This is a genomic window from Pseudomonas sp. 50_B, from assembly GCF_017491625.1.
Lineage (GTDB): Bacteria > Pseudomonadota > Gammaproteobacteria > Pseudomonadales > Pseudomonadaceae > Aquipseudomonas > Aquipseudomonas danubii.
Genome location: NZ_JAFGYX010000003.1, coordinates 285,974 through 343,644 on the forward strand (window position 1 = coordinate 285,974; position 57,671 = coordinate 343,644).

A 57,671-nucleotide genomic window follows, 5' to 3' on the forward strand; every position below is an offset into this window, starting at 1 on the left:
CTTGCCTGGCCCGGTTGCACAAGTGCCTGGGGGACTTCATCGACCACGGCGCGACCCAGGCCCGTAGCCGGCTCAAACCCGATACCCAGGCACCGAGCCTCGACATGGCCAGTGCGCTCCAGCGCGGTGAACAACAAGGCCTGCTCGACGCCTGGCTCGAGGGCGCGACCCTGGATTGGCGTCTGATGTATCCCCAGGGCACGCCGGCGCCCCTCAGCCTGCCGGGTTATCCCTTTGCTCGCGAGCGCTACTGGCAACCGACGCAAGGGGCGGCCACGGCGATTGCCACAGGGGGGGAACGCCTGCACCCACTGCTGCATCGCAACGTCTCGGACCTGCGCGGCTTGCGCTACCTGAGCCGCTTCAGCGGTGATGAGAGTGTGCTGGCCGAGCATCGGGTCAATGGCCAGGCGGTGCTTGCGGGGGCCGCGATGATTGTCATGATCCAGGCGGCGTTGACCGATGCCCTGGGCGGCGCGGTGCCGGCGGGCAAGGGGCTGGTGATCGGCGATCTGAGCTGGCGGCAGCCGTTCAGCGTTGATGCGGCCAACAATGGCGAGCTGTTCCTGGAACTGTCGATGCCGGCCGCGGGCGACTATCGGATCGGGATCTACGCCTATGACCAGGCCGCGCAGTTGCAACTGCATTGCCAGGCCCGAGCCAGCACCGCAGAGGTCCAGGCGGCCCGGCTCGACTTCAGCAGCCTTGGCGCGCAAGTGGTGGACGTCGAGGCCTGCTATCAGCGCTTTGCCGCCATGGGCATCGAGTATGGCGTGGGGCATCGTCGGCTGCTGTCGCTGGTGCGCCAGGGGGATCAGGCGCTGGCGCGCATCGCCCTGCAAGACCCGGCGCAGAACAGCGGTTTCGCGCTGCATCCGGCCTTGCTGGATGCCGCCATGCAAGGGGTCATGGCCTTGCTCCTGGATCAACTGGAGGAGCGCCCGGCACTGCTGTTGCCCGCCGGCCTGGGGCAATGTGTGCTGTTGGCCGATTGCCCGGCCAGCCTGCAGGTGCAGATACGCCGTGCCCCGAGCACCGCGCACGACTATTGCTTCGATCTGGCCTTGTTCGACGACCAGGGCCAGTGCTGCGCGATCCTCAATCAACTGTCGTTCCAGCCCCTGACGGGCGCCAGCCTCGCCGCCGGCCCCGGCGCCACCATCGGGCTGCTCTGCCACAAGCACTGGCACGATGCGCGGCCGGCGCCAACAGCTGCCGCGCCAGGGCTTGCGCATCAGGTACTGACCCTGGGGCGTCATCAGGCTTTTGCCGATCTGGCGCCGCACCTGGCGGAGCGGGGCATCGGTCATGTCGCCTGGCCGGAGCTTGACTATGCACAGGCCGCGCTGGCCCTTGCCGAGCAGCTCAAGCCCTGGCTGCACAGCGCTCAACCTTGCCTGATTCAACTGCTGGTCGCAGCCGACGACGCCCATGGCTATCGCGGCCTTGGCGGCCTGTTGTACAGCGTCAGCCGTGAGCAGCCGGCCTTGATCTGCCAACTGATAGAAGTGGCACCGCAGCTCGCCGCCCAGCCGCTGTTGACGGCCCTGGTTGCCGAGGCCGCCGACCCCGCTGAACGCCAACTGCGCTATCTGCAAGACGCCGGCACACTGCGCCGCCAGCAACTGAGCTGGGATCACCAGCCCCTGGACACGGCGCCCGCACCCTGGCGGCCCGAGGGCGTGTACCTGATCACCGGTGGCTTGGGCGGTGTCGGCACGGTCCTGGCACGAGAGATCAGGGCGGCAGCGCCCCGGGCGCGTGTGGTGCTCTGTGGCCGCACGCCGGCCACCGCGCCCTCGGTGCTGGCCAAACTGGAGCAACTGGGAGCCGGCGTTGACTACCGCGCCGTGGATCTGGCCAGTGCCGACCAGGTTGAACAACTGATCGCTGAGCTGGTGCGCGATGACCGTGGGCTGCACGGGATCATCCATTGCGCAGGCGTGACCCGCGATGCCTTGCTGGCAGACAAGTCCATTGAGGACTTTGCCGCGGTGTTCGCCGCCAAGGTCGACGGCGTGCGCCACCTGGATCGCTACAGCGCCGGGCTGGCCCTGGATTTCTTCGTGTTGTACTCCTCGATCGCCAGCGTTCTGGGCAACCCCGGGCAGACCGATTACGCCGCGGCCAACGGCTATCTGGACGCATTCGCCAGCCTGCGCGAGCAGCAGGTCGCGGCGGGTACGCGACACGGCCGCAGCCTGGCGATCAACTGGCCGCTATGGCTGGAGGGCGGCCTGCACATGAGCGACACGGCGCAACGCCTGTTGGCACAACGCAGCGGCATTGAAGCGATGGCCAGCGCCACCGGGGTCCAGGCCCTCTATCAGGCCCTGCACAGCGATCAAGCGCAGTTGATGGTGCTGGCCGGTGACCGTGAAAAACTGCTCGCCTTGCTCAACCCAGAGCCGGCCGCAACCCCCGAAGCCGGCGCTCTGGAGGGTGATGACCTGCTGGCCTGGTTGCGCCAGCTACTGGCCAAGACCTTGAAGATCGACCCAGCGCGGCTGGACAGCGAGGTGCCGTTCGAACAGTACGGCATCGATTCGCTGATGATCATGGAGATGACGGCGGTCTTGGAAAAACGCTTCGGCGCCTTGTCCAAAACCCTGTTTTTCCAATACCCCAGCCTGCAAGGCCTGGCCGAGCATCTGGCCACGCGGCCGGTTCGCAAACCGCCCCAGAACGCCTTGATCAGCTCGTTGCGCGACCTGTTTGCCAGTGCCTTGGACCTGCCGCCGCAGCAGATCGACGAGCAGCAGTGCTTCGAAGACTATGGCCTCGACTCGTTGCAGATTGTCGAACTCACGCGCCGTCTGCAGCAGCGCTTTGGCGCGCTGCCGCCGGGGTTGCTGTTCGAGCATTCCAGCCTGCAGGCCCTGGCGCGTTACCTGACTGCCAGGGCGGCCAAGGCACCTGCCGAAGCGGGCAACCCCAGCCAGGAGACTCAACGCCGGCTGTTCGACGGGCCGCCGCAACCGCTGCTGCCGGCCGCCCAGCCACGGGACGATATCGCCATCATCGGCATCGCCGGGCGCTACCCGGAGGCTGCCAATCTTGAGGCCTTCTGGCAGAACCTCAGCCAGGGCAAGAACAGCATTGGCGAAATTCCCCCCGAGCGCTGGGACTGGCGCGACTATTACAGCAATGACCGCAGCCTGAGCGGGGTGCACAACAGCAAGTGGGGCGGCTTTATCGACGGCATCGATCAGTTCGATCCGCTGTTCTTCAATATTTCCCCCCTCGAAGCCGAGCTGATCGACCCCCAGGAACGGCTGTTTCTGCAAACCGCCTGGTCAGCCATGGAAGACGCCGGCTACAGCCGAAAGCTCGGCGCCGAGCAGGCTGACCCGGCGCTGCAGGTCGGCGTGTATGCCGGGGTGATGTACAACGAGTATCAACTGCTGGGTGCCGAAGCCAGCCTGCGCGGCCAGCGCATGGGCTTTGCCGGTTCCAGCGCGAGCATCGCCAACCGGGTGTCGTTCTGCCTCAACCTGCAGGGCCCGAGCCTGGCGGTGGATTCGATGTGCTCCAGTTCGCTGACAGCCTTGCACCTGGCCTGTCAGGACCTGCACAGCGGGCGCACGGCCATGGCCATTGCCGGCGGGGTCAACCTGACCCTGCACCCCAACAAATACCTGATGCTCAGCAGTGGTCAGTTCATCTCCAACCAGGGCCAGTGCGCCAGCTTCGGTGAAGGCGGCGACGGCTATGTGCCGGGGGAGGGGGTTGGCGTGGTGGTGCTCAAGCGCCTCGCCGATGCCGAACGCGACGGCGATCAGGTCTATGGCCTGATCAAGGGCAGCTACCTCAACCACGGCGGCAAGAACACCGGCTACAGCGTGCCCGATCCGCGGGCGCAGCAGGCCGCCATCAGCGGTGCGCTCAAGGACGCCAAGGTCGATCCGGCCGCCATCAGCTACATCGAGGCCCACGGCACCGGCACCCGGCTGGGCGACCCGATCGAAATCGCCGGCCTGGCCAGCGCCCTGGGCCCGCGCACGCCGGCTCAGACCTGCTGGATCGGCTCGGTGAAGTCCAACATCGGCCACTGCGAGGCGGCCGCCGGAATTGCCGGGTTGACCAAGGTGCTGTTGCAGCTCAAGCACGAAAAAATCGTACCTTCGCTGCACTCACGGACCCTCAATCCCTTTATCGACTTTGCCGCCACGCCGTTCGAGGTCAACCAGCAGTTGCGGGACTGGCCGCAGCCTTGGCACCAGGGCCAGCCGCTGCCGCGCATCGCCGGGTTGTCGTCCTTTGGCGCTGGCGGCTCCAACGCCCACCTGATCGTTGCGCAATACCTGTCCAAGCGGCCGGTACCGGCGCCTGACGGCCAGCCGCAAATGATTCTGCTGTCTGCCCGCGAGCCCGAACAGTTGCGCCAGATCGCCAGCCGCCTGCTGGCCAGACTGGAGCAGGCCCCGGTGGCCGCAAGCCTGGCGGCCGTGGCCTGGACGCTGCAGGTCGGACGCGAAGCCATGGAGCATCGCGCGGCGCTGATCACCAGCTCCCTCGCGAGCCTGCTTCAGGCCTTGCGCGCGTTGGCCAATGACGACTGCAGTGGCTGGATCTGCGGTGACACCCACAGCGGCAGCGAAACCTTGCAGGCGTTCAAGCGCCGTTACCGCAACGCCTGGCATGAACAGCTGGCCCAGCTGCTTGCCAAGGGCGAGCGGCAACAATTGCTGGCGTTGTGGAGTGCCGGGCTGCGTATCGACTGGAACGCGCTGCGCGCTGCCAGCGGCGAGCGCCCCTCGCGTATCAGCCTGCCGACCTATCCCTTCGCCACCCGTCGTTACTGGGCGCCCGTTGCCACCACGGGGTTGCCGTCGGCGGCGACGACCTTGCATCCCTTGCTGCACCGCAACAGCTCGACCTTCGACCGTCAGCAATTCACCAGCCTCTTTCGCGGCGACGAGCCGTGGCTGCTTGACCACCAGGTGCAGGGGCGCAAAACCCTGCCCGGGGCTGCCTGCCTGGAAATCATCAGGGCCGCGGCGAGCCATTCGCGGGCGCCCGGCGAGGCCGGGGGCATGGTCATCGAACAGCTGCATTGGCTGGCCCCCTGGACGCTGGAGTCTGCGTCCCGGAGTCTGCGGGTCACGCTGCAAGCGGTCGATGATCAGTTGGCCGTGACCTTGCTCAGCGATGACGGCGAGCAACCGCTGGTGCATTGTCAGGCCCGAGTGACGGCCGAGGCAGCGCCTGTCGCCGAGCCCCTGGATCTTGGGTACTGGCGTAATCGCCCTTGGCAGCGGCGCCTTGATCGCGACGACGTCTATCGGCTGTTCGACGCCATGGGCCTGGCCTACGGCCCCAGCCATCGCGGTATCCAGCAGTTGCTGATCGCGGAGCAGGGCGGTCGTCGCCAAGTGCTGGCAGAGGTGCACCTTGAGGCAGTCGCTGGGGCCAGCGACTGCTGGCTGGAGCCCGGCATCACCGACAGCGTGCTGCAGGCCTCCGTCGGTATGCTGCTGCCACTGGATTCCGAGCCGGCCGAGCCCTTGCCACTGATGCTGCCCTTTGCCCTGCAGCGCCTGGAGATCATCGCCCCCTGTGCGCGGCGGATGTGGGCCTTGTTGCGCAGCGACTCGGGCGACCACCCGAACCAGCGGATCGACATCGAGCTGAGTGACGACCAGGGTCGTCTCTGCGCACGCTGGGTCGGGTTCGCTGCCAGAGCGCTTGCCGTGGCTGCCCCCAAAGCGGCGACACCGGCCATTGAGCAACTGCTGACGCCGATCTGGTCGGTTGTCGATGAGCCGCTCGCCGGGGACGGCACCCGCAGCAACCCGCCTAGGGATCGGCAGGGGGCGATGCTGATCTTCGGCGCGACCCCATGTCGTCATCAGGCCCTGGCCGGGCTCTATCCCCAGGCGAGGCTGGTGGATGACTGCCCGGTCAACTACGACGCCCAACTGCAGGCCGGCCCCGAGCTGGCGGACGTGATGTGGCTGGCCCCCCCGGTTGATGGCAGCGAGGACCTGATTGCCGCCCAGGACCCGGGGGTTCTGGCGCTGTTGCGGCTGATCAAGGCGCTGCTGCGCCAGGGCTACGGCCGACGGCCGCTGCGCTTGACCCTGGTCACCGCTCAGGCCATCAGCCTGCGTCCTGGGGAGCCCAGCCATGTGGCGCATGCGGCGGTGCATGGTCTGGCCGGCTCGCTGGCCAAGGAATACCCGCACTGGCAGGTGCACCTTGCCGACCTGGAAGACGGGCAACTGCCACGGTTGGCCAGCGCGCCGTTCGCGGCAGTGCGGTCTGGTGAAGTGCTGGCGCTGCGCCAGGGGCAATGGTGGTTCCGCCAATTGGCGCGGGTGCAGGCCGATGCTGCGCCGCCTCGTTTGCCGGTCTATCGGGACGGCGGCGTTTACCTGGTCATCGGCGGCGCCGGCGGGATTGGTGCCGTCTGGAGCCAGCAGATGATCAGCCGGCATCGTGCTCGGGTGGTGTGGATCGGTCGCCGTGAGCGGGATGCGCAGATCGAAGCGAAGCTGGACGAGTTGACCGCCGTCAGCTTGATGCATGAGGCCCCGGCCCCGGTTTACCTGCAGGTCGATGCCACGGACGCAACGCAACTGGCGACGGCGAAACAGCAGATTACCGAGCGTTTCGGTCCGATCAATGGCGTGGTGCACGCGGCCATCGTGCTCAAGGATCAAAGCCTGGCCAACATGGACGAGGCGACCTTCAGCCAGGTACTCAACGCCAAGGTCGCCACCAGCGTGGCCCTGGCCCAGGTCTTCGGCGACAGCGCCGCGACGCTGGATTTCGTGCTGTTTTTCGCCTCGATGATGTCCTTCACCAGCGCCGCCGGGCAAAGCAACTACGCCGCGGGCTGCACCTTCGCCGACGCCTTTGCCGACCAGCTCAGGGCCCAATGGGCGTGCCCGGTCAAGGTGATCAATTGGGGCTACTGGGGCGGCGTCGGTTCCGTCAGCGACCCGCGTTACCGCGAGCGCATGAGGGCCCTGGGCCTGGGTTCCATCGAGCCCGAGGAGGGCCTGCGGGCACTCGACCAGCTATTGGCGGGCGGGCTCGATCAACTGGCGCTGCTCAAGCTGTTGCACACCCCCCAGGTCGACGGATTCGACAGCCTTGCCGGACTGCTTGGCAACGAACAGATCGTGCTGTGCGCCGACAACCCCGGGGCCATGGCGGCCATGCAGGACAGGTTGCAACACAGGCTGGCGGCGTTGGCCGCGATCACCTAGGGCTGCGGCCCCTCGTTCATTCACTTACAGCACACGCGTCACAGGGAAGTTGAAGCATGCAAACAGCCGCACATCAGACCAGCGCCGGCGCCTTTGGTGAACTCGATGCACTGGCGCGCCGCCTGCTGGCGAGCCAGCTCCAGGCGCTGGGACTTGGCCATGCCGAGGACCTGCAACACCTGGCCACTCGCCACGGCCCTGTCACGCCGGCTTACCTGCAGCGGTGGCTGGCCGAGAGCCTCAAGTATGTGACCGGTGTCGAAACCGCCGACGCCGTGGCCCTGTGGCAACAGTGGGATGAAGCTTTGTCCGGATGGCGCCAGGACCCGGACCTGGCGCCCAGGGCGTTGTTGCTCGACGCCTGCCTCAAGGGTTTGCCGGGGGTGCTGCGCGGCGAACAGAGCGCCCCCGGCCTGCTGTTTCCCGATGGCTCGATGTCCCTGGTGGAAGGGGTCTACAAGCACAACCGGGTTGCCGACTATTTCAATCAGGTGCTGATCGAGGCGGTGCTGGCCTATATCGAAAGCCGCCCGGCGGACGCCGGACCGCTGCGCATCCTGGAAATCGGCGCCGGCACCGGCGGCACCAGTGCCGGCCTGCTGGCGGCGCTGGCACCCTGGCGTTCGCAGATGGGCGAATACTGCTACACCGATCTGTCACGGGCGTTTCTGCAACACGGCAGCGACCAGTTCGCTGCCCAGCATCCGTTCCTGCACACCCGTCTGTTCGATGTCTCGCGCCCTTGCGCCGAACAGGGAATCGATACCGATCACTACCACCTGGTGGTGGCGACCAATGTGCTGCACGCCACCCCCGACATCCGCCAGACCTTGCGCAATGCCAAGGCCCTGCTTTGCAAGGGCGGTTTGCTGATGCTCAACGAAATCAGCGAGGCGTCGTTGTTCACCCACCTGAGCTTCGGCCTGCTCGAAGGCTGGTGGCTGTATCGCGATGGCCCTCTGCGGCTGCCCGGTTGCCCTGGATTGTCGCCGGCGGGGTGGCAGGCGGTGCTGGAGCAAGAGGGATTCAGCCCGGTGCTGTTCCCGGCCCGGCAGGCCCATGCCCAGGGCCAGCAAATCATCCTCGCCGAGAGCGACGGCATCGTCCGTCAGCCGGTCGTCGGCCAGCAGCGGCCGGTGCCGGCGACGACTGACGCCCGCGCGCCCCGGGAAACCTTCAGCCCAGGCCCGGATCAGAGCAGCGCGGACGCTTGGCGGCGTCGGGTCGCCGATTTCCTGCGCCATCTGGTCAGCGCCACGCTGAAGATCCCGGCCGACAAGATGAGCCTGTCGCGGCCACTGGAAGACTATGGCCTGGACTCGATTCTGGTGGTGCGGCTGACCCATGCCTTCAGTGAGCACTTTGCCGCCGTGGACAGCGCACTGTTTTTTGAAGTCCCGACCCTGGCGGCGCTGACCGAGCACTTTATCCAGCAGCGTGGCGAAGAACTTCAGCGGCTGTTGGGCCAGCCCGAGGCCGAACAGCCCGCGCCGCAGGCACCCGCCAGCACACCGCACAGCAGCGCCAAGGCCCGGGAGCAGGGCGCGGGCGGCTCTATCGCGATTATCGGTCTCGACGGCCGCTATCCAGGGGCGCAATCGATGAGCGACTTGTGGCGCAATCTGGCGGGCGGTCATTGCGCCATTGGCGAAATCCCCGAAGAACGCTGGGACTGGCAGCGCTATTTCTCGGCCGAGAAGGGGCAGCCCGGGCACCTTTACACGCGCTGGGGCGGCTTCATCGAGGGCATCGATCAGTTTGATGCGGCGTTTTTCCGCATTTCGCGCACCGAAGCCGAACGGATGGACCCCCAGGAGCGGTTGTTCCTGCAAGTCGCCTACCACAGCATCGAAGACGCAGGCTACAACCCGGCAACCTTGCATCAACAGGGCGAGGTCGGGGTGTTTGTCGGCGTCATGAACGGCAGCTACAACCCCATCAGCAATTACTGGTCGATTGCCAACCGGGTGTCTTATCAGCTGGATCTGCAGGGCCCGAGCCTGGCGCTCGACAGTGCCTGCTCGTCATCGCTGACCGCCATCCACCTGGCTGTCGAGAGCCTGATCAGCGGCAGCTGCGATCTGGCCATCGCCGGGGGCATCAACCTGATCGTCAACCCGCAGCACTACCTCGGCCTGTGCGAAATGATGATGCTGTCGCGCGGCGAACACTGCCGGGCCTTTGCCGATGATGCCGACGGCTTTGTCGACGCCGAAGGTGTGGGTGCGGTGCTGCTCAAGCCGCTGGAGCGGGCCCTGGCCGATGGCGACCGGATCTACGCGGTGATTCGTGGCGGGGCGATCAACGCCGGTGGCAAGACCAACGGCTACACCGTCCCCAGCGCCGGGGCTCAACAGCGTGTGCTGGAAAAAGCCCTGGCGCGGGCGGAGGTCAATGCCCGGCAGATCAGCTACATCGAGGCCCATGGCACCGGCACCGCGCTGGGCGATCCGATTGAGATCAGCGGCCTGAGCCGGGTCTTTGCCAGCAGCGATGGCGCTTCCTGCGCCATTGGCTCGATCAAAAGCAATATCGGTCACTGCGAAAGTGCCGCCGGCATCGCTGGCCTGAGCAAGGTGCTGCTGCAATTGCAGCACCGCCAGTTGGTGCCGTCGCTGCATGCGGCACAGCCCAACCCGAAGATCGATTTCGCCCACAGCCCGTTTCGCCTGCAACAGCAACTGGCGCCCTGGAGCACCCAGGGCGAGCCCCGTATTGCGGCGATTTCCTCGTTCGGCGCCGGTGGTGCCAATGCGTCGCTGATCGTTGAAGAACACCTCGCCAGCCCCGACTCGCGCCCGGCCATGCCCGGCCCCTGGCTGATCCTGCTGTCGGCCCGCGACCAGCAGCGCCTGACGCAAGCGGTGACGCGCTTGCAGGACTTTCTCGCCACGCAAGACGCACAACAGGTGGCCCTGGCCGATCTGGCGTGGACCCTGCAAGTCGGCCGCGAAGCCATGGCCGAACGTTTGGCGCTGCAGGTCGATTCGCTCGCCGAGCTGCAGCGTCGGCTGGCGCAGTGGCTGGCAGGCGAAACCCAAGAGCAGGTGTTCCAGGGGCACAGCGACCCCTATGACGAGACACTGGAGGAGCCGGGCACGCAGCTGATCGAGCAATGGTTGCAGCACCAGCAACTGCGCGAACTGGCCGCGGCGTGGGTCGCAGGCGCAGTCGTCGATTGGCCCAGGCTCTACCGACACGACGCCTACCGGCGCCCGCTGCGGATCAGCCTGCCGGGTTATCCCTTTGCCCGAAACAGCTACTGGATGCCCGGGCTGGCACATCCGCCCGCCCATGAGGTCCGCAGTGCAGAACCCTCGGACCAAGATCTGAACGGCTGCTGCTACCTGCCTCGCTGGCAGGCGCAAAGTGCCGACGAACAGGCTCAGGCGCCAGGCACCGGCGCGGTGCTGCTGGTCACGCTGGGTGAGTCTGCCGCTGCCAGCGAGGGGCTGTTGGCGGCGCTGACCGAGCACTATCAGGACCGCCGCCAGGTGCTGCGGATCGATTGCACCCTGGGCACTACGGCGCAACTGGCGGCGGACCACTGGCGCTGCAGTGCTGCTGATCCGGCGGGCTGGGCAACGATTCTGGCGGCACTGGGCCCGGTGGCGCAGTTGCTGGTGATCAGCGGGCAAAGCGCCGACGAGCTGTCGCCGGCGGCGCTCGCCGACAGCCTGCAACACCACGAGTTGCCGCTGCTGCGGCTGTTCAAGGCGTTGCCGAGCCAAATGCCAGCGGGTCACGGCATCGACTGTTTCCTGTTGTCGTTTGGCCGCTACGCCTTTGCCGGGGCGCCACAACGGGGCAATCCGCTGGGCGCGGGCATGGCCGGCCTGGGGTATGCGTTGGCCCAGAGCGAGCACCGGGTGCACCTGCGCAACCTGGACCTCAACCGCGACGAGCTGGAAACCCCGGACAGCCGCCAACGCCTGCTGGCACAGATCCTCGCCGAGCCGGCGTCCCAGCGCGGCGAACCGATCAAGCTCAGCCGGGGCGAGCGCTTTGTCCAGCAGTTGATTCCGTTGGCGCTGCCGGCGAACCGCGGCAGTGCCTCGGCGCTGCAACACAACGGGGTCTATCTGATTCTCGGCGGCAGCGGTGTGATCGGTCAGGTGATCAGCCGTCAGTTGATCGAGCACTATCAGGCCCGGGTGATCTGGCTCGGGCGCAAGGCCGCCGACAGTCCGCAACTGCAGCAGAGCCTGGGGCACGAGCAGTGGCGCGGTCGGGTCGATTACCTGCAGGTCGATGGCACCGACCTGGTGCAATTGCAGCAGGCCGTGGCCCTGGTCAATCAGCGCTATGGACGCATCAATGGTGCGGTGTTTTGCGCCATGGTCTTCGACTTCGAGAACAGCATCCAACACAGCAGCGAGGCGCAGTTTCAGCACATTCTCGAGATCAAGAGCCGTGGCAGCCTGAATTTCTATCAGGCGCTGGCCGGGCAGGCGCTGGATTTTCTCTGCTATTTCTCCTCCGGGCAGGGCTTTGCCTTTTCCGGCGCGGCCAAGCTCTCGGCCTATGCCTGTGGCATCACCTTTGCCGACGCCTTTGCCGAGGCCATTGGCCCGCGCGCGCGCTTTCCGGTGGGGGTGATCAACTGGGGGTTCTGGCGCGCCTCGCTGCAGGCGCAGGCGGTCAGCGAGCACCTGGATGCCCTGGATGATGACCAGGGTTTTACCTGTTTCAGCCGTTTTGTCGCGCATTTGGCCGGCAGCTCGCTGCGCCGCTTGCTGTGCATCAAGGCCTCGCCGGCCGTGCGTCAGTTGATGGCCGTGCCCGAAGGCCTGCAAGGGCGCCTGGAGCCCGGAGCGCTGGCCAGTGCCAGGTTGCCGGGGGTCGAACTGCAGCCTGCCGAGCATGAGCGCTTGCAGCAGCTGTTTGACCCGCAAATGCTCGATCAATCGATTGCCGTGCTGCTGTTGGTCCAGTTGCAGACCCTGGGGATCTTCACCAGCCCCGAGGTGCAGAGCGCCGAGCTCTGGCGCCAGCAGGCGGGTATCGGCGAGCGCTACCGCCGCTGGTGGCAGGAATGCCTGGCGATTCTGCTGGAGCACGGCTACCTGCGCCAGCAAGGCCAAGGCCTTGGGGTGGCCACGCCGATTGCCCGCTCACGGCACGCGGCGATCCTCGCGGCCTGGAAAACCCAGTGCGAGCACTACCTGGCGGACCCCGAGCGCCGGGCTCAAGTGACCCTGGTCGACGCGTGCCTGATGCACCTGCCGCAGATCCTGACGGGGCAGATCCAGGCCACGGACCTGCTGTTTCCGGACGGCTCGATGGACCAGGTCGAGGGCATCTACAAGCACAACAGCCTGTCGGACTTTTTCAACGCGCAACTGGCCTCGCGGGTCAGCGCACAGGTGCAACGGCTGGTCGCAGCCGAACCCGGGCGGCCGCTGCGCATCCTGGAAATCGGCGCGGGCACCGGTGGCACCACAGCCCCCTTGCTGGCCACGCTGGAACCTTGGGCCGAGCACCTGGGTGAATACTGTTACAGCGATCTTTCCCACGCCTTCCTGCAGCACGGGCACGCCAGCTTCGCCGCCGGCCGGCCTTACTTCACCACGCAAATCCTCGACATCAGCCAGCCCCCCGGCAACCGCCAGGGGTATGACATTGTCGTGGCCACCAATGTGCTGCACGCCACCGCGAACATGCGCCACACCCTGGCCCATGTCCGTTCGTTGTTGCGCAGCGGCGGCCTGCTGGCGTTGAACGAACTGAACCGCAAGACCTGCGCCGCCACCGTGACCTTCGGCCTGCTCGATGGCTGGTGGCTGTACGAGGACCCCGGGGTGCGCATCCCCGGCTCGCCACTGATCGCCGAGCAGACCTGGCTTGAGTTGCTGTGGAGCAGCGGCTTTGAACAGGTCGATCTGCATCTGCCGGAACCACTCGCCCTGGGCCAGCAGATCATCACCGCCCATGGCGACGCCCTGACCCTGCACAGCGTTGCGCCACCGCTGCCGAGTACCGCCGCAGAAGACAAGGAGTCTGGATTGAACGAGCATCCTGTAAGCGCGACAGCCACTGCAGCACCTGTTGCCGACAGATTGCAGCAGGTGATCATCCAGGCCCTGGCCCGGACCCTCAAGGCCGATGAGCAGAGCATCGGCCTGCGTACGCCGTTTTCCGACTACGGCGTCGACTCGATTCTCGGGGTCGGCTTCATCAAACAGCTGGGCCAGCAGCTGCAGATCAAGCTCAACAGCGCGCTGCTGTTCGAGCACGCCACCGTGAGCAAGCTCCAGCATTACCTGCAACAGGCCCACGGCCCGCAGATCGCGCAGGCGCTGGCGGCAATCCCGAACAGTGAGGCGAGCAGCGAACAGGCAGGGGAGGCGCCAGCCGTCCCGCCAGCCGTACCGAGCAACCCGGTACTGGCCGCAGCACTGGCGGGCAATCAACCCGCGAGCCAGCCCGGGCGCAGCGGACTCGGTGCGATTGCCGTGATCGGCATGGCCGGGCAGTTTCCCGGCGCCGCTGACGTCGACGCCCTGTGGGACAACCTGCTGGCCGGACAGCACAGCGTCCAGGCGCTGGGGCCGGACTACCTGCAACCCGAGGCCTACAGCGCCGACCGGCAGCCGGGCAAGAGCTATTGCAATCGCGCCGGCATCCTCAAGGACCGCGACTGCTTCGATCCGCTGTTCTTCAACCTCACGCCCCACGAAGCCGAATCCATGACGCCCCATCAGCGCCTGGTGCTGCAGGAAAGCTGGAAGGCGCTGGAAGATGCCGGGTACAACCCGATGACACTGGCGGGGCAGGCGGTCAGCCTGTACGTCGGTGCCGAGCCCGGTGGCTATCACCATGACTCCTTTACCGGCAGCTCCGAGGCCATCATCGCCTCGCGACTGTCCTACTTCCTCGACCTCAAGGGCCCGGCCATGGTGGTCAACACCGGCTGCTCGTCCTCGGCGGTGGCGATCCACCAGGCCTGTGAAAGCCTGCGCCACGGTGAAAGCCGCATGGCCCTGGCAGGCGGGGTCTATGCATTGCTGGACCAACGGGGGCTGATCAGCCTGTCGGCCATCGACATGCTCAGCCCCAGCGGCCAGTGCCACGCCTTCGATGCCGCCGCCGACGGCACGGTGATTTCCGAGGGGGTCGCCATGGTCGTGCTCAAGCGCCTGGAAGACGCCGAAGCCGAGGGCGACCCGATCTACGCGGTCATCGAGGCCTCGGGAGTCAACCAGGACGGGGTCAGCAATGGCATCACCGCGCCCAACGGCGATGCACAAGAGCAACTGCTGCGCGACACCTGGCGCAGGTTTGGTGTCGACCCCGGGCACATCAGCTATGTCGAAGCCCATGGCACCGGCACCCGCCTGGGGGACCCGGTCGAGGCCAATGCGTTGATCCGGGCGTTCCGCGGTTTCACCGACGCCCAGGGCTACTGCGTGCTGGGCAGCGCCAAGGCCAACCTCGGCCATGCCGCCGCCGCAGCCGGTGTGATCGGCCTGATCAAGGTGCTGCTGTCGATCCGCCACCGCACCTTGCCGGCCATGCCGGGGTTTGAGCGGATCAACCCGCTGATCGAGCTCGAACACTCACCGTTCTACATCAACCGCCAAGCACAGGCCTGGCAAGCCAGTGGCGGCCAGCGACGGGTCGCGGCGCTCAATTCCTTTGGCCATAGCGGCACCAACGCACACCTGGTGATTGCCGAATACCCGGAGCTGCCGCCCCCTGTGCCCAGTACCGCAGCAGACGTTGTCAGCCGGGTCATAGTGCTGTCGGCCAAAACCGTCGAAAGCCTGGGCGACAACGTCCGCGCCCTGGCGCGCTGGCTTGACAGGAGCGAAGCGCCACTGAGCCATATTGCCTTTACCTTGCAGACCGCCAGGGAACCGATGGCGGTGAGGGCCGCATTGGTCGTCAGCGACCTGGACCAGTTGCGCACGCAACTGACCCGGCTGGCCAACGGCGACACCCCGGCGATGGCCAGCGACGACAGCGGGCGATTGGCTCGGGACTGGCTTGCCGGCGGCTCTATTGACTGGGCGGCCCTGTGGCCGGCCGGTTCGGCCCGGCGTATTCATCTGCCGGGGTACCAGTTTGCCAAGGAGCGCTACTGGGCCGAACAGACGCCGACTCCCCTGGTCCAGCCCGCCGTGGCGCAGCGGCTGGAGTCGCCTGCCACCGGGCTGTTTCTGGCGCGTCCGGTGTGGCAGGAGCCGCTCAGTAGCGGCGCTGATGCAAGTGCTGAGCTGGGCCAGTCTTTGCTGCTGTGGGTCGGCTTCAACGACGCCCAAGTGGCACAGTTGCAAGCCCTGAGCGCCGCCGCAGGCGTCAGCGGCGAGGTGCTGGCGTGCGCCAACAGCGGCCCGGCAGCCTGTTATCAGGCGCTGGCGATTGCGCTGCTGCAGCGTTTGCAGGCCCTCAAGGGCCGGGTTCACCTGGAGCTGATGATCGCCGAACAAACACCGGAGGACCGTCTGTACGCCGGCCTCGAAGGCCTGCTCAAAAGCGCCTGCCTGGAACAACCGGCCCTCAGTGCCAGGTGCCTGCTGGTCAACACCGAGGACGAGCAGCCGTTGGCGGCCGCGCAACTGGCCCTGTTGCCTGGGCTACTGGGTGCCCGCCGTCTGCGCGCCCGCTCGGTGTTGCAGCGCCTCGACCTGCAAGGCCAGCACCAGGAACTGCAGTGGCAAGAGCTGGCGGACGATGTCGCCGCCGGTCGCACAAGCGATCGCCCCCTATGGAAAGACCGCGGGGTGTACCTGATTACCGGCGGCGCGGGTGGCCTGGGGCTGATCTTTGCCCGGACGATTGCCGAGCAATGCCGGGATGTCACCCTGATTCTGGTTGGCCGCTCGCACCTTGATTCACGCCAGCAGGCGCAGTTGCAGGCCATTCGCGACCTGGGCGCCGCGGTGGTTTACCAGCCACTGGACCTGACCGACGGCCAAGGGCTGGAGCGGCTGATCGCACAGATCTGCACGGCCCACGGAGGCCTCGATGGCGTGCTGCACGCCGCCGGGATCAACCGCGATCGGCTGCTGGCCCAGAAAACCCCGCAGGACGTGGTGGAGGTGTTTGCCGCCAAAGTGCTAGGCACCGATCTGCTGGACCGCGCCTGCCGCCGGTTGTACCTGGACTTTTTCGTGCTGTTTTCATCCTGTTCGGCGGTGCTTGGCAGCGTCGGGCAGGCCGATTACGCCGCGGCCAACGCGTTCATCGATCAGTTTGCCGAGCTGCGCAACCTGCACGTCGAGCAGGGCCTGCGCTTCGGCCACACGCTGTCGCTCAACTTTCCCCTCTGGCGCGATGGCGGCATGCAGATCAGCGGCGCCGACCAGGCGCACATCCGCCAACAGACCGGCATGGCGCCGATGCAGTCGGTGCATGGCATCCAGGCGTTGCAACTGGGGCTAAGCGTCGGCCTGGCGCGGCTGTTGGTGATCGAAGGGGATCTGGCGCAGATTCGTGGTCAGTTTGGCGCTGCTGAGCCGGTCGAAGCACCACCGGCGCCTGGCTTGCCCGGGGTGACGGTTGACCCTGCGCAGCTGTCGGCGGCGGTTCTGGAACGCCTCAAGGCGGTGTTCTGCGCCGTCACCAAGCTGCCGCCGGCCCGGGTCGAATGCGACGCCCCGCTGGAGCATTACGGCATCGACTCGATCATGATCATTCGCCTCAACCGAGCGCTGGAGGAGCGGTTCTCGGCGATGACGCAGTTGCGTCCGGCCGAGCGCCTGTTGTCGAAAACGCTGTTTTTCGAGTACCCCAGCCTCGACGCCCTGAGCGCCTACCTGGTGGCCGAACATCAGCGTGCCTGCCTGATATGGAGCGGCCTGGCCGAGGAGGCGCCAATCGCGGCGCCGGCCGTTGGCCAGGCCAGCCCAGTGCCTGCGTCGATGGCCATGGCCGCCGCCGAACCCATCGCCATCATCGGCATCAGCGGGCGTTATCCCCAGGCCGCCAACCTCGACGAATACTGGCGCAACCTCAAGGCGGGGCGCGACAGCATCACCGAGATCGCGCCGCAGCGCTGGCCGCTTGAAGGCTTCTACGTGGACTCGGTCGCTGAGGCTCTGAAGCAGGCTCGCAGCTACAGCAAGTGGGGCGGTCTTATCGACGGTTTTGCCGATTTCGATCCGCTGTTCTTCAATATCTCGCCCCGTGAGGCGGTCAACATGGACCCCCAGGAGCGGCTGTTCCTGCAGTCCTGCTGGCAGTCCCTGGAAGATGCCGGGATCACCAAGGCGGATCTGGCGACGAAGTATCAGGGCAATGTCGGGGTCTTTGCCGGGATCACCAAGACCGGTTACGGCCTGTACGGGCCGGCGCTGCGCGAGCAGGGGCAACTGGTCTTTCCGCGCACCTCGTTCGGCTCCACCGCCAATCGGGTTTCCTACGTTCTGGACCTCAACGGACCGAGCGAGCCGGTGGACACCATGTGTTCGTCGTCGTTGACCGCGCTGCACCGGGCCTGTGAAAGCCTGCGCCGCGGCGAGTGCCGCATGGCCTTTGCCGGCGGCGTCAATCTGTACCTGCACCCCTCCAATTACGTTGAGTTGAGCGCCGGGCAGATGCTTTCCAAGGATGGTCGCTGCCGCAGCTTCGGTGAAGGCGGCAATGGCTTCGTGCCGGGCGAGGGCGTCGGCTCCTTATTGCTCAAGCCCTTGTCCCAGGCCCTGGCGGACCGCGACAACATCCACGGGGTGATCCGCGCCGTGGCGGTCAATCATGGCGGTAAAACCAACGGTTACACCGTGCCCAACCCCCAGGCCCAGGCCAAGGTGATCCGCCTGGCCATCGATCAGGCCGGGCTCGACGCCAGCCAGATCAGCTACATCGAAGCCCATGGCACCGGCACCGAGCTGGGCGACCCGATTGAAGTCAGCGGCCTGACCCAGGCTTTTGCCCTTGACCATGTAGCCCTGGGCCACTGCGCGCTGGGTTCGGTCAAGGCCAACATTGGCCATCTGGAGGCTGCTGCCGGGATCGCCGGGGTCAGCAAGGTGATTCTGCAGCTCAAGCATCGGCAACTGGTGCCAAGCCTGCACGCGGCCACCCTCAACCCCAACCTGCGGCTGGACGCCACTCCGTTTTACCTGCAGCAGACCCTGGACGATTGGCATCCGGCCAACGCCGGACCGCGGATCGCCGGGGTCTCATCCTTCGGTGCTGGCGGCGCCAACGCCCATGTGCTGCTCCAGGAACACGACGAATACCGGCCGATGCCGCACGCCAGTGACGCCGAAGTGATCCTGCTTTCCGCCCGCGACGCGGACCGCCTGCGGGACTACGCCCAGGCCCTGCTGGCCTATATAGAGGCACGTCCGGGGCTGTCGGGTGCCGACCTGGCAAACCTGGCGTACACCCTGCAGCAGGGTCGGGAAATGATGGCGGCGCGGCTTGGACTGATCGTTGATAGTGTCGCCACGCTGGCGACCCGGCTGCGCCGCTTTATCGACCAGGACACCACGGCGGATGCCGATTTTCATCGCGGCGACCTGCAGGGCAAGCGCCCGGCGGCCCAGGCCGATGCCGAAGCGGCCACGCAGGTCAGGCAGTGGGTCGAGAGCGGCCAGTTGCACCAGTTGCTGCAGTCGTGGGTCAAGGGCGCGGTCATCGACTGGTCGCTGCTGCAGGCCCGGCGCAGCGGAGCGCTGCCGTACCGGATCAGTGCGCCGGTCTACCCCTTTGCCCGGGAAAGGTACTGGTTGCCGGCTGTGCAGCCTGGGGCCAGCGCGGTCACGCATACGCCAGCGGCCCCGGCGCCGGCTGCCGCAGCCAGTGATGGCCTGAGCTACCTGGCGCGCTGGCAGGCCGTGGAGCAGGGCGCTGAAGCGTCGAGCGTCGAGCCCGCGCCTGTGCAACAGCGCTGCGTGCTGATTGTCGCCGAGGCTGCGCTGCGGCCGGTGGCGGAGGCGATCACCGCGAACTACCTGCTCAGCGCCGGTTTTGCCACCGGCGCCGGCCGGGTGATACGCCTGGAACCGGGCAGGCACACGGCCTGTCTGGCAGCGGATCACTGGGCGCTGGATGCCACTGATCCGCAAGCGCTGGAGCAATGCCTGGGGGCGGTGCCGGCCATCGATTGCCTGTATTTCTTCGCTGGCCACGCCGCGGCCGCCGACTGGCAAGCGCAGCTCGACAGCCCGCAGAACCACGAAATCCTGCTGCTGCGCTTGATCAAATGGCTCAAGCAGCACAGCCCTTGCCAGGCCATCGACAGTTACATCATCAGCCAGGACAACTTCGACATCAGTGGCGAGGCGGTGAGTGCCATGGGGGGCGGCCTGACGGGCATGGCCTATGCGATTGCCCAGGGCGAACACCGGTTCCGGGTGCGCAACCTGGATGTCGCCAGCCGCGAGCTGGCCGACAGCCGACGCCGCCCGCGCTTGTTGCACCAGTTGCAGAGTGAGGCCGGGTTGGCTCGGGGAGAGGTGTTGGCCCTGCGGGACGGCAAGGCCTATCGCCAGCGCCTTTTCAGGTTGAGCTGGCAAGCGCAACCCTCGGCAGTCGACGGCGGTTTTGTCACCCCGGCGCTCAAGCAGGGGGGCGTCTATGTGATTCTCGGCGGCAGCGGCACGGTGGGCAGCATTATCAGTCGTTATCTGCTGGCCGATTATCAGGCCCGGGTCATCTGGCTCGGCCGCAGCAGCGCCGACGACCCCAAGGTGCAGCAGCGGCTCGCCAGCTGTGTGCAACGGGCTCAGGGCAGCGTGCAGCCGTCGCAGTTGCACTACCTGCAAGCCGACGCCAACGATCCGGCCTCGCTGCAACGGGCCGTGGCCTGGATCAAACAGCACCATGGGGCGATCAACGGGGCGATTTTCTCCGCCGTGGTGTTCAACCATGAAGACCCGATCACCCGCATCCCCGAGGCGCAGTTCGACGCCATCCTGCAGGTGAAAAGCCGGGGCGGCATCGAGTTCTACCGGGCCCTGGCCGATGAACCGCTGGATTTCATGTGCTACTTCTCCTCCGGGCAGAGCTTTGCCTTCTCGGGTGCGGCGCGGCTGGGCGCCTATGCCGCGGGCATCACCTTCGGCGACACCCTGGTGCGCAGCCTGCGACAACAGGCGGCGTTCCCGGTGGGGGCGATCAATTGGGGGTTTTGGCTGTCATCGCTGACCGAACAACAGGCCGCGGACCCGACGGCGCAACCCATGAGCCGCCACGCCGGGGCTCTGCAGGACCGCGAGGGTTTCGAGTGCTTTGCCCGCTTTATCGATGCCCTGAGCCAGGGCCAGCTCGATCAGTTGCTGTGCATGGCCGCTTCGGCGCCGGTCCAGCAGTTGATGCAGTTGCAACCTGAGCCCATCGTCCTGGGCCAGAGCGCCGGGCACGCGGTGGACGACGGCTTCGAGCGTTATCGCCAGGCGGCGGCGCCGTTGCTTGCGGCCCATGACCCGGCGCCGTTTGACCGTGCCATGGCGGCCATGACCCTGGTGCAGCTGTGTCGCATGGGCCTGTTCAGCCAGCCGGGGCAGTTCGCCGACAGTGACGGGCTGCGGCGCCAGGCCGGTATCGGCGAGCAGTACGCTCGCTGGTGGGCCACCAGTCTGGAAATGCTGCAACAGCAGGGACTGCTGGAACGCCGTGGCACGCAGGTCGCACTGACCGCGCCGGTGGATCTGCAGGCACTGGAGCAGCACTGGTGCCAGCTCAGGGATCAGTTGCTCGCCGAGCCACAACGCAAGGCCCAGGTGGAACTGGTCGATGCTTGCCTGCAACAGCTGCCGGCCATACTCGGCGCACGGACCCAGGCCACCGACGTGATGTTCCCCCAGGGTTCGATGCACAAAGTCGAAGGGGTTTATCGTCACAACGCCTTGTCCGACTACTTCAATCAGGTGGTCGCCGGGGTGGTGCAACAGCACCTGGAGGGGCTGTCGATCCGTGAACCGCAACGGCAGATCCGCATTCTGGAAATCGGTGCGGGCACCGGCGGCACCAGTTCCATCGTGCTGCCGGCGCTGCAGCCCTGGCGCGAACGGATGGCTGAATATTGCTACAGCGACATCTCCCAGGCGTTCCTGATGTACGCCAGGAACACTTACGGTGCGGCCAACCCGTTCCTCACTTATCAGCTGTGGAACGTCGAACAGCCGCCGCAGGCCCAAGGCCTGGAACTGGGCGGCTATGACATCGTGATTGCCGCCAATGTGCTGCACGCCACCGGCAGCATTCGTCGCACCCTGGCCCATGCCGCGGCATTGCTGCGGCGCGACGGCATCGTGCTGCTCAATGAAATCAGTGACCGGTCGCTGTTCGCTCACCTGACGTTCGGTTTGCTCAAGGGCTGGTGGCTGTACGAAGACCCCGAACTGCGCATCCCCGGCACCCCGGCCCTGTACCCGCAGAGCTGGGTCCGGGTGCTGGGCGAGAGCGGTTTCCACAGCGTGGCCTTTCCGGCGCAATGCGCCCACGGCCTTGGCCAGCAGATCGTCGTGGCGCAGCGCAACGGCGTGGCCCCGGCGGCGCTGTTCGTGCCCGACGAAAAGCCCCAGCGCCAGCCCCAACCTGTGCCGCTTGCCACACGGCCACTGGCCGCGACTGTGGCCTCCGAGCCCCTGCCATCGGCGCCTGCAGCCAATGGCGGCGGCCGCGGGGCGCTGACCGCGTTGGCGCTGGACGGCCTGGCCAAGACCCTGCAGCTGGAACCGGGGCGGATTCAGGTGGATCAGCCGTTTGCCGACTACGGCATCGATTCGATCCTGGGCGTGAGCTTTGTCAGCCACATCGGCGCGGCCCTGGGCATCGAGCTCAACACCGCCTTGCTGTTCGACTACCCATCGCTGGAGAGCCTGGTGGATTACCTGCTCGCTCAATACCCGGCGCAGTGCGCGGCCTTGGGCGGTGATGCCGCGCCAGCGGCGGCAAGCGAACCGGCGCCATCGGTGGGGCAACTGGAAGCGGCCTTTCTCTGCGGAGAACTGGCCATCGATGAATTGCTGCAACTGGTCAACCACAGCACTAGCGCACACCACGACGCAGCCCAGGCTACGGCCGGTAAAGGACAATCATGAGCAGCCAAGCATTTCACTCCATCATCGCCCGGCTGCAACAGCGCCAGATCAGCGCTGAACAGGCCCGGCAACTGCTGCAACAGCTCAAGGCCCGCGCCGAAACCAGCACCGAGGCCCGCGCCGAAACACCTGCGACGGTGCCGCCGCAGCTGCACGACGACATTGCCGTGATCGGCATGTCGGGGCAGTTTCCCGGCGCCGAGAACGTCGAACGCTTCTGGCACAACCTGAGCACCGGCGCCGATGGCGTGGTCGAGTTGGGCGAGCGTTACCTGGACCTGCAACGCAGCTATTCGGCCGAGCGCCAGCCCGGCAAGACCTACTGCAAATGGGGCGGTGTGCTGGCCGAACGCGACGACTTCGACCCGCTGTTCTTCAACATCTCGCCCCGGGATGCGGAGTCGATGAACCCCCATCAGCGGCTGATCCTGCAGGAGAGCTGGAAGGCCCTGGAAGACGCCGGCTACAACCCGAAAAGCTTTCGCGACCAGGCGGTGGGCATCTTTGTCGGGGCGGAGCCGACCGGCTATTTCCACGAAACCTTCATCGGCGCCTCCGACGCGATCATTGCCTCGCGGCTGTCCTACTTCCTGGATTTCAAGGGGCCGGCGCTGGTGGTCAACACCGGTTGCTCATCCTCGGCCACGGCCATCCACCTGGCCTGTGAAAGCCTGCGCAACCAGCAAGCCGATCTGGCCCTGGCCGGAGGGGTCTTCGCCACCCTGGGCGAACCCGGGCTGATCAGCCTGGCGCAAATGGACATGCTTTCGCCCACCGGGCGCTGCCATACCTTCGATCAGCGCAGCGACGGCATTGTGCTGTCCGAGGCGGTGGGCATGGTGACCCTCAAGCGTCTTTCCCAGGCCCTGGCCGATGGCGACCCGATCTACGGGGTGATTTGCGCCTCGGGAATGAACCAGGACGGTGCCAGCAACGGCATAACCGCCCCCAGTGGCCAGGCCCAGGAGCGCTTGATCTGCGAGCTGTATCGGCGTTTTGCCATCGATCCCCGGCAGATCAGCTACGTCGAGGCCCATGGCACCGGCACGCCCCTGGGTGATCCGGTGGAGGTCAATGCCCTGGTCCGGGCGTTCCGTCAGTTCACCACCGACACCGGCTATTGCGCCCTGGGCAGCGCCAAGGCGCACATCGGCCATGCGTCGGCGGCGGCCGGGGTGGTCAGCCTGATCAAGATCCTGCTGTCGATGAAGCATGGCCAGTTGCCGGGGCTGCTGAATTTCCAGCAGCTCAACCCGCGGATCGAACTGGCGGGCTCGGCGTTCCATATCCACCCCGAGCCCCGGGAATGGCTGGCCGAGGCGCCGAAAATGGCGGCGCTCAACTCCTTTGGCCACAGCGGCACCAACGTGCACATGGTCATCCGACAAGCCCCTAAGCCTGCGGCCGCGCCGCTCGGCCACGAGCCGCGCCTGTGCCTGCTGCCGTTGTCGGCACGCACCGCCGACAGCCTCAAGCGCTATGCCCGGCGTGTGCGCCAGGCCCTGCGAGATCCGGCGCTGCGCCTGGTGGATCTGGCGTACACCCTGCAAACCGGGCGGCAGGCCCAGGCCCACCGCTTGATCATCCTCTGCTCGGACAAGGAGCAACTGCGCCAGCAACTCAATGACTGGCTGGACGGCCACGCCTCCCGCGACGTCTATTGCGGGCAGATCGACACCGCAGAGGGGGGCGACATCGAGCTGCCGGACAGCGCCGAGCCACAGCGCCTGCAAGCCCTGGCTCAAGCCTGGGCCGCGGGAGGCAAGCTCGACTGGGACAGCTTCAATCGCCAACACCGGGGCGACGCCCGCCGAGTGCACGTGCCGGTCTATCCCTTTGCCCGGCAGAATTTCTGGATAGCGCCGGCGCAACGGGGCGCGGCGGCGGGCACGGTCAGCGCCGAGGGCTCTTGCGTCCCGCGCCAGTTGCATCCATTCCTGGCGCGCAACACCTCGGACCTGCAGCGTCAGCGCTTTACCAGCCGCTTTGATGGCGAGGAGTTTTTCCTCAAGCAGCACGTGGTGGGCGGGCAACGGATTTTCCCTGGTGTCGCCCATCTGGAAATGGCCCGGGCGGCGGTGGCGATGGCCACGCCAGGGCAACAGCCAACCCTGACTCAGGTGGTGTGGCTGCGGCCCTTGATCGTCGGCGCCCAGCCGCGCCAGGTGGATATCGAACTGATCCAGGATGAGGACGGGGCGATCCGCTTCGAGATCTCCAGCCGCGAACTCGATCCGCTCACCGGACAAGCCACTGCAGAGGCGTTGCTGCACAGCCAGGGCCTGGCCGCTTTCACTTCGCCGCCAGCCCGGCAGGTGGATCTGGCGGCGCTCAAGGCGCGGATGAACGGCGGCCAGTTGAGCGCCGAGCAGTGTTACGAGGCCTACCGGGCCATGAGCTTTGCCCACGGCCCGGCCTATCAGGGCCTGGAGTCGGTGCACCTCGGGCAGGGTGAAGTGCTGGCGCAACTGCGATTGCCCGCCTGTCAGCGCGATGGTTTTGAGGACTATGTGCTGCATCCGTCGCTCATGGACTCGGCGCTGCAAGCGGCCATCGCCCTGAGTCTGGGGGCCGACGTGGTGCTGAGTGAGGACCAGCGGCAGCACTTGCCGCCGTTGACCCGACCAACCCTGCCGTTTGCCCTGGAAGGCTTGCAGATTTTGCAACCCTGCAGCGAACGGATGTGGGCTCGGGTCAGCTACGCCGAACGCCGCAACGATCAGCAGGCCGATAGCGGTTTGCAGCGTCTGAACATCGAGCTGTTCGATGCCCAAGGCACGCTCTGCGTCTTGATGCAGGGCTTTACTTCAAGGGTGCTGAGCGCCCCGAGCGAAGCACCAGGCGCCGAGCCTGAGTTGCTGGAAACCCTGTTGTTCCAGCCCCAGTGGCTGGAGCAGGCGGCTCCGACGCTGCCCGCGCCGATCCGTGCCCAGCGCCTGATCCTGCTCAGTGGCTTTGATCCGCAGTTGGCCGCCCAGGTGCAGCAGCAACTGAGCACCCAGGACGGCGCTTGCCAGTGCACGGTGCTGGAGGCTCCCGATCAGGACTGCGCGGTGGACTATCAACAGCTGGCCCTGGCGCTGTTGCAGCAGATCCGCGGGCTGCTGGCCGGCGGTGGCGGACGCCGCCTGCTCCAGCTGGCGGTGCATAACCCGTGCGGCGAGCGGATGAGCGGCGGCCTGGCGGCAATGCTGCGCAGCTTGCAGCTAGAGGCGCCGCAGGTGCGCGGCCAACTGATCGAGCTGGATCAACCATCGTCACTGGCACAACGGCTGGCGGAAAATATCGCCGCCGGCGATGTCGCCATCCGCTACCGGGAAGGCCGGCGCCAGGTTCAGTGCTGGCGGCCATGCCCGCCGGTCGACCTGGCGATCGACGCGCCGTGGAAGGACCGCGGGGTGTACCTGATTACCGGTGGCCTCGGCGGCCTCGGCCGGCTGTTTGCCCAGGCCATCGCTGCCCGTGTCAGCGACGCCACGCTGATTCTCACCGGCCGCTCGGCGTTGGCCGCAGACGGCTTGGCCGGGATTGATGCGGGCCGCAACCGGGTTCACTACCAGTCGCTGGATGTCAGCGACGCCCAGGCGGTACAGCGGTTGATCGACGGGATTGTCGCCGAGCACCACGGCCTCGACGGCGTGCTGCACTGCGCCGGGGTGATCCGCGACAGCCTGCTGATCAACAAGCAGGATGACGAACTGCGCCAGGTGCTGGCGGCCAAGGTCGCCGGCAGCCGCAACCTGGACCTTGCCAGCGCTGGGCTGGCGCTGGATTTCTGGATCTGCTTTTCCTCCGGGACCGGTGTCGTCGGCAACGTCGGCCAGGCGGACTACGCGGCCGCCAACGCCTTTGTCGATCACTACGCCGCTTACCGCCAACAGCTCACCGCCCAGGGCCTGCGCCAGGGCCAGAGCCTGGCGATCAACTGGCCGCTGTGGAAAGAGGGCGGCATGCAGGTCGATGCCGCCACCGCGCAGCACATGGCCCAGAGCACCGGCATGGTGGCCATGCCGAGCAACGCCGGGATTCACGCCTTGCGCCAGTGCGTGGCGCTGGCCTTGCCCCAGGTGCTGGTGATGCACGGCCGGCGCGAGCCGATGACCGCGCTGGTCAACGCGGCCACCGCCGCGGCAATGCCGGAGCCACAGCCACAAGCGCTCTCAGCGCAGTCGGCATCGTTGTCGGCTGCAGCGCAGCATGTGGCGCCGCTGACTGAAGCCTTGCAGCGGGCGCTGATCGAACAGGTGTCGGCGCAGATGAAGATTCCCGCTGGCGATATCCGTCTGGATGTCGAGTTCAGCCAATACGGCTTCGACTCGATCAGCCTGACCACCCTGGCCAATACCCTGAAACAGCAATGGCGACTCAACCTGGCGCCGACGATCTTTTTTGAACACGCCACAGTCGGCCGTTTCTGCGCGTACCTGGAGCGCGAGCATCAGGCGGCGCTGGCTCCACGATTCGCGCCGCAGGCCAGCGCAGCGCCAGCCGCCGCGGCCCAGCCCCGGCAGCAAGCGCTGCCAACGATGGCCCCGGGGCCAGGGGACGGCGTCAGCGGAGTCAGGCAAACGCCACCGGCAAACCGCATCGATGACGAGATCGCGGTGATCGGTATCAGTGGCCGCTTTCCCATGGCCGAGGACGTCGAGCAGTTTTTCCATAACCTCAAGGACGGGCGCGACTGCATCAGCGAGATTCCCGCCAACCGTTGGGACTGGCGCGAGTACTACGGCGATCCCCATCGCGAAGTCGACAAGACCAACGTCAAGTGGGGCGGTTTCATCCACGGCGTCGATCACTTCGACCCGCTGTTCTTCGCCATTTCGCCACGGGAAGCGCAGTTGATGGACCCGCAGCAGCGGCTGCTGATGACCTATGTCTGGCTGGCCATTGAAGACGCGGGCTACGCCAGCGCCGATCTGGCGGGCAGTGACACCGGGATCTTCGTCGGCACCGGCGTGACCGGCTACAGCAGCCTGATTGCCAAGGCCGGGATACCGGTGGAGGGCTACAGCGCCACGGCGATGGTGCCTTCGGTCGGCCCCAACCGCATGAGCTTCCTGCTGGATTTTCACGGCCCGAGCGAGCCCGTGGAAACCGCCTGTTCCTCGTCCCTGGTGGCGATCCACCGCGCCGTTCAGGCGATCCACAGTGGCGACTGCGCCATGGCGGTGGTCGGTGGGGTCAACACCCTGATCGCCCCCGAGGCGCAAATCAGCTTCAGCAAGGCCGGGATGTTGGCCCTGGATGGGCGCAGCAAGACCTTTTCGGCCCAGGCCAACGGCTATGCCCGTGGCGAAGGCGTGGGGATGATCGTGCTGAAAAAACGGGCCCAGGCCGAGGCCGATGGCGACAACATCTACGCGCTGATCCGCAGCACCGCGGAAAACCACGGCGGCAAGGCCAACTCACTGACGGCGCCCAACCCGCGGGCCCAGGCCGAGCTGTTGAAGTCGGCCTACCGCAAGGCCGGCGTCGATCCGCGCAGCGTCGGCTACATCGAGGCCCATGGCACCGGCACCGAGTTGGGCGACCCGATTGAAATCAACGGCCTGAAAATGGCCTTCCGCGAACTCAACCAAGAGCTGGACAACGAGGCGTTGGCGCAGGGCTACTGCGGCGTAGGCTCGGTGAAGTCGAACATGGGGCACCTGGAGCTGGCGGCCGGGATCGCCGGGGTGATCAAGGTGCTGTTGCAACTCAAGCACAAGACCCTGTTCAAGAGCCTGCATTGTGAACAGCTCAACCCTTACATCGAACTCGACAACAGCCCGTTTTACGTGGTGCAGCACAATCGTCCATGGGCGGCCATCCAGGACCGCCAGGGCAACCAACTGCCGCGGCGGGCGGGGGTCAGCTCCTTCGGTTTTGGCGGTGCCAATGCCCATGTCCTGCTGGAGGAGTACCGCGCACCGCAGGTGGAGCGCCCGCTGCTGGCAACCGGCGCGCGGGCCTTTGTGCTGTCGGCCAGAACCCCGGAGCGGCTGCGTGAGGCTGCCCGCCGCCTGGCAGCGTTCATCGGCGCACGAGCGCATCAGGAGCCGCTCGAAAGCCAGGCCTACCTCGATGATCTGGCTTATACCCTGCAAGTGGGCCGCGACGCGATGCAGGAGCGGGTGGCGCTGTTGAGCGATTCCCTGAGCGATCTGCAACGCCAGCTCGATGACTTTGCGGCGACTGGCAAAGCCCTGTATCGCGGCGTCTCCGAGAGCGACAACCCGGCGCTGGCTCTGTTTCGCCAGGACGAAGACATGGCCGGTGCACTGGCGGCCTGGATCGACAAACGCAAGTACCCCAAGTTGCTGGAACTGTGGGTGCAGGGCCTGCAGATCGACTGGCGTCAGCTCTATCCAAGCAATCGCCCGCTGCGGCGCCTGAGTCTGCCGGGCTATCCCTTCGCCCAGGAGCGCCACTGGGTCACAGACCTGGCCGGCGCTGCAGTGCCCGGCCGTGGGGCGCCGGCGGCGTGGCTGCACCCGATGCTTGAGCGCAACACCTCGGACTTCTACCAGCAGCGTTTCAGCAGCCGCTGGCAGGGCGACGAGGGCTGGTTCGTCGACCATCGGGTCAACCAGTGCAACACCATGCCCGGCGTCGGCTATCTGGAAATGGCCCGGGCCGCCGTGGAGCGCTCGCTGGATCGGCAGGCAGCGCAGAGCGGCACGCTGCAATTGAACAACGTCGTCTGGTTGACGCCCTATACGCCGACAGCGGAGCACAGCGAGCTGCATGTCGCACTGACACTGGAGCAGCACAAGATCGACTTCAGGATTTACTCGGACGCCGAGGGCGGGGTGCTTGAACACTGCAAGGGCAGTGCCCAGGTGATTGCCGCAGCCCAGGTGCCCGCGCTGGATCTGGCCACGCTGTGCGCGGCGCCCTGGCAGCGCAGCCTGGAAGCGCACGAGCTGTATCCGCTGTTTGCGGCGATGGGCATTGACTACGGCCCTGGCCATCGCGGTGTGTCCCAGCTGTGGTTGGGCGAGGGCAGGGTGCTGGCCCGCCTGGAGCTGGCGGCAGAGGGTTTTGCGGGGGATTGGGTGTTGCATCCGGGCATGCTCGATTCGGCGGTCCAGGCCTCCATCGGTCTGTTGCAAGACCACCAGGGCACAGGCCAGACGCTGCTGCCTTTCGCCCTTGAGCACGTGCAGGTGTTTGCCCGGTGCCAAGCGCAGATGTGGGCACTGATCAGCCTCGACAGCCGTCACCCGGGCAGCGCGGTGCAGCGGATCGACATCCAACTGTGCGACGCCCAGGGCCAGGTGGCCGTGGCGCTGCGCGGTTTCAGTTCCCGGCCCATGCGCGATGGCCGCGGACAGCCGCTGGCGCAGGACAGCGAGGCCGTACTGCCGGCAGGCTTGAGCCTGCTGGCCCCGCAATGGCTGATCGCCGACAGCCCGGCCAAGCTGATGCAAGCCTTGCCGACGCTGGCCATTGGTGCGTCCAGTGATCAGCGCGACTGGCTGGCCGGGCTGCATCCACAGATTCAGTTCATGCCGACCCAGGCGTCCACCCTTGAGGCGCTCAGTGCTCAACTGGCCGCTTGTGCACCGTTCCAGCGCCTGATCTGGCTGGCTCCGGCGCAGCAGAGCACGCTGATGCTGTTCCGCTTGATCAAGGCCCTGCTGCAGTCGGGGTTTGCGCAACAGGCCTTGCAGCTGCAACTGATCTTCAACACCAGTGTTGCCGTGCACCGCGATGAACCCCTGGCGCCGGAACAGGCCGCCTGCCACGGGCTGGCCGGATCCCTGGCCAAGGAGCAAACGCTGTGGCGGGTGGAACTGATGGACCTGCCGGCCCACGGCCAGGCACTGCCACAGACGCTGCCTGAGCCCGAAGTGGCCGGGGAATGCCTGGCCTGGCGTGACGGCCAATGGTTCTGCCAACGCTTGCTGCCACTGGCCGAGCGCGAGCCGGTCGAAGAGGGCGCCGTGCAGTACCGCGAAGGTGGCGTGTATGTGGTGATCGGCGGCGCCGGAGGCATTGGCCAAGTGTGGACCCGGCATCTGATCAGCCATTGGCGGGCCCGGGTGGTCTGGCTCGGTCGCCGCACCGCTGACGACAGGATCAAGCACTCATTGGAGCAACTGGCACGGTTGGCCCGGCAACACAACGCCGCGCCGCCGCTGTACATCCAGGCCGACGCCACGGACATCGGGCAATTGACCCAGGCCCGGCAGCGTGTGCTCGAGGCCTGCGGGCCGATCAATGGCTGGGTGCATTCGGCCCTGGTACTGGACGATGGACGTCTGGCGCAGATGGACGAAGCGCAGTTCAGCGCGGTGTTCGATGCCAAGCGCCTGAGCAGCAGCGCCCTGGCGCAGGTCTGTGCCGCGGCGGACAACCCGGCGCTGGATTTCGTGCTGTTTTTCTCATCCATGATCGCCTTCAGCCGCGCTGCCGGTCAGAGCAACTACGCCGCCGGCTGCGCCTTTACCGATGCCTTGGCAGCCCAGCTCAGGCAGCGCGGCGGCTGCCCGGTCAAGGTCATCAACTGGGGTTATTGGGGGTCCGTGGGGGTGGTGGCCGATCCGGGCTACCGGGCGCTCATGACCGCCCAGGGCCTGGGTTCCATCGAGCCCCAGGAAGGCATGGCGGCGCTGCAGCGGTTGCTGGCCAGCCCCTTGCCGCAATTGGGGCTGGTCAAGTTGCTGGAGCCCCGGGCGATTGCCGGCATCAACGGCCACTGGCAGCTCGATTGCTACCCGGCGCAAGCTGAACTGGCGGGCGCCGACTGGGTGCAGGTTGCCCAGGGCGCGGGCCCGGCGCCGCAACATCATCCGGCGGCCAACGAGATGAACCGGCTGTTGCTGGCTCACATCTTCGCCTGCCTCGGCGCCCTGGCCGCCGGCGGGCCGCTGACCGAGCAACGGATCGCAGCCGATCCGGCGGTGGCGGCCAATCTGCGGGCCCAGCCGTTCTATCGCCGCTGGCTGCGCGAAAGTCTGGATTGGTTGGTGCAAAACGCTGATATCGATGAGCAGGGGCGGTTGTTGTCGGCCCTGCCTGATCAGGTGGCGTTGTCGGCGCAATGGCAGCTGGCCAGTGAACAATGGTGCCAAGACGCCGACCTGCAGGCGCAAGTGCAACTGCTGCAGACCTTTGTCCGGGCATTGCCGGGCATTCTGCGCGGTGAGCAGTTGGCTACCGCAGTGATGTTCCCCAACGGCTCGATGGACCTGGTGGAGGGCATCTACAAAAACAATCGGGTCTGCGATTACTTCAATGCCGTGCTGGGCCAGGTGGTCGTCGACGTCGCCCGCCGTCAGGCCGCTAACGGCCAGCCGCTGCGGATTCTGGAAATCGGCGCCGGCACCGGCGGCACCACTGCGGGGCTGATAAACAGCCTGGGCCCGTGGCAGCAGGGCATTGCCGAATACTGCTACACCGACCTGTCCCAGGCGTTCCTGAACCATGCCCAAACGCATTTCGCGCCGCGGGCGCCTTACCTGCGCACGGCGATTTTCGATGTGGGCAAACCCTGCGCCGAGCAAGGCATCCGCCTGCAGCACTATGACGTGGTGATCGCCACCAATGTGCTGCACGCCACCCCCGACCTGCGGCGCACCCTGCAAAACGCCAAGACCGCGCTGCGCCGGGGCGGGCTGCTGGTGCTCAATGAAATCAGCGACCGTTCGCTGTTCACCCACCTGACGTTCGGCCTGCTCGAAGGCTGGTGGCTGCACAACGACACGGCGCTGCGCATTCCCGGCTGCCCTGGTGTGTACCCCGAGCGTTGGCGGCAACTGCTGCTGGACCAAGGTTTTGAGGACCTTGCCTTTCCGGCCTCGGCCAGCCATTCCCTGGGCCAGCAGATCATCGTTGCCGCCAGCGATGGCGTGGTCTGCCTGCCGGCCCGGGTCGACGTCGCGCCGCTGCCGGTCGCGCCCCAGGCGCCAAACCCCGGCCCCGAGGCCGAGATGGAAGAAGAGGTACTGGCCGGACACTGCCGGCAACTGATCACCGAGGTGCTGGCCAAGCTGGTGAACATGGCGCCCGAGCGTTTGCAGCGCGACACCGCGTTTGATCGCTATGGCATCGATTCCATCCTGCAGATCAGCCTGATCCAGGCGCTGGAAAAAAGCGCCGGCGAGCTGTCGCGCACCCTCTTGTTCGAACACAACACCATCAATCAGCTGACCCGCTACCTGGTGGCCGAACACCGGCCGGCGCTGACCCGTCATTTTGCCCCGCAACTGGCCGAACGCCCGGCACCGCTGGCACGGGCCGAGGTGCCGCTGCCGGCCCGTAGTCACACCCAGCTACGGCCCGCGCCGCATGCCTCAGGCAGGGTCGAGCCTCGGGCTGGGAGCCGCGATATCGCGATTATCGGGGTCAATGGGCGCTATCCGATGGCGGCTGATCTGGACGGGTTCTGGGACAACCTGCGCAACGGTCGCGACTGTATCAGCGAGGCTGGCGCTCAGCGTTGGTCAGCGGCCTTGAATGGCGATCAACGCTACTACGGCGGTTTCCTGGACCAGGTCGAGGCCTTTGATCACCAGCTGTTCGCGATTTCCGACGCCGAGGCGCAGCACTGCTCGCCGCCGCTGCGGCAGATGCTCGAAGTGGCCTGGCTGACCTTCGAGAGCGCCGGTTACAACAGCGATGCCCTGGCCCGGTTCCAGCAGGACGACACGCAGGCCATCGGGGTGTTCATCGGCTCGATGTACAACCCGTCCTCGCTGCGCGAGGACCCAGCTGCACAGGCGGCGATCAAGGCCAATGTCACCGACTGGCAGTTGCCCAACCGGATTTCCCACGCGTTCGATCTCAAGGGCCCGAGCCTGGCGGTCAACAGCGCATGCGCCAGTTCCATGTCGGCGATTCATCTGGCTTGCCAGAGTCTGTTGCAGGGCGAGTGCGCGATGGCCATGGCCGGTGGCGTCAACCTGATCCTCGATCCGTCCCGCTACCAGACCCTCAAGCTGGCCAATCTGCTGGGCAGTGGCCAATCGAGTCGCGGCTTTGGCCAGAGCGACGGCATGCTGCCGGGGGAGGGAGCCGGCGCCGTGCTGCTCAAACCATTGGCAGCGGCCGTGGCCGATGGCGACCGAATCCATGGGGTGATCAAGAGCACCGGCGTCAATCATGGTGGCGGCAAGCTGCAGTACTCGGCCCCCAATACCCGCCAGCAAGCCCGCCTGATCGCCCAGACCATCCAGCGCGCAGGCTTGCAGCCGGCGCAGATCAACTACGTGGAAGCGGCGGCCAATGGTTCGGAACTCGGCGACCCGATTGAAGTGGCAGCGTTGAAAAAAGTCTTTGCCGAACTGGCGCCGGGCAGCTGCGCGCTGGGCACGCTGAAGTCGAACATCGGTCACCTTGAGGCCGCCTCGGGGATCTCCCAGCTGACCAAGGTGCTGCTGCAACTGCAGCATCAAATGTTGGCGCCCTCAATCAATGCCGAGCCGTTGAACCCGCATATCCGTCTGGACGGCAGCGCCTTTTACCTGCAACAACAGGCGTCGTCCTGGGCCACGGATGACAGCGGCCAGCCGCGCCGCTGCCTGATCAACTCCTTTGGCGCAGGCGGCACCTACGCCAGTCTGGTGCTGGAGGAGTATCAGCCAGCGCGACCAGCACTGAGCCCCATGCCCGGCGAGCAACTGCTGATCGTCGCCGCAGCCAGCCGGGGCAGCCTCTTGGCCTATCTGAACAAACTTCAGGGATTAATCGATGGGAATCGGCCTATCGATCTGTCAGATCTGGCCTACAGTTTAGCCCTGCGCGAACAGCGTCTGGCTCATCGCGCCGCCTTGGTGGTGGATGACTGCCAGCAATTGCGGGCACGCCTGACATTGTTGTTGGCCGGCACGCCGGATAACGGCTGCTGGCTATCACCGCTGGATGGCATTGAAGAGGCTGAGCCGCAAATCGCCAGCGGATCACTGGCGCAAAAGGGCGAAGCCTGGTGTCGCGGCGCCGAACTGGATACTTCGGCGCTGTTTCCCCAGGGCGGCAATCGAATGCAACTGCCCGGTTATGAGTTTGAGCATCCACCGGCGCCGCCCCAGTCGGCCACGGCGCCCAGCGCGTTGTTCTCCAGTGATCTGTACCGGCGCATCAGCGGCGGTGAGCTGGACGCCGCGCAGTTTGCCCAGTTGCTCACCGGCACCACCACTGAACAGGGAAGGTTATGAGCCAGATTGAAGACACCACCGCAACCGCGCAGAGCACGGCCGACGCTGCCCAGCCGCGGCTCAAGGCTGCCCGACCACTGGCGGCCAGCATCAAGATCAAGGACGGATTCCCGGTGATGCCCGGCAAGATCCCCTTTCTCGGGCACGTGCACAAGATTGGCAAGGACGCCCTCGGCGAGTTGCGTCAGGCCGAGGCCGCGTGCGGGCCGATGTTCTGGACCTATTTCGGCAGCCAGTTGCCGGTGCTGCAAATCGTCGACGAGGCGGGGCTGGCGATCCTGCAGAACAAGTACACCGACAATTCATTCCTGCGTGAACAGATGCCGGTGATTACCGGGGAGGCGATGAACGCCTTCGATGGCCCGCGCCACCGCAATGCACGCAAGGCCAGCACCGATGCCTTCACCCCCAAGGGCCTGACCCGCGCCAAGGTGGGCCAGTTCATCGTGGAAACCATCGATCAGCGGCTCAAGCACTGGAGCCGGGAAAACCAGCTGGCGATTTTTCCCCAGACCAAGGACATCGCCCTGGAAGTGGTATTCCGGATTCTGGGGATTGCAACCCACGAGCTGGAGTTGTGGCGTCACCAGTACGAGGAGTTCTTCCTCGGCATGATTCCGTTGAAGATCAATCTGCCCGGTTTTCCGGCGTGGCGCTGTCGCAAGGCGCGGGGCTGGCTGGAGCAGCGAGTGGCGCAGATTGTCGCCACCACACGGGCCAACAATGATCACGACAGCCTGGTGGGGGCGATGATCCTGGGCCGCGATGAACAGGGCAACGGCCTGTCCGAAGTCGAACTGGTGCACAACATTCTCGGGCTGGGGTTTGCCGGTTCGGAAACCACCGCGGCGGTGATGGCCTGGTCGGCGCTGATGCTGTCGCAGCATCCGGATGTCTGGCAGCAGCTGTGCGAGCAGGTCGCCGGGCTGGAGAGCCTGCCGGTGACCCACGAGGAACTGGTCAGGCAAGTGCCGCTGGCTGAAGGGATATTCCGTGAAACCATGCGCCTGTACCCACCGGCGCCCTTTGAAATGCGCAAGGTGCACACCGAGTTCGAGTTGCTCGGGCAGAGGATTCCCGCCGGGGTCATGGCCGGGGTCAGCCTGCTGCACGTTTCCCGCAATCCCGAACGCTACCCGGACCCCGACAGCTGGCGACCGGAGCGCTGGCTGGGCCTGGACCGTGCGCTGAATCAGGTGGAAACCTGCCAGTTCGGCGGCGGCCCCCATGCCTGCCTCGGGCGCCATGTGGCGGCGCTGGAGATCACCCTGTTTATCGCCATGCTGGCCCGGGAGCTGGGGCCCAAGGGCAACGTGCCGCGCCTGGTGGGCAAGATGCCGCCGCCGGCCTACCTGCCGTTCCTGCGGCCCTCGAACAAAGCCTTCCTCGACTTCAGCGGCGCCTGAGGCGGCAAGGCGCAGAGTCGATTTCGTATTGCGAGCACTATCAGAACCAAGGATTGGAGAGAGCAGTGGACAGTAAAATCAGGGTTCTGCATGGCAAGATCCAACGGCAGGAAATCAGTGTCGAACAAGCGGCGCTGGAGTTCGAAAGGCTAAGGGCCGAGGCGCTGCAAGAGCCGGCGCCACGACGGATCGAAGCGCCACCGGCCAATGCCGAGCTCAGCGCCGCCGCCGTGTATCACTACGATGAACCGTGCCTGCGCGATCACCAGTTCAATCACCAGCAGATACTCCTGGGGCTGACCTACGCCAGCCTGGCGCTGGAGCACGGGCTGGGCCAGCTCAGCGAGGGCCAGGTGCTGCAGTTGCAGAGACTGACGTTTGCCGCGCCCATGGCCCTGGCCGCAGGCGAACAGCTTGAAGTGGCGATCCGTGCCGGGCAGCCCGGGTTCGAGGCCGTGTGCCGGCGCACGCCGCTGGAGCCTTGGCAGGTGGTGGCCATTGGCGAATTGTTGGCGGTCGCGGCGGCGTCCCTGCCAATGAGCTCCCCGTCAGTGCCGCCAGCTGAGCTGCGCGCCGGCATGACCGCGGTGGAACTGGAGTCGATCTACCGGATCAGCGAGCAACTGCACATTGGCCAGAGCTATCGCACCCTGCAAGCGCTCTACCTGCAAGCCAACGGCCGTGAGGCGGTGTCGCGGGTGCTGCTCAAGGATAAGCGCCACTACGCCTTGCATCCATTGCTGATCAACAGCGCCTTCATGACCCTCATTCCCCTGTTGGCCGCGGAGCAACTGGCCAGTCATTACATTCCCCTGGGGATCAAGTCGCTGACGTTTCATCGGCGCCAGGCCCCGGCCAGCGGTTGGATTCATGCCCGTTTGCTGAAGAACTCCGGCGAACTGCTGTTGTTCGACGCTGACTTGTACAGCGACGACGGCGCATTGATTGCCCAGTTCAAGGGCTGCTCGCTCAAGCGCCTGCGCAGCGCCGACCTGGTTGCCCCTGAGGCGCCGCACCGGACCGGCAGTGCCGCCGCGGTGGAAGACTATCTGCTGGCTCAGTTGCACGGCATTGGCGCGAACCAGGTGGGCAAGCAGCAACGCCTGCGCAACCTGATGGACCTGGGGCTCGAATCCGTGCAACTGGTGCAGTTGGCGCAGTGCATCGCCAGCGCGGCGCAGATCGAACTGGAAGCCACGGTGTTCTTTGAGTACCCGAGCCTCGCCGAGCTGGCGACGTTTCTCTGGCAGGAACACCCCACGGCGTTCATCAGGCTGCTGGAGGAGCAGAGCGGGGCGGCGGTGCAAGTGCAGGTCGACTGGCCAGCGCAGCCTGTGACGGGGCCCGACGTGATCAGCCAAACCCAGGCCACGCCCCAGGCGGGCAAGCTGCCCCAGAGCGATATCGCCATCATCGGCCTGCACGGGCAGTTCGGCGAAGCCGGGGATCTGGATCAGTTCTGGCGCAACCTCTGGCAGGATCTGGAGCTGATCAAGCCGGTGCCGGCAGATCACTGGGACATCGAGCCCTGGTTCGACGCCGATCCCGAGGCCCAGGACCGGACCTATTCGCGCTGGGGCAGCTTCATCGCCGACGTCGACCAGTTCGACGCCGGCTTTTTCAACCTGTCGCGCCGCGAAGCCCAGTGGATGGACCCGCAAGTGCGGCTGCTGCTGCAGAGCGCCTACACCTGCGCCGAACATGCCGGGGTGATTGCGGGGCTGCGCGGCAGCAACACCGGGGTGTTCATCGGCTCTTGCTTCAACGAATACCTCGACAAGATCAGCGAACTGGGTCTGCCGATGGACCCCTACATCGCCACTGGCAGCGGCACCATCGCCGCCAACCGGATCTCGTTCTGGTTCGACTTCAAGGGGCCGAGCCTGATGTTCAACACCGCCTGCTCCTCGTCGCTGGTGGCGTTGCATGCCGCCTGCATGGCATTGCGCAACGGCGAGTGCGGGATGGCCTTGGTCGGCGGCAGTAACTTGCTGCTGTCGTCCTGGCACTATCGCTACTTTTCGGCGATCCGTGCGCTGTCGCCAACCGGCCGCTGCCACACCTTCGACGCGCGCGCCGATGGCTATGTGCCCGGTGAGTGCGTCGCCACGCTGTTGCTCAAGCCACTGGCACAGGCACTGGCCGATGGCGATCCGATCCATGGCGTGATCAAGGGCTCGGCGGCCCTGCATGGCGGCTACACCCCCTCGCTCACCGCGCCGAGCGTGGCCGGGGAGGAAAACGTCATCGTCCAGGCCTGGCAGAACGCCGCGATCGATCCGCGCACCCTGAGTTACATCGAGGCCCACGGCACCGGCACCCGGCTCGGCGACCCGATCGAGATCAACGCGCTCAAGCGCGCCTTTGCCCGCTACACCAACGACCGGGGTTTCTGCCATATCGGTTCAGTGAAGGCCAACATCGGCCATACCGAGGGCGCTGCCGGCATTGCCGGGGTGCTCAAGGTGCTGCTGCAGATGAAACACAAAAAGCTGCCGGCACTGGGGCATTTCCAGCAGCACAACCCCCATATCAAGCTCGAAGACTCGCCGCTGTTGATCGACACCCAGGGCTGCGACTGGCCGGAACAAGCCACGCCGCGGCGCGCGGGCGTCAGTTCATTCGGTTTTTCCGGGACCAACGCCCATGCGGTGCTGGAGGAGTATCGCGAGCAACGCACGTTCGCCACGCACCAGGGACAGACGGTGCTGGTGCCCTTGTCCGCGCGCAATGAACAGCGTCTGCAGCAGCAGGTGGTGCGCCTGCTCGACTACCTCAAGCAACACAGCCCTGACCTCGCCGCGCTGGCTTATACCCTGCAAACCGGGCGCGAAGCCATGGCGGCCCGGGCGATTTTCAGCGTGGACAGCCAGGAGCAACTGCAACAGCAACTGCAAGCCTGGATCGATGGCCAGCGCGCCGACCCGCCAGCCGTGCCGCTGATGACCTGCGAACAAGCCCTGGCTGCAGCTGACTTGGGGCAACTGGCGGCGCTGTGGCTCGCGGGGGCAGACACTGAGAACGGCATCGACTGGGCGCAGCTCTATGGCAGCGGACGCCGTCCCGCGCGCATCGGCCTGCCGGGCTACGCCTTTGCCAAAGACCGTTACTGGCTGGAAGCGCCGACACCCACCGGCGCAACCACGACGCCTGAGACCTCGCTGCTCACCTGTAGCGAACAGTGGCAGGACGTCGAGGAACCCATTGGCGGCGCCGGGATCAAGCGGCTGATCTGCCTGTTGGCCGAGCCAGGTCTGCGTCGGCAACTGGCCGATGAGGTCCAGGCCCTGAGCCCGGACACCGAGCTGCTGTTCGTCGCGCCCGGCCCGCTCAATGAACGTGACCAGGAGGGCCATTACCGGGTGGCGGTGCATCACCCGCACCTGCTGCAGCAAGGGCTGCAGCAGGTGCTGGGCAGCGCCGTTGCGACCCGGGTCCTGTATCTGTGGGCCATGGACGATCGCCGCTGGATCAGCGACAGCAGCCCGATTGTCGCCTTGCTCAAGGCCATGGCTGTCACCGCCGTGCCGGTGGCGCGACTGTTGCTGGCAGGCCGGGCCAGCAATGGCCTTGAGCGTTGTCACCTGGAGTCCTGGATCGGCTTTGAACGCTCCCTGGGCAGCCTGATGGCGTGCGCCGTCGAGGTGGCCATCGACGAGGCCATCGACGTGCCCGGCGCGGGTGCCGACGAGCGTCGCTGGTTGCAGCGCCTGTGGCGGCAACTGAGCGGCCAGCCGACGGGCAGCCGGCTGTACCGCGACACACGGTCCCAGCGCCCGGTCCTGATAGCGGCCCCCGTGGAAGCTGCCGCCGAGCCGCTGGCCCTGGACCCACTCAATACCCTGCTGATCACCGGCGGCCTCGGCGAACTGGGCTTGTTGCTGGCGGGCGAGCTGTCGAACCGCGCACGACTGCGCACTGACGGTCAATTGCAGTTGTTGCTTAACGGTCGCTCGCCACTGTCGGCCACCACCCGGGCACGGATCGACGCACTGAGCCATGAGCACTGCCGGGTGTTCCATGTCCAGGCCGATTGCGCGGATCGCTCGGCGCTGACGGCGGCATTGGCCCCGGTACTGGCGCAGAGCGGGCCGATCGATGGCCTGATTCATGCGGCCGGTCTGCAGGCCAGTGGCAGTGTTCTGGCCAGTTCGCCAGAGGCATTCGCCGCAGTGCTCAATGCCAAGATCGGGGCCACTCAGGTGCTGGACCAGGTGCTGGCGGAGCAACCCCTGGCGTTGATCTGTCATTTCTCCTCCAACTCGGCGTTGCTGGGGGATATGGGCGCGTGCAGCTACGCAATGGCCAACCGTTTCCAGCAGGCCTATGCCCGTTACGTACAGCGTGGGCGTGCCCGGCGGGTGGTGGCGATCAACTGGCCGCTGTGGCGCGAGGGCGGCATGGCACTGGGCGAGCGCGAGTCCACCGAGTTCTACCTCAAGTCCAGCGGCCAGCGCATGCTGGAAAGCGCCGAGGGCCTGGCATTGCTGCGCCAGATTGTCGGCAGCGATATGCCGCAGGTCCTGGTGCTGGCAGGCCAACCGGCGCGCTTGCAACAGCTGCTGGAGGGGATCAATCAACCGCCGGCCAAAGCCGCGGCTGGCCGCCCGGCCGCCGTTCTGCCACGCGCCCCGGCCCACAGTCGCCCCGAACTCAAGGGCTTGAGCCTGGAACAATCCCTGGCCTGGGACCTGCGGGAACTGGCAAGCCGGCCGCTGCAGGCCGAACGGCAGAGCCTGGGGGAGGCGTGCAACCTCGCCGACTTCGGTTTCGACTCCATCAGCCTGGCCGAATATGCCGGGCTGTTGAACCGTCACTTCGGCCTGACGTTGACCCCGGAAGTGTTTTTCAGCCATTCGACCCTGGCCAAGCTCGCCGCGCACTTGCTGGCGCAGCACCGCCAGGCGGTTGAAGCCTGCTACCTGCACCCCGCGTCTGGCCCGCAAGCCGAGCCAGAAGCACAAGCAGAAGCACAGCGAGAAACACAGCCAGAACCACAACCCGAAGCACAACCGGCAGCACTGACGAGCTCTGCCAGCGCCTCAGCCCCGGCCACCGAGGCCATGGCCATCATTGGCATCAGCGGCCGCTTTCCCGGTGCCCGCACAACCGATGAGTTGTGGCAGGTGCTGGCCGAGGGCCGTGACATGGTCGGCGAGATTCCGCCCGAGCGTTATGACTGGCGCGAGCATTATGGCGACCCCCGGGAAAACCCGGCCAAGACCCGCTGTATCTGGATGGGCAGCGTGCCGGGGATCGACGAGTTCGATCCGCTGTTTTTCGAGATTTCACCCCGCGAGGCCACCCACCTCGACCCCAGGCAGCGCCTGCTGTTGCAGGAGTCCTGGAATGTCCTGGAGGACGCCGGTATTGGCCCGCGTCAGTTGGCAACCCAGCGCGTCGGCATGTTCGTCGGGGTCGAGGAGGGCGACTTCCAGCGCCTGGCGGGCGAAGAGAGCCTGACCTCCAGCCATAACGGCATTCTGGCCTCCAGGCTGGCGTACTTTCTCAACCTCACCGGGCCCACCATGGCCATCAACACCGCCTGCTCGTCGGCTTTGGTGGCCTTGCATCAGGCGGCCTCCAGCCTGCGCAACCAGGAATGCGAGATGGCCATCGCGGCCGGCGTCAACCTGATCTTTTCCGCGGATGCCTTTATCGGCATGACCCAGGCCGGGATGCTCTCGCCGGATGGCAAGTGCTTTGCCTTCGATCATCGGGCCAACGGCATGGTGCCGGGGGAAGCGGTGTGCTGCGTGCTGCTCAAGCCCCTGGCCCGCGCCGAGGCCGATGGCGACCGGATCTACGGCACATTGCGCGCCAGCGGCCTCAACTACGACGGCAAGACCAACGGCATTACCGCCCCCAGCGGAGTGTCCCAGCAGCGTTTGCTGGAAGAGGTTTATCGCCGCGCCGGGATCGATACCCAGGCGGTGGACTACATCGTCACCCATGGCACCGGCACCCAGTTGGGCGATCCGGTGGAGATCAACGCCCTCAACGATGCCTTTGGCGGCAACAGCCCCGGCCATTGCGCCCTGACCTCGACCAAGACCAACCTGGGCCATACCTTCGCCGCATCGGGGCTGGTCAGCGTCATCAGCCTGTTGCAGGCGCTGCGCCACGAAACCATTCCGGCCAGCCTGCATTGCGAGCAGGAAAACCACTACATCCAGTGGCAACAGAGCCCGTTCTACGTCAACAAGGCCAACAAACCCTGGCCCCAGGCCGGACGCGACCGCGAACGCCTTGGCGCGGTCAGTGCCTTCGGCATGAGCGGCACGAACGCCCACGTGGTTGTGCAAAGCTACAGTCAGCGCGCCGACGACGCGGCACTGCGGCGTCCCTGCTACGTGCTGGTGCTGTCGGCCAAGACCGCCGAGGCCCTGGAGGAAAAAGCCGCACAACTGAATGTTGCGCTGGAGCAGGGCGGTTACCAGGATGCGCAGATGCCTGCGATTAGCCATACCTTGCTCGAAGGGCGGCATCACTTTCGCTATCGCCTGGCACTGGTGGCCGCGGATCTGGAAGAAACCCGCTACGGCCTGCAGTGCTACCTGGCCGGCGAGAAACGGCCCAACCTGTTTGCCGGTGAAGTGGAACGCGACTTTGCCCCGCGCAAAACCGTGGTGCGCTACATCGAGCAGTTGCTGGACGACAGCCTGACCTGCCATGACGACGAGCTGCGCGAACTGTTGTCGGGGCTGGCGGACTGCTACCGCCAAGGTTATGAGATCGACGGCCGGCGCCTGTTTGCGGCGCCGCCCACTCGGGTTTCGCTGCCCGGTTATCCGTTTGCCCGCGAGCGCTACTGGCCCCAGGCGCGCCCGCGTTCGGCCGCCGCTGCCGGGCAGGCCAAAGAGCACCTGCACCCACTGCTGCAGCGCAATGTCTCAACCCTGGCGCGCCAGTGTTTTGTCAGCCGTTTCAGCGGTCGGGAGCGCTTTCTGGCGGATCACCGAATGGGCGATCAGCTGATTTTCCCCGGCGCCGCGTACCTGGAAATGGCTCGCGAAGCGATTGTCCAGGCCAGCGAGCGGCCCATGCAGCAGGTCACGCTGCGCAACCTGGTGTGGTTGCGGCCGCTGGCCTTTGCCCAGGGCGCAGGCGCTGGCGAAGTCGAGCTGTTCTGTGAGTTGACGCTCAGCTCGGGGGACAGCCTGTCATTCAGGATCTACAGCCTCGACGGCTCGGTGCAGCAGTTGCATGCCCAGGGCGATGCGCTGCTGGCCGATGTTGCACCCCCCATGCCGGCGGCGCTGGATCTGTCGCAACTGGCCGCTGAGTGCAACCTCGGCGAGCGTAGCCATGACGCGTTGTATCGCGACTTCGAGTCCATGGGTGTGCATTACGGCAGCAGCTTCCGGGCGGCCGGGCAGATCCTCATTGGCCAGAACCGGGTGCTCGGCCAGTTGTCCAGCGCAGCCCTTGATCCGCAGATGGATGGCGTGCCCTTGCCCCCGGGGATACTCGACAGTGCGCTGCATATCGCCACGACCCTGGGTGCCGGGCAACAGGCGGCCGCTGCGGCACTGCCCTTTGCCCTGGAAAGCCTGCGTCTGTACGGCTCGCTCGAACAATCCCTGCGCCTGGCGCCGTTGACGGTGATCGCCAGCCGCCGCGCCATGCCGGATGGCGCGGCGGTGGACAAGGTGGATCTGCAGATTTGCAACCATGCCGGCGCATGCCTGCTGCACCTGGAGGGCTTCAGTTCGCGGCGCACCGGCGTTGACGCCCCGGCGGTGTCCACATTGGCGCCGCGGGCGAGCGGCGAAGCACTCGGCCGTTTGATCCGCACCCCGTACTGGCAACCCCTCGACAATCCAGGTCAAGCGCTGCCCAGCGATGCCCGGCCCCAACTGCTGCTGTTGGGGCTGCCAGACGCGGTCGTAGCGGATGTGCGGCGTCAGTTCGGCCCGCAAGTCAGCGTATTGCCCGGTGCACCGGGGGCGAGCGGCGCGGCGCACTACCAGACAGCGGCACTGGCCCTGCTTGAGTGCTTGCAGCAACGCCGCGCCGGGACTGGAGATTACCTGCAACTTTATGTCGGCCAGGGCCAGGACGACCTGCGCCTGACGGCCCTGGACGCGTTGCTGAGTACGGCAATGATTGAAAACTGCGAACTCAAGGCCCGGCTGGTGGCGGTGGACCCTGACATGGGCGACGCGGCCATGAGCCAGGTCATCGCCCGGCAGAGTCGCTTTCATTGCGGGCAACGGGTGCGGGTCTTCGCCAGCGGCAGCCTCTACGCCCATCAATGGCGCGAACTGGCCGTGCAGCCGGCGCACGCCGATGAACCCGGGGCATTTCGCGATGGCGGGGTCTATGCCATCACCGGAGGGGCCGGCGGCCTGGGCCTGGTGTTCGCTAGGCAGATCGCCAGCAGTTGCCGCAACCCGGTGCTGTACCTGGCGGGGCGTTCCCAACCCAGTGCGGCGGCTCAAGGGATGTTCGAGCAACTGCAGGCGCTCGGTGCCCGGGTTGTGTACCGGTCGCTGGACGTCAGCGACGCCGCGGCGGTCAGCCAGTGGATGGACGGCATTTACGCTGAACAGGGCCAGTTGCACGGGCTGATCCACAGCGCGGGGGTCATCCGCGACAGCCTGATCATGCACAAGTCCGCCAGCGACTTTGCCCAGGTGCTGGCGGCGAAAGTCGCCGGTATCGAGAACCTGGATCAGGCCATCGGCGAGCGACCGCTGGACTTTATGCTTTGCTGTTCGTCCCAGGCGGCAATGGGCAACCTGGGGCAAGCGGACTATGCCAGCGCCAATGCCTGGATGGACGCCTACATGCATTACCGGCAGAACCTGGCCGCCGATGGCAAGCGCAAAGGACGCTCGCTGAGCATCAACTGGCCGTTGTGGCGCGACGGCGGCATGGGCCTTGCGCCGGTGATCGAACAACAGCTGCGCGAACAGTTGGGCATCGTTCCGATGCCACAGGCCGAGGGCCTCGACAGTTTGCGCCAGCTGTTGACCCAGCCGGTCCACCCTCAGGCCTGGGTGGTGTATGGCCAGTTGTCGCGGCTGGCGGGCATTGGCCTGACGCCCGCTGTCCCGGTGCAGGCTGCGCACCAGCCTGCACCGCAGCCGGCCAGCGGCGCGGCGCAGTTGAGCGACAGCGAGCTGCGCACCTACATCGCGGCTTTTGTCACCCGGATCATCGCCAAGGTGACTCAGATCGATGAGGCGAAAATCCATCCGGCAGAAAAGTTCGAGGTCTACGGCTTTGATTCGATCATGGCCGTGGGGGTGACCCATGAACTGGAAAAACACCTGGGCTCACTGCCCAAGACCCTGTTGTTCGAACACGTCAACATTGCCGGCATGGTGGAGCACTTCGCGGTCAAGTATCGCCAGCGCTTTGCCGCGCTGCTGGCAGATGAGCAGCAACCGCTGCCGGCCGCCGGCCCTGCGGCGCCTTCAGCGCAGCCACTGGCTGGCAAGCGTTTCGCCGTTGCCAGCAGCACGGCCACCTCGCCCGCCCCAGAGCCGGTGGAGGACAGTGACCTGGCGCAGTACGTCGCGGTGATCGGCCTGGGCGGCTATTACCCCGGTGCGGACAGCATCGACCAGCTGTGGCAGAACCTGGCCAACGGCGTCGATTGCATGAGCGAGTTCCCCGCCGAGCGCTGGGATCACCGCAAGCTCTACTACAAGAACCGTGATGTGCTGGGCAAGAGCACCTGCCTCAACGGTTCCTTCATCAAGGACGTGGACAAGTTCGACTACAGCTACTTCAAGATGCCCAAGGTCTATGCCGATCACATGTCGCCGGAAGTGCGACTGTTCCTGCAAACGGCGGTGCACACCTTCGAAGACGCCGGTTATTCGCGCGAAACCCTGCAAAGCCGCTATGGCGGCAACGTCGGCGTGTTGCTCGGTGCCATGAGCAACGACTACCACTACTACGGTTTCGAACACAATCTGTCCGGCGGTTCGATCGCGTCCGGCTCGGGCATGGCCACCATCCCGATGACGGTGTCGTATTTCTACGGGCTGACCGGCCCCAGCCTGTTTATCGACACCATGTGCTCGTCGTCCTCGACCTGCATTCATAGCGCCTTCCAGATGCTGCGCCACGACGAGACCATGATGGTGCTGGCCGGTGGCCTGAACCTGATGTACCACCCCTACACGGTGGTCAACACCTCACAGGGCAACTTCACCTCGATCACCTCGCAATCGGTCAACAGTTATGGGGTGGGCGCCGACGGCACGGTGATTGGCGAAGGGGTGGGAGCGGTGCTGCTCAAGCGTCTGGACCGGGCGATCGCCGACCGCGATCAGATCTACGGGGTGATCAAGGGCTCGGCGATCACCAACGCCGGCGAACGCAACGGCTTCAATGTGCCCAACCCCGACCTGCAGACCCTGGCGATTCGTCAGGCAATGGAGCAGGCCAAGGTGCACCCGGCGTCGATTTCCTATGTCGAGGGCCACGGTTCCGGCACCCGCCTGGGGGACCCGATCGAGGTGCTGGGGCTCAAGAATGCCTTTGCCGTCGACACCGACGATAAGCAGTTCTGTTACCTGGGTTCGATCAAGTCGAACATCGGCCACCTGTTGGCCGCCTCGGGCGTGGCCGGGCTGACCAAGACCCTGCTGCAACTCAAGCATGGGCACATTGCGCCATCGATCCATTCCGGTGTGCTCAACCAGGACATCGACTTTGCCGATACGCCTTTCATGGTGCCGCAGCAGTTGACCCAATGGCGTCGCCCGGAGCGGCTGATCAATGGTGAACTGCAGCGCTTTCCACGGCGGGCCGGATTGACCTCGATTGCCGCCGGGGGCATGAACGCTCACCTGATCGTCGAGGAATATCCGCAGCCGGCAGACGCCGCCGGGCAGATCGCCGAGGAGCACCTGGCGTTTGTGTTCTCGGTGCACAAGCTGTCGCTACTGGTGGAAAACCTCAGCCGTCTGCGCGACTGGCTGGCCAGCAGCGACGCCTCGCTGGCACAGATCGCCTACACGCTGCAGGTTGGCAAGAACAACCTGCGCAACCGCCTGGTGATCCGTTGCGACAGCCGCCAGGCGCTGCTGGAGGCGCTGACCGCCTGCATCGACGGGCAGTACGGCGGCAACACCTTCTACCGCTTCCAGGAAACCGCTGCGGCGCAGCTGCCCGAGGGCGACGGGCCTTTGACTTCACGCTTGAAGCAGTGGCTGGGGGGAGACAATCAGGTCGATTGGGCCAGCCTGTATCAGCGCCAGCCTCAGCGCATCAGCCTGCCGGCCTACGCGTTCGAAAAAAACCGCTGCTGGTACACCGAACCGGACTACGAGTCGGCCATCATCAATCCGCTGATGTTCACCGGAAAACTGCACCCCCTGGTGGCCGAGAACTGCTCGACAACCCAGCCCGGCGCACTGTTTCGCACCGACTTCGTCCCGGCGCAATTGCTCGATTACCTGTACCAGGCACCCGGTGGGCAACGCATCAGCGCCTTCAACTTTGCCGATGTGGCCCTGGCGATGCCGGCGCTGGTGTCACGGTTTGCCGGCTGCACCCTGTCGGTGTCCTGTGCGTTCGAGCACTTCGTCGCCGACTGGGCAAGCGTCAGCGGGCTCGCGTATCGCTTGCTGGAAATCGATGAAGGGCAGTTGGAGCTCGAGTTCGATGTGCAACGTCCGGGGCAACCGTCACTCAACCTGGGGTTTGCCCTGATCAACCCGCTGACCGGCAACGAACCGGCACTGGCCCAGTCGCTGCTGGACGCTGCCAGTGAGTTGCTGAACCAGACGCAGGCTGACGCCAGCTTGAGCGACGCCGATATCAGCCAGCGACTGGCCCAGGCCGGTTACGACTTTGCGCCTTACCTCGATCACCAGGGCAGGGGGGCCATCAGCCGCAGCGGCTTGCTGCTGGAGGGCCGGCCACCGATCAATCGGCACAATCACCATGCCGACAACCTGCAGCTGTCGCCCTACCTGGCGACCACCCTCGACAAAGCGCTTTATCTGCTGCTCGAAGAACTGGGACTGCCACAGGCTCGGGTCATCGTGCGCAACATCGAGCAGCTGTGTTGCTACGAGCCGCCCGCCGGGCCGTTTTCGGTGGTGCTGACGCAGATCGACCTCAGCGGCGACGCCCTGGGGTTCAGCGTGCTGGTGCTCGATCAGCAGGCGCGGATCTGCCTCAAGGCCGATCGGGTCAGCTTGCACCTTGGCGAACAGGAGCGGGCGCATGTCCATCGGGATCACCCCTGGCTGGCGGGGGCGCTTGCCGACGACGCCGGCGTGCCGGTCGCTCCCAGGCCGCAGCCCGTGGCCACCACGCCCCCGGCGCAGGATGGCCAGGCTGAAGCCGCCTTCGGCACGCAGATTCTGGCGTTTATCCAGCACCAGTTGCAGCACAAGCTGGGGTTTGCGCCGCAGGAGATCGGCGAGTCGGCGCAGGTCCATGACCTGGGGCTGGATTCGATCATGGTGATGCAGCTGACGGACAGCCTGAACAAACACTTCGGCACCCGGCTGATGCCGGACCTGTTCTATGAAAAGCAGCAGTTGGGCGAGCTGGCGGCAAAACTGCAAGCGGTCCAGGAACCATTGCATTGATCTGAAGAATTGACCCGGCTGGCCAGGCCGCCGGGTAAACCAGGACGGTAAGGGCATTCAGAACAATGGATAACACGACGTTGAACGATACACAGGACATCCGCCTGCCTAATCAGCGGCCCACTCAGCAACCGCCGCACACCCAGGCACCCAGGCCGCGGCGGCAGATCGGCGCGGGGCCTCAAGGCGCCGTAGCGGCGCCCGTGCAGCCTCCCAGGGTGGCGATTGTCGGCTTCTCCGGGCGTTTTCCCGGCGCCGACACCGCCGAGCAGTTCTGGCAGTTGCTGCTGGAGGAGCGGTCGTCCATCAGCGAGTTGCCGTACTGGCATCTGCCGGGCATTGCCGAGCGTGTGCAACTGCGCGAAACATTCAGCTGCCCGGGCGGCTTCATCAACGACCCCAGCGCTTTCGACGCCGACTTCTTCAAGATTTCCGCCCGTGAGGCCGAGGCCATGGACCCGCAGCATCGGCTGGTGCTGGAGCAGACCTGGGCGGCGTTCGAGGACGCCGCCATCTGTCCGCACGAGCTGCGCGGCAGCAATACCGGGGTATTCATCGGAATCTCGTCCGCCGACTACAACGGCCTGTTGGCCCGTTCCGAGGCCGGGGCCCACGACGCCACGGGCAATGCCCACTCGATCATCGCCAACCGCATCTCTTTTGTGTTCGATTTTCACGGCCCCAGCGCCCCCATCGATACCGCCTGCTCCAGTTCGCTGGTGGCGGTACACAGGGCGGCGCAGTCGATCCTCAATGGCGACTGCACGGTGGCGGTCGCCGGCGGGGTCAATCTGTGCTTCGAGCCCATGGTGTTCATCGGTGCGCTCAAGGCCGGCATGCTCAGCCCCACGGGGCGCTGCAAGGCCTTTGCCGCCGATGCCGACGGCTATGTTCGCGGCGAAGGCGTCGGTGTGCTGATCCTCAAGGACTATCAGCAGGCCCTGGCCGACGGCGACAATATTGTCGCGGCGATCATCGGCTCGGCGGAAAACCACGGCGGCCATGCCAACTCGCTGACGGCGCCCAACCCCAGAGCCCAGGCCGACCTGATCAAACAGGCCTGCCGCGGCATCGATATCAACAGCATCGGTTACATCGAGGTTCACGGCACCGGCACACGCCTGGGGGACCCGATCGAAATCAGCGGGCTCAAACAGGCCTTTGCCGAGCTGGGGGCCGACCCTGAACAGCGCTGTTACCTGGGCTCGGTGAAAACCAACATCGGCCACCTTGAATCCGCCGCCGGGATTGCCGGAGTGATCAAGACCTTGCTGGTCCTCAAGCAGGGCTATCTGCCCAAGAGCCTGCACAGCGAACAGCTCAATCCCTACATCGACCTCGCCGGCAGTCCGTTCGCGGTGTTGCAGGCCGGGCGGGAATGGCCGCAAGTGTCCGACCGCCAGGGGCAAGCGCTGCCACGCCGGGCCGGGGTCAGCTCCTTCGGCTTTGGCGGCGCCAATGCCCATGTGGTGCTCGAAGCGGTTGAGCCGGTGATCCCGGGGAACGAGGCGCAGGGGGCGGCGTCGGTCTTTGTGCTGTCGGCCAAGACCCCTGAAGCGCTGCAGTCGCGGATCGATCAGTTGATCGACTTTGTGCAGCGCCAGCCGCAACTGCAGTTGGCGGAGCTGGCCGTCAGCCTGCAACTGGGCCGAGAGGCGATGGAGTACCGGTGCGGGTTCGTCGCCCACAGCCGCGACAGCCTCTTGAGCCAGCTGCGCGACAGCGGCGCCGGGGAGGGGGCCCCGCCTGCCGGCAAGATCGCGCCGGAGCCATTGCAACGGGCCCTGCAAGAGCGGGATCTGGGCACCTTGCTCAGCCTGTGGCAGCAGGGCGCGACCCTGGACTGGCGGCAGCTCTATGAACAACCACGGCCACGGCGAATCTCGCTGCCGACCTATCCCTTCAGCCGCGAGCGCTACTGGATCAGCGAAGCTCCCGCCGCCTTACCCACGGGCGCCGCCTCGTTGCATCCTCTGGTGCAGCGCAATACTTCGGACCTGGCAGGACAGCGTTTCAGCAGCCGGTTTGACGGCAATGAATGGTTTTTCAGCGGGCACCGGGTCAACGGCCGCAAGGTCCTGCCCGGTGTGGCTTACCTGGAAATGGCCAGGGCGGCCGTGGAGCGCTCAATGGTCGATGCCGACGCTGTGGTGGCCCTGAAGCATGTCGCCTGGCGCCAACCCATGGTCCACGACGGCGGCGACCTGGACATCGACATCGAGCTGGTGGAGCAGGGCGAGGGCCAGATCCGCTTCGAGATTCGTGGCAGCGCGGCCGATGGCCCGAGCTATTGCACCGGCGTCGCCCTGGTTGGCAGCGCCGAACGCCTGGTGCCGCTGGACCTGGGCTCCATCGCTGGCGTGACCAACCAGCAGCGACTGACCCCAGAGCAGTGCTACCAGGTTTTCGGCGAGATGGGACTGGCCTATGGCGAGTCCTTTCGCCGGATCAACACCCTGCAGGCGGGCAACGGCCAGGTGCTGGCCAGTTTGCTGCCTGGCGAGCGAGCCCCGGGCTGCGAACTGCCGCCGGGCCTGCTTGATTCTGCCTTGCAGGCGGCGCTGGGGCTGGCGTTGCTGGAGCCGCTCCAGGCGCAGCGGGAGCACCAGCCTTTGGTGCCCTTCGCCCTGGACCGGGTGGTGTTGGGCGAGCTGGAGCTGCTCAAGCAGCCCTGCCAGGCCTGGGTGCGCTACAGCGCCGATCATCAGCCGGGACGCCTCAACAAGCTGGACCTGGACATCTGCGACGAGCAGGGCCGCATCGCACTGCGCCTGCAAGGTTTCTCGTCGCGAAAACTAGCGGCGGCGCCCCCGTCCATGCTGGCGATGACCCCGGTCTGGCGCGACAAAGCCCTGATCGACCCGCCGCAGCGCAGCCTTGCCCGGCAACTGATTGTGCTGGCCGGCGCTCAATCCCAGGACCTGGACCTGTTGACCCAGCGCTGTCAGGCCCTGGTGGGGAACCGTCGGCAGATCCACATTGTGCCTTTGCCGGTGGTGACGCAGGACCCGGCCATTGCGCTGCCGGCCTTGGCCGGGTTTGTGATCGAGCTTGTGCAGAAAAGCCCGGCAAACAGCCTGGTGCAACTGGTGCTGGCCGACCTCGAGCACGCCGGCCCGGTCTTCGCTTCGTTGCTGGCCCTGTTGAAGACGGCAAAAAACGAAGGCCTGATCGACGCCGCGCAGTGCATCGAGCTGCAGGGCAGCCTGCAGCCGCAGTGGCTGGTAGACAATGCCTTGCAGGACGACGAGCGGGTTCGGTACCGCGACGGTCAGCGTCAGGTGGCGTCCTGGCAGGAAACCCAGCTGGCCCAGGGCACCGCGCTACCGTGGCGCGAAGGCGGGGTTTACCTGCTGAGCGGTGGCAGCGGCGGCCTGGGCTTGTTGCTGGCCGAACAGCTGGCCCGACAAGCGCAGGGCGTCAGGTTGATCCTGGCCAGCCGTTCGGCCGGGCAACTCTCACCCGAGGCCAGTCAGCGGGTCGCCGCGATCAGGGCCTTGGGGGCCCAAGTGCAACTGCACGCGCTGGACATCGCCGACCGCGGCGCGGTCGAGGCCTTGATTGCCCAATGCGAGCAAGAGTGGGGCACCCTCAACGGGATTTTCCACTGCGCCGGAATCACCCGCGACAGCCTGCTGCAGCACAAGAGCGCGACCGATCTGGCGGCCGTCCTGGCGCCCAAGGTGGCGGGGGGGCTGAACCTGGATCGGGCCAGCGCCCATCTGCCCCTGGACTGCTTTGTGCTGTATTCGTCGGTGAGTGCGGTGATCGGCAATCCGGGCCAGGGCGACTACGCCCTGGCCAATGCGTACCTGGACGAGTGGGCCGGCTGGCGTGGGGCCCAGGTGCGGGCCGGCCGTCGTCAGGGCCGCACGCTGGCGATCAACTGGCCGCTGTGGCGCAACGGTGGTCTGCAGATCGATGGGCAACGCCAGCAGCAGATGATCGAGCTGACCGGGATTGAACCCTTGAGTGACAGCGGTGGCCTGGGGTTTCTGCAGCAGGCGCTGGCCCAGGCCAGCGACGCCGAACGCTGGATGGTGCTGGAAGGCGACATTGCGAAGATCAAGCGGTTTATCGCCGGGCAGTGGCAGCCGGACCGGTTCGAGGCGCCACCAGCGCCGCAGGAGATGCCTGCAGCGACAGCCCTGGCGCCATCGACACCTTTGGCCGCGAGCGCGGAGGGCGATCTGCAGGCGCTGGCGATCCGCTACTTCAAGCAACTGCTGTCGACCACCCTCAAGCGGCCGCTGGAGAAGATCGACAGCGATGCGTCGTTCGAGCGCTACGGGGCCGACTCGATCATGCTCGCCGAGCTGACCCGGCAGCTGGAGCGCCTGTTTGGCTCGCTGCCCAACACCTTGTTGTACGAGTACCAGACGGTGCGCGAGCTGAGCGCCTACTTCATCGGCCAGCATGCCCAGAGGCTGGAGCAGTGGCTGAGGCCCGAGGGGACCAAGGCCAGCGCACCCCGCGAAGAAACCAGCCTGATTGCCCAGGCCCCGGTCCGCCAGCGTGCGCGTAACCGGCAACAATGCGAGACGCCCGCCGTGGCCGGCAACAGTCGCGATCTGGCGATCATCGGTATCAGCGGTCGCTACCCCGGCGCCGCAGACCTGGAAACGTTCTGGCACAAGCTGGCGGGTGGGGAAGACCTGATCAGCGAAGTGCCGAGCGCGCGCTGGGATCACCAGGCGTACTTTGACCCGGCCCGTGACCGCTTCGACAAGACCTACTGCAAATGGGGGGGCTTTCTTGACGGGGTCGAGGACTTCGATCCGTTGTTTTTCAACCTCTCGCCCCGGGAGGCCCACATCATCAACCCCAATGACCGGCTGTTCCTGGAAACCTGCTGGAACCTGCTGGAAAGTGCCGGGCTCACCCGGCAACAGATCCAGCAACGCTATCAGCAGCAAGTGGGTGTGTTTGTCGGGGTGATGTACCAGCAATACCAGGCGTTCGAGTCGGATCTGGTCCGGGAGTCGCTGGTGTCAGTGACGTCCTACAGTGCCATTGCCAACCGGGTGTCGTATTTCTTCGATTTTCAAGGGCCGAGCCTGGCGATCGACACCATGTGCTCGTCGTCGATCTCGGCGATTCATGCCGCGGGCGAGGCGCTGCGCAATGGCGACTGTCGGCTGGCGATTGCCGGCGGCGTCAACCTGACCCTGCACCCGAAAAAGTACATCGGCCTGAGCGTCGGTCAGGTGTTGGGCAGCCACGCCGGCAGCCGCAGCTTTGCCGATGGCGATGGTTATCTGCCGGCTGAAGGCGTCGGCGCGGTATTGCTCAAGACCCTGGCCGACGCCGAACGCGACGGCGATCCGATTCTGGCGGTGATCAAGTCCACCGCGGTCAACCATGGCGGCCACACCCATGGCTTCTCGGTGCCGAGTGCAAAACTGCAGGCGGCGCTGATCGACAGCAACTTCAAGCGCGCCGGGATCGACCCGCGCACCCTGAGCTACGTCGAGTCGGCGGCCAATGGTTCGGCGATGGGCGATGCCATCGAGCTGAGTGCCTTGAGCCGTGTGTTCAGCGCAGCGGGAGTCGCCCCTCAGTCCTGCGCCATCGGCTCGGTGAAATCCAACATCGGGCATGCCGAGGCAGCTTCGGGCATGTCGGCGCTGAGCAAGCTGGTGCTGCAGTTGCAACACCGGCAGTTAGCGCCGTCGCTGCTGCTGGGTGAGCTGAATCCGAAGCTGGACTTTGCTCACTCGCCGTTCGTGCTGCAACGCACACTGGCCGAGTGGCCGCAGCCGGTGCTGGAAATCGACGGCGTGGAGCAGCCGGTGCCGCGTCGGGCATGCCTCAGTGCCTTTGGTGCCGGGGGCTCCAACGCCCACCTGATCATTGAGGAGTACCCGAGGGCAGCGACTCCGGACCTGGCAGCGTCAGAGCCGGACCTGATGCAGATCGTGCCGCTGTCGGCCCACAGCAGCGCTGCCTTGCAGCAGGGGCTGGAGCGGTTGGCGCGGCACCTGGATCGGCATCCGCAGGTTCGACTCCAGGACCTGGCCCATACCCTGCAGAACGGTCGTGAAGCGATGCCGCTGCGGCTGGCGTTGCGGGTGAGCAGCACGGCGCAATTGCGCGGGCTGTTGGCCGAGATCCTGCAGCGGCTGCAGCAGGGCCAGGCCCTGGCCAGCCTGGACAGCGCGGATTTGCCGCTGGCCCTGGGCAATGTCGACGAGGTGCCGGCGGCGCTGGCCAGCCTGCTGTCCGGCCCAGGTGCCGCGGCCCTCAGTGCAGGCCTGATTGCCGCCGCTGACCTGCAGCAACTGGCGCTGCTCTGGACCCAGGGCGGCGAGATCCCCTGGCACGCACTGGGGCACAACACCGGCGCGGTGCTGATCCCGCTGCCCACCTATGTCTTCGACAAGCAGCGTTACTGGCTGGAGCAGCCCTCGGTGGTCAAGGCGCTGCACGAGCCGCTCACGGTGGCCGCCAGTACACCCCATGTGGTTGGCCAAAAACCGCCGACGGCTGCCGAGCAGGGGCGCCAGCTGCTGGCCGACTTGCTGGGAATGCAGCCCCAGGACTTGTCGCCGAGCAAACCCCTGAGCGCTTACGGCGCCGATTCCATCGTGATGTTGCAGTGGGCCATGCAGGTCCAGGCGCAGATTGATCCCGGCTTGGCCCTGGCTGACATCCAGCAGTGCCAGACCCTGGGGGATGTCCTGCAACGGCTGAGCCGGGACGCCACGCCGGCCAGCGTGGCGGAGTCGGTACTGCCCGCGCACATCCTCGGTTTGCTCAGCGGCTCGACGACGCGCTTCCCGGAGTTGCAACGGCTCAACCCGGTGCAACAGGGGCGGCCGGTGTTCTGGTTCCATGGCGCCCTGGGGGGCAGTGAAATCTATCAGGGCCTGGCCCAGCATATTCAGCGGCCATTTTTCGGGCTGCAGGCCAGAGGCTGGATGACCGATCGGGCACCGTTGCAGGGGATTCAGGCCATGGCGGCCTACTACGTCCAGGTCATCCAGTCGGTGCAGCCACAGGGGCCCTATGACCTGGGCGGCTATTCCCTGGGCGGCATGCTGGCCTACGAAGTGACCCGACAGTTGCAGGAACTGGGGGAGACCGTCAGCAGCCTGGTGATGCTCGACTCACCGGACGTGACCGGTGAACGTTGCGCACGCCTGGCCGACAAGACCCGCCTGTTGCAGACCGTCAACATGTCCTTGCAGATGACCCTCGGGCCGACGCCGGAGCGCTTCGCCGAGGTGCTGATCCACCGCGACGAGATCGATCTGGCACTGTCGCCAGCGGACTATCTGCAGCAGTTGACCGACCTGGCCCGACAGCGCGGCCTGAAGACCAGTGACCAGCGCTTGCAGCAGTTGCTGGCGCAAGTGACGCAGATCCAGCAGGCGTATCAGGTCGAGCATTATCGGATTCAGCCCCTGCCCAGGGCCACAGAGGTGGCCTGCTATTACTTTCGCAACGCCAGCGGTTTGTGGATGGGGGACCTGGAGCCGTTTTTCTCCACCGACAGTCAGGAGTTTGCCGCCTTCAACCATGCCGACTACTGGCAGGAGTGGCAGCGGCAATTGCCGAACTTCGAGATGATCGAGGTGGCTTCGGCCAACCACATGACGTTACTGACCCAGCCGGAGGTGTTCAGGGTGATCGCGCAATTTTGCGCGGCCCTGTATGGCCAAAGGCGTGTGGAGAATGCCGTTGGCTAGTCTCCCGAACGGCTTCTCCACGGGCGGGTGCAAGGGTTCAGGCGGCCTTTTGCAAACGCCAGTACTTGTACGCCAGATGGCCGTTTTTATAAGCCTTGATGCCGCTGTCGTCGAAGAAGTGGAACAGGGTATCGAACGCGTGCCAGACCTCGGGCGGCAGCGGCTCACGCTGCTGCTTTTTCTCCTCTACCAGGCTTCTGAGCAGGTGCTTGAGGTGGCCGTCCTGGCTTTCGAAGGCCCTGATCACGCCGTCGGAAATGTCACGGTGTTCTTCCACCTTGAAACGGGCGTGCTCAATCATGGCCTGGTGCTGGGCCAGCACGTTGCTGAAGAAGTCGACGCCGATGCTGTCAGGCTCGGACAGGGCGCTGGTGTTGTCGCCTTTCATGGTGTCGGCATAAAAAAAGCGCCCGTCCTGCTTCAACACCCGCTGCACCTCTGCACCAAAGGTGTTGAGGTCGGGGTAGCAATGGGACGACTCGATGTTGATCACGACGTCGAATTCGTTATCGGCAAACGGCAGGGCCATCGCGTCGCCGCCGACGAAGCTCAGCCCGGGCAAAGCGTGCACCCGGTTGCACAGCTCGATATGGGCCGGGCAGAAGTCCAGGCCGGTTACCGACGCCGCGCCGGTGTAGCGGGCAAGGTAGGAGCAATTGCCGCCCCGGCCCGAGCCGATTTCAAGGACCTTCTTGCCGCGCAGGTCGCTATCGCCCAACAGCGTGCGAATCAGGTTGACCGAACATTTTTGCTCAAGGTCTGCGTCGTTGATCCAGTCGAAGTCGCTGTCTTGGGCCAGGTAGCCGTAGTTGAGGAAGGTCAGGCGTTGGTCGGGGAACATCCGGGTCATCATGTCGTACCACTGACTGATCGGCGATACGGTTTCGGGTGCTGGTGTCGTCATGTCTACCTCCGTGTAAGAAAACCCAAATGGGGATGCTCGAGGAGCATAGCGGGCGCAAGGCCTGGCCCCGGAAGATTTTTTTGTCGATGTCGCAGGCCCTTTCAGATCGGCTCCTATACTGCGAGCCGTCACCTCAGCCATCCATTTCAGGACGAAATTTATGCCGTATCTTTTTCAGGGACAGACGTCTTGCGTGGTGTTCATGTTTCCTGGCCAGGGTTGCCAGTTCTATCAGATGGGCCGCGAGCTCTATCAGAACAATGCCGTATTCCAACGCTGGATGAACGAGCTCGATACGCTGATTCGCGCCGAACTGGGCCAGTCGGTGATCGCCGGGATCTACCACGACAACAACCCGCGCTCGCAGGTGTTCAATGACATTCGCCTGAGTCACCCGGCGATCTTCATGATCGAGTACGCCCTGGGCAAGACCCTGATCGAACATGGGATCACCCCCGATTACCTGCTGGGCGCCAGCCTTGGCGAACTGGCCGCCGCGGCGCTGGCCGGGGTGATGACGCTGCCTGAGGCGATTCGCCTGGTGGTGCGCCAGGGGCAACTGTTTCATCAACACCAGGCACCGAGCGCAGAGGGCGCGATGCTGGCGATCCTGGCCTCGCAGGCGCTGTATCAGCAGATGCCGGTGCTGCACGAACACTGTGACATCGCGGCTTACAATGCGCCGTCGCTGATTGTCGTGGCCGGCCCGTCCAGCCGCGTCGCCGAAGCCGAGCGCCAGCTCAATGCG

General features: G+C 65.9%; 8 protein-coding genes (2 of these 8 running past the window's edge). 7 read left to right on the top strand and 1 reads right to left on the bottom strand.

What is annotated here, in order from left to right; translation table 11 throughout:
* The 6 genes from J5M73_RS06515 to J5M73_RS06540 form a co-directional block, all read left to right on the top strand.
* Positions 1-7,217 carry the end of an amino acid adenylation domain-containing protein gene (locus J5M73_RS06515; RefSeq protein ID WP_207815147.1) on the top strand. 12,817 nt of this gene lie to the left of the window's left edge, so only the last 7,217 of its 20,034 coding nucleotides appear in the window; the start codon falls outside the window, past its left edge; its stop codon occupies positions 7,215-7,217.
* 56 nt (positions 7,218-7,273) lie between these two features.
* Positions 7,274-22,213, top strand: a complete 14,940-nt coding sequence (locus J5M73_RS06520; protein WP_243433680.1) for an SDR family NAD(P)-dependent oxidoreductase — start codon at positions 7,274-7,276, stop codon at positions 22,211-22,213.
* Positions 22,210-34,356 carry an SDR family NAD(P)-dependent oxidoreductase gene (locus J5M73_RS06525; protein ID WP_207815149.1) on the top strand — a complete coding sequence of 4,049 codons (12,147 nt, stop codon included), beginning with the start codon at positions 22,210-22,212 and terminating at the stop codon, positions 34,354-34,356. The genes J5M73_RS06520 and J5M73_RS06525 overlap by 4 nt, the downstream gene beginning before the upstream one ends.
* On the top strand, positions 34,353-35,762 hold the full coding sequence (locus J5M73_RS06530) for a cytochrome P450 (RefSeq protein WP_102865047.1): 1,410 nt from the start codon (positions 34,353-34,355) through the stop codon (positions 35,760-35,762). The genes J5M73_RS06525 and J5M73_RS06530 overlap by 4 nt, the downstream gene beginning before the upstream one ends.
* A 65-nt stretch (positions 35,763-35,827) precedes the next feature.
* Positions 35,828-48,328: an SDR family NAD(P)-dependent oxidoreductase gene (locus J5M73_RS06535; RefSeq protein WP_207815161.1), complete on the top strand. Its 12,501-nt coding sequence runs from the start codon at positions 35,828-35,830 to the stop codon at positions 48,326-48,328.
* An 80-nt stretch (positions 48,329-48,408) separates the two neighbouring features.
* Entirely contained in the window at positions 48,409-56,019 is a 7,611-nt protein-coding gene (locus tag J5M73_RS06540) for an SDR family NAD(P)-dependent oxidoreductase (RefSeq protein WP_243433682.1), read from the top strand.
* Positions 56,020-56,056: 37 nt separating this feature from the next.
* Here the strand turns inward: J5M73_RS06540 and J5M73_RS06545 are convergent, their stop codons facing one another.
* The gene (locus tag J5M73_RS06545; protein WP_102865044.1) at positions 56,057-56,923 is read right to left on the bottom strand and encodes a class I SAM-dependent methyltransferase; all 867 of its coding nucleotides are present in this window, start codon (positions 56,921-56,923) and stop codon (positions 56,057-56,059) included.
* 160 nt (positions 56,924-57,083) lie between these two features.
* Between J5M73_RS06545 and fabD the strand changes: the two genes are divergently transcribed.
* Positions 57,084-57,671, top strand: partial view of an ACP S-malonyltransferase gene (gene fabD, locus J5M73_RS06550; RefSeq protein WP_207815172.1) — the start only. The gene runs 1,440 nt beyond the window's last position; 588 of the gene's 2,028 nt are visible here — the first part of the coding sequence; it begins with the start codon at positions 57,084-57,086; its stop codon lies beyond the right edge, outside the window.

Coding starts and splice junctions, on each gene's coding strand:
- J5M73_RS06525 (WP_207815149.1), top strand. CDS start 22,210: ATGAGCAGCCAAGCATTTCACTCCATCATCGCCCGGCTGCAACAGCGC.
- J5M73_RS06530 (WP_102865047.1), top strand. CDS start 34,353: ATGAGCCAGATTGAAGACACCACCGCAACCGCGCAGAGCACGGCCGAC.
- J5M73_RS06545 (WP_102865044.1), bottom strand. CDS start 56,923: ATGACGACACCAGCACCCGAAACCGTATCGCCGATCAGTCAGTGGTAC.
- J5M73_RS06520 (WP_243433680.1), top strand. CDS start 7,274: ATGCAAACAGCCGCACATCAGACCAGCGCCGGCGCCTTTGGTGAACTC.